Genomic DNA, 56,077 nt, shown 5'->3' with positions numbered 1-56,077 from the left:
TCGCGGCGCCGCCGGCCGTGACCACGATGCCGTTCAGCCGCGCGATCAACGCGGGGCTGCGGGCAGCGCTCGCCGGCAGCGACCGCGTGCTGCTCATGGGCGAGGACATCGGCAAGCTCGGTGGCGTCTTCCGCGTCACGGAGGGCCTGCAGGCCGAGTTCGGCGAGCAGCGGGTGCTCGACACGCCGCTGGCGGAATCCGGCCTCGTCGGCACCGCGATCGGGCTCGCCATGGCGGGATTCCGCCCCGTCGTGGAGATCCAGTTCGAAGGCTTCGTCTTCCCCGCGTTCGACCAGATCACCACGCAGCTGGCCAAGCTCACGAACCGCCACGAGGGCGCGTTGCAGATGCCGGTCGTCATCCGCATCCCCTACGGCGGCCACATCGGCGCGGTCGAGCACCACCAGGAGAGCCCCGAGGCCTACTTCACCCACACGCCCGGGCTGCGCGTGGTGAGCCCGTCGACGCCGAACGACGGCTATTGGATGATCCAGGACGCCATCGCCTCCCCCGACCCGGTGATCTTCCTCGAGCCCAAGAGCAAGTACTGGCAGAAGGGCGAGGTCGACACCGCCGCCCGCGCGCTGCCGCTGCACGCCTCCCGCGTGGTGCGCCGCGGCACCGACGTCACGCTGGTCGGACACGGCGCGATGGTCACGACGCTGCTGCAGGCCGCGGCGCTCGCGGAGTCCGAGGGCACGTCGTGCGAGGTCGTCGACCTGCGGTCGCTGTCGCCCGTCGACTACGGCCCCATCCTCGACTCGGTGCGCCGCACCGGCCGCATGGTCTACGCCCAGGAGGCCCCGGGCTTCACCTCGCTCGGGTCGGAGGTCGCCGCGACGGTGATGGAGCAGGCGTTCTACGCGCTGGAGGCACCCGTGCTGCGCGTGTCGGGTTTCGACACGCCCTTCCCCCCGGCCAAGCTCGAGGGCTCGTACCTCCCCGACGCCGACCGCATCCTCGAGGCCGTCGACCGGTCCCTGGCCTACTGACCCGCTCCCCTTCCCGTGAGACGACAGCGGATGGACGAGACTGTGGGTGATCCCCGCCGTCTCGTCCGTGCGCTGTCGTCTCACGGGAAGGGCGGGATCGAAAGGAGCTCCGCATGAGCACCCAGACGTTCGTCCTCCCCGATGTCGGCGAAGGGCTCACCGAAGCCGAGATCGTGCAGTGGCGCGTCGCGCCCGGCGACACGGTCGCAGTCAACGACGTCCTCGTCGAGATCGAGACCGCCAAGTCGCTCGTCGAGCTCCCGTCGCCGTTCGCGGGCACCGTCGCCGAGCTCCTCGCGACCGAGGGCGACACGGTCGAGGTCGGCACCGCCATCATCACGATCGCCTCCGGCGCCGGGACGGATGCCTCCGGCCCGGCGACCGTCGGACAGTCCGAGCACGGCGGCCCGGCGCCGGCATCTGACTCCGGCGAGGGTGCGGTGCTGGTGGGATACGGCACCGGAGGGCAGGTCCAGTCCCGGCGCACGAAGCGGGCGGTGTCGCCGCAGCAGCGGGTCGCGGCATCCGTCGGCGTCGTCGCGAAGCCGCCCATCCGCAAGCTCGCGCGCGACCTCGGCGTGGAGCTTGCCACCGTCGCCCCCAGCGGGCCGGCCGGCGAGGTGACCCGCGACGACGTCGTGCGCCACGCGTCGCAGGCCAGCGTGTTCCGCAACATCCAGACGCCCGAGTGGGGCGACGTGCGCGAGGAGACCATCCCGGTCGCGGCGCCGGCTGCGCCCGCGGCATCCGGTCCGGCGGCGGTCGCCCCCTCGACGCCCACGCCCGATGCGGCCGGCCGCGAGGAGACCATCGCCGTCAAGGGCGTGCGCAAGGCCACATCGTCGGCCATGGTGCAGTCGGCCTACTCGGCCCCGCACGTGTCGGTGTGGACCGATGTCGACGCCACCCGCACGATGGAGCTCGTCAAGCGGCTCAAGGCCTCGCCGGACTTCGCCGACACCAAGGTCTCGCCGCTGCTGATCATGGCGCGCGCCGTGATCTGGGCGGCCCGTCGCACGCCGATGGTCAACGCCGCGTGGGTGGACGCCGAGGGCGGAGCCGAGATCCGCGTGCGCCGCTACGTCAACCTCGGCATCGCGGCGGCTACGCCGCGGGGCCTCCTGGTGCCCAACATCAAGGATGCCCAGGACCTGTCGATGCGCGATCTCGCCCGCGCCCTCGAGAAGCTCACGCTCACGGCGCGGGAGGGCAAGACGACGCCGGGCGATCAGCAGGGCGGCACCATCACCATCACCAACATCGGCGTGTTCGGCATGGACGCGGGCACCCCGATCATCAACCCCGGCGAGGCGGGCATCGTCGCCCTGGGCACGATCCGCCAGAAGCCGTGGGTCGTCGACGGCGAGGTGCGTCCGCGGTGGGTCACCACCGTCGCCGGCTCGTTCGATCACCGCGTGGTGGACGGCGACGGGATGTCGCGGTTCATCGCGGACGTCGCCTCGATCCTCGAAGAGCCCGCGCTGCTGCTCGACTGACGCGGCCGGCAGCCCGGCGCAGAAGCGGCGGCGGGGGCGGCTGGCGTTCGGCGTGCCGACGCACGGCGGCCGCCTGCGCCCGCCCCCATTTCGAGAGCACCGCGTCCGGCCCGTAGCCCTGCGCGACCTGGCGCGCGGCGCTTCGCATCGCCGCCAGACGATCCTCGTCCAGTTCGCACAACGCGATGAGGGCGCTCGCGACCCCGGCGACATCGGCGTCGGGGATCAGGTAACCCGAGCGACCGTGGTGGATCGCGTCGGCGGGGCCGTAGGGGATGTCGTACGCGATCGGCAGGCATCCCGCCCCCATCGCCTCGAGGAGCGACAGCGATTCCCCCTCGGATCTGCTGGTGAGCAGGGTCCAGGCGCCGTCGCGGAAGCGCTCGGCGCCGCGTGGCGAGTAGCCGGTGAACGTCACCGCCTCGGCGAGGCCGAGCCGGCGGGCCTCCGCCTCGAGAGGCCGGCGCTGGGGGCCGTCGCCGACGACCTCCAGCGTCACCGGCACACCGAGCGCGCGGACGCGGGCGACCGCTTCCAGGGCGTGCTCGATGCGCTTGCGGCGGCTGAGCCCGCTCGCGATGACGCCGTGCAGGCGATCGGGCGGGAGGCGGGGCATCCGTTCCGGGATGGTGACGACATTCGACACGCTCACGAAGTTGCGCCCGTCGCCGACGTGAGTCATCGCCGCCAGCCGTTGACGGTCGGTCAGGAACGCCACCGCGTCCCACCGGTCGAGGTGCTCGAACACTTCCCGCCGCAGCGGGGTGAGCCGCCCGGCGCGATCGGTGTGCGCCCCGTGCACGAGGTGGATCAGCGTCACGTGGCGCCGACGGTAGTGCTGCAGCACGCGGGCGGCGACCTTGCTGTCGACCACGAGGATCGCGGGAGCGCCCCCGAGCACCTCGTCGAGCCAGGCCAGCCGGAAGCGCCGCACGGTGCTCCACCTTCCGGTCGGGCGCCCGGCCGGGTCGAAGGTCGTGACCGTGCGCTTCGCGGCTTCGGGGTGCGGGCGGCTCTCGAGCACCGCGAGCGAGCCGTCGGCGCGGCGGTGCTCGACGCGCACCACCTCGGCGCCCTCGCGCCATCGATGCACCGCACCGGCGGGCGACACGGCTTCGTCGTCCGCTGGGCGCGCCGGTGCGGCAGGGGCCGCGGGAGCGTCGATCGGCTCGCGGTGCGCGATGCGGAAGTCCTCGTAGATGTTGCGCAGCTCGACCCCGCCCTCGAGCTCGCCGCGCTCGCGGAGGCGCGCGCGGACGACGTCGTAGTCCGGCCGATCCTCCAGCGTCACCACCGTCGTCGCAGCGCCCGTCTGGGCGAACAGGCGGGATCGGCGCAGCAGCGCGCTCGTCATCCCCCCGAACCGGTCGGGGATCCCCCAGGTCACCGCCACCTGGCGACCGGGCGCGAGCGGGCTCGCTGAAGCTCGGACCACGGTCATGCTCGCCACGCTACGACGTCTGCGGCGGGGCCGGAGGCGGGCTTGACCTCCGACCGGCGGCGCGATAGCCGGTGCGGCGGCGTCGTCCGCGTTCTTCCCGGGCGGCCACCTCGCTTTGAGAACGATTATCAATAGCGTTAGAGTGGAGGGCATGACCTCCCCCCGACGCTCCCTCGCGCTCGCCGGCCTCGCCGCGGCATCCGTTCTCGTCCTCGCCGGATGCGCGAGCGGTCAGCAAGCGGACGAGGCCGCCGCCGCTGGACGACTCTCGGTCGTCGCGTCGACCGACGTCTACGGGCAGATCGCGGCGCAGGTCGGCGGCGACCTGGTCGAGGTGACGTCGATCGTCGCCAATGCGTCGCAGGATCCGCACTCCTTCGAGCCCAGCGCCCGCGACCAGCTCTCGGTGTCGAAGGCCGACCTCATCGTCGAGAACGGCGGCGGGTACGACGCGTTCATCGACGCCCTGATCGAATCCAGTGGCAGCGAGGCGCCGGTCGTGACGGCAGTGGAGCACTCGCACGACTGGCCCGAGAATGACGGCCACGACGAAGCGGAGGCCGACGAGGCGGCCGGAGCCGACGACGAGGCTCATGACGAGGCCGGCGATCACGGGCACGACCATGACCACGTCGAGGGGTTCAACGAGCACGTCTGGTACGACCCGCACACCGTCGCACACGTCGCGGCGGCGATCGCCGACGAGCTCGCCGCGCTGAGCCCCGACGATGCCGAGACGTTCGCGGACAACGCCGAGGCGTTCGGCGCCGAGGTCGAGCAGCTCGAAGCCTCGCTCGCCGACATCACGACCGCCCACGCCGGTGCGCAGGTCTTCGTCACCGAGCCGGTGCCGGCGTACCTGGTGTCGGCCGCCGGCCTCGAGAACGCCACGCCGGACGCCTTCAGCGAGGCCGTCGAGGAAGGGCAGGATGTCGCGCCCGCGACGCTGCTCGAATCCCTCGGGCTCCTGCGAGACGGCGCCGTGAGTGTCGTCATCACCAACACGCAGACCGGCGGCGCCGAGACCGAGGAGATCGTGGGCGTGGCCGAGGAGCTCGGCATCCCGGTGATCGCGTTTTCGGAAACGCTGCCGGAGGGGGAGACTTACCTCTCGTGGATGCAGGCGAACATCGAGGCGCTGAGCGCGGCGCTGGACGGGTGAGCCCCGCCTCGCCGGGCGCTCCCGTCGTGATCAGCATTCGCGACGCCGCTCTGCAGCGCGGCGATCGCGAGCTGTGGTCGGGCCTGGACCTCGACGTCCACGAGGGCGAGCTCGTGGCGGTGCTCGGGCCGAGCGGCTCGGGCAAGACGACGCTGCTGCGTGCCATCCTCGGCCTGGAGCCGCTCTCGCGCGGCGACATCACCGTCGACGGGTCGCCGGTGCAGCGGCGGGGGAACCGACGCATCGGCTACATCCCGCAGGCGCGTCCGCTGCCGCGCGACACCTCGCTGCGCGGACGCGACCTCGTCACCCTCGGCGTCGACGGCCACCGGTTCGGCCTGCCCTTCCCCCGCCGTGGCGAGCGGGCCCGCGTCGACGCGCTCATCGACGCCGTCGGCGCCGGCGATTTCGCCGACCGGCCCATCGGCCTGCTCTCCGGCGGCGAGCAGCAGCGGCTGCGCGCCGGGCAGGCGCTCGCCGACGACCCGCGGCTCCTGCTGTGCGACGAGCCGCTCACGAGCCTCGACCTCGCCAACCAGCAGGCGGTGATCGGTCTGATCGACCGCCACCGCCGGGAGAAGGATGCCGCGGTGCTGCTGGTCACGCACGACATCAACCCGCTGCTGGGAAAGGTCGACCGCATCCTGTACATCGCGAACGGGCGGTTCACCCTCGGCACGCCGCAGGAGGTGCTCCGCTCGGACGTCCTCACAGCGCTCTACGGCGCGCACGTGTTCGTGCTGCGGGCGGGCGACCGGCTCGTGGTGGTCGGCGCGCCCGATGCCGAGGCATCCCACCACCACCACGACGAGGCGCACGCATGAACTGGGGCGACGTCGCGGACGCGATGTTCGGGGGTCTGCCGGTCTACGGCGAGATCCTCGCGCTGGTGTCGAACTCGGTCTGGGCGGGTGCCGTGCTGGGCCTCGTCGGCGGGCTCATCGGCGTCTTCGTGATGCAGCGCGACATGGCGTTCGCCGTACACGGCATCAGCGAGCTGTCGTTCGCCGGTGCGGCGGCGGCCCTCCTCATCGGGTGGGACGTGGTGACGGGGTCCATCGTCGGATCGCTCATCGCCGCGGCCCTCATCGGCGTCCTGGGCGCCAGGGCGCGCGACCGCAACTCGATCATCGGCGTGCTGATGCCGTTCGGGCTCGGGCTCGGCATCCTGTTCCTCTCGCTGTACGACGGGCGCAGCGCGAACCGCTTCAGCCTGCTCACCGGACAGATCGTCTCGGTGCAGACCGGGCAGCTGGGCTGGCTCATCGGGATCGGAGCCGTCGTGCTGCTCGGCCTGCTGCTCATCTGGCGGCCGCTGCGATTCGACTCGCTCGACCCGCAGTCCGCCGCCGCGCGGGGGGTGCCGACGACGGCCGTGTCGCTCGGCTTCATGCTGCTGCTGGGGCTCATCGTGGCCGTGGCGGTGCACATCATCGGCGCCCTGCTGGTGATGGCGCTGCTCGTGACGCCGGCAGCGGCGGCGATGCGGATCGTCGCCGGACCGGTGTCGGTGCCGCTGCTGGCGGCGCTGTTCGGCTTCGTCTCGGCGGTGGGAGGCATCCTGCTGGCGATCATGGGAACGCTGCCCGTGAGCCCGTACATCACCACCATCTCGTTCGTCATCTACGTCGTGTGCCGCGTGGCCGGCGCGCGGCGCGACCGCGTCACGCGGGCCGTGGAGACTGTTGCCCGGTGACCCTTCGGCCGCCCTCGTGCGATCTCGCGCGATCTCGCGCGTCCTCAGGCGCCCTCGCGCGATCTCGCGCGTTCGCATGTCACGACACGCGGTGACGGATGCCGCGATGCCGCGTGTTGCGCCACCTGAACGGGCCCGGTCGCGGTGCTCGCGCGTTCGCATGTCACGACACGCGGTGACGGATGCCGCGATGCCGCGTGTTGCGCCACCTGAACGGGACCGGTCGCGGTGCTCGGGTGTTCGCACGTCACGACACGCGGTGACGGATGCCGCGATGCCGCGTGTTGCGCCACCTGAACGGGACGCCCGCGCGGTGACCGCACCCGGCTCCCGCTCAGGGCCCCTCGGTAGACTCGAACCCATGGCCCAGCGCAACACGTGGCAGCGCGAACGCGTGCGCGAAGCGCTCTCCGACGCCCGCGGATTCGTCAGCGCACAGTCGCTGCACGCGACCCTCCGCGGCGAGAACACCGGCATCGGACTCGCCACGGTCTATCGCGCGCTCGCCGGTCTCGCGGCCCAAGGGGAGGCGGACTCGCTCCAGAGCCCCGAGGGCGAAGCGCTCTACCGTGCCTGCACCAGCACCGGCCACCATCACCACCTGATCTGCCGCTCCTGCGGGCTGACCGTCGAGATCGAGGCGACCGACGTCGAGCAGTGGGCGAAGAGCACCGCAGAGCGCCACGGGTTCCGCGACGCCGAGCATGTCGTCGACATCTTCGGGCTCTGCGGGTCGTGCGCCGCCGCCCGGGATGCGCAGCGTGACGCGGACTGATCCTCAGACCCGGGCGTCGCAGCGCCCGGCCCGCACGCCCGACCCGCGTCGCACGCCGGCGACCGCCCGCCTGGAGCCGACGCCGCAAGCGCGCGCCCTGCTGTGGATCGGCGTGGGCCTCGCCGTCGTCGCGGGGCTGTTCCTCATCGACTGGCTCGCCCCGACGCTGTTCCCCGCGCCCCTCCCCACCCGCGCGCAGGACGGACTGACGCTCGCCATCAGCGTGCTCATCGAGTCGCTGCCGTTCGTGGCGCTCGGGGTGGTGCTGTCGATCGTCGTGCAGGTGTGGGTGCCGCCGGGAGTGATCGAGCGGTGGATGCCGCGCCGCGCGTGGGCCCGCCGGGCCGTGCTGTCGCTCCTCGGCATGGTGGTGCCGGTGTGCGAGTGCGGCAACGTGCCGTTCGCCCGGGGGCTCCTGATGCGCGGCTTCTCGGTGCCCGAGACGCTGACGTTCCTCATCGCGGCGCCGATCGTGAACCCGATCGTCATCATCACCACGCACCAGGCCTTCGGCTTCAGCGACGGCATCCTGGTCGCGCGGCTCTTGGGCGGGTACGCGATCGCCAACCTCATCGGATGGCTGTATTCGCGGCATCCGTCACCCGATGCCTTGCTCACCGACCGCTTCCGCGACACCTGCGAACTGGTGCTGCACGAGCCCGGCGGGAAGTGGCGCCGCACACTGGCGCAGTTCGTCATCGAGCTTCGGGCGGTGATGCCGGCGCTCGTCATCGGCTCCGCCCTCGCCGGGGCTGTGCAGGTGCTCATCCCCCGCGAGTCGCTCCTCGCGATCGGCGCGAACCCCGCGCTGTCGATCATGGCGATGATGGCGCTGGCGATGGTGGTGTCCATCTGCTCCAACGTCGACGCGTTCTTCGCGCTGTCGTTCGCCTCGACCTTCACACCGGGCTCGATCGTCGCGTTCCTGCTGGTGGGGCCGATCGTCGACGTGAAGATGCTCGCCCTGCTGCGCACCACGTTCACGTGGCGCACCCTCGGCGGGATCGTGATCGTGGTGGTGCTTGCGGCCTTCGCGATCGGGACGGCGGTGAACCTCCTTGCGTAAGGCGGAGTGGATCGGCACACGATGGCTGGGCGTCGGGCTCGCCGCGGTGCTCGCGGTCGTCACGATCTCGCTCGCGATAACGGGTCGGCTCGGGCTGTACATCAACCCGGACTCGACGTGGTTCGCGGTGTCGATGGCGGTGGTCGTGCTGGCGGGGGCGGTGGCGTCGTTCGCCCTCCCGCTCGGCGCCGAGGCCGACCACGGCCACGACCACGGGGAGGCTGGCGGGTCCTCCCGTCGTCCGCACGAGGACGAGTCCGAGATCTCGACCCTCTTCCTCCGCCACCGCGGCGACGACCACGTCCGCGGTCACGCCCGCGCCCCCAGCCCGTCCGCGCCCCACGCGGCCCACGGCTTCCCCTCGACTCGCCAAGACACGCCGGGCGAGGGCCCGGCTCTCCGGCGTGTCTTGGCGACTCGCGGTGACCGGGAGGAGGACCGAGGGCGGGAGCGGGAGCGCGGGCGCGCACAGGAGCGCGGGCGCGCGCAGGAGCACGAGCACGAGCGCGAGCGCGAGCGGGAGCACGAGGACCACGTCCGCCGCAGCCACCCCCTCGCGGTCGCGGCGACGCTCGCCGGGGGCATCGCGGCGTCCGGCGTCGTCGTGCTGACCCTCGTGCTGCCGCCCGCGTCGCTGAGCGCCGAGCTCGCGATGTCGCGCGACGTCGGCGCCACGCCGCTGTTCGGCGGCGCCGACACGGTGCAGCTCGCCTCCACCGGCGACACCGCCTCGTTTGGCGTGGGCGAGTGGGCGACGGTGTTCGCCACCGCCACGAACCCCGAGACCTTCGACGGCGAGCCGGTCGAACTCACCGGCTTCGTCACACCCGGCGAGGACGGGGTCTTCGACCTCACGCGCCTCGTGATCACGCACTGCGTGATCGACGCGCAGCCGGCGAGCCTCCCGGTGGTCGCCGACGCCTCCACCCCCGGCACCGGCCAGTGGGTCACGATCACCGGCACGGTGCGCTCCTCGTCCGACGGGCGGCTCGTGGTCGACGCCGCCGAGGTCGAGGAGATCGCGGAGCCGGAGGACCCGTATGAGTACTGAGCCGGGCCCCCGCACCCGGCGTGCGCAGTCGCAGCACCGCCGCAGCCGCGCGTTCGTCGGGATGTTCGCCGTGGTCGTCGGCCTGCTCGCGGTCTTCGGACTCGCCGGCGCGGCGGCCAGCGTCGCCCAGGGGCCTCGCGTGACGGAGGTCTCGGTGGATCCGGAGGCGGCGGCCGCGGCATCCGGATCCCGGCTCATCGTCACCACGACGCAGTCCCTCGCCGAGGTCGACCCCGAGCAGGTCACGATCAGGCCCGAGACGCCGTTCGAGGTCGACACGTCCGGCCGCAGCGTCGGTGTGCGCTTCACGCTGCCGCTGTGGGACGACACCGAGTACACCGTCACGATCGACGACGTCGCCTCGCTCGGCGGCGGACCGACCGGCACCATCAGCGAGACCTTCCGCACGCCGCCGGCCGAGATGTTCCTGCTGCAGCGCGGGACCGACGACGGCGACATGATCTACCGCACCGACCTCACCGGGCAGAACGCGGTGCCGGTGTTCCGCCACGCGCACATCGAGGACTTCCGCGCGACCGGCGAGCACCTCGTCGTGTCGGTGCGCACCGACGACGACCAGGCGGGCCTCATCGTCACCGACCTCGACGGGGAGGACGGGCGCGAGCTCCCCCTCCCCGGCGACGGATTCATCTCCAACCTGCAGAGCGCCGACCGGGGCGAGCGCATCGGGTACACCTTCTCGGATGCCGAGCTCGACGCCGACTCCGGCCGCGAGAGCCGGCTGTTCACCGCCTCGCTCGGCGACCCCGACGCGGAGCCGCGGGAGATCGTGGTCGCCGGCTCCGACCCGCGGGTCGCGGAGTGGCGGTTCGTCCCCGACACCGACAGCATCCTCCTGATGTCGTTCGACGGGTCGCTGCTGCTGACCGGCTCGGGCGCCGACGCCGGCGCTGCGACGGCCCTCGGCGCCGCGATCGGCATCGACGGCATCGCGCGCGGATCGAGCGAGGCCGTCGTCGACCGCCTCGAGCAGCCCGTGGTGATCGATCTCACCGACGCGGCCGAGGAGCCACTCGTGACGCCCGAGCTCGACCTCGGGGGCACGACGTCGGTGACCCCGCTCCCCGACGGCTCGACCATCCGCACCGCAGCGGTGCTCGAGGACGAGGTGCCCACCGGCCGCACCTCGATCGCGCACGTCGGTGCCGACGGCGCCACGCGCACCCTGACCGAGCTTCGCGAGACCGATGCCGTCATCCAGGTCTGCGTCTCGCCGAGCGCGCGGTATCTCGCGGTGATGACGGCGCCGGATGCCGTCACCAACCCGTACGACACCTACCGGCTCCCGCTTCCCGAGCGTCCGGAGACCCGCATCCTCGAGGTCGCCGACGGCGAAGAGGTGGTCGCGCTCCACGGGGCATCGATCTCGTGGTGCCAGGTGCCCCCGCTCTGACCGCTGGCGCAGAGGGGCACGCCGTCGGGCCGACGTAGACTCGCACGCATGGCGAGGGACGGGTGGCGCGCGGCGACCCGGGCCGACCTGCAGGGCCTCCCCGCCGAGGTGGCGCCGCGGCTCCTCGGCGCCCGGCTCGAGACCGTCGTCGACGGCGAGACGGTCGCCGTGAGGATCACCGAGACCGAGGCGTACCACGGCCGCGGGACCGGCCCGGTGCCCGATCCCGGATCCCACGCCCGCATGGGACCCACCGCCCGCAACGCCACGATGTGGGGCGAGCCGGGTCACCTGTACGTGTACCTCAGCCACGGCATCCACTCCTGCGTGAACGTGGTGTGCGGGCCCGACGGCATCGCCGGCGGTGTGCTCCTGCGCGCCGGTGAGGTGATCGAGGGGACGGATGCCGCGTCGCGCCGCCGCCCCGCCGCTCGCACGGCGCGCGACCTGGCCCGCGGGCCCGGCCGGTTCGGCGACGCGGTGGGGTTGCGGCATCCGCACCACGACGGCATCGATGCGATCACCGCTGAGCCGCGGCACGGAGCGCGGGCACGGCTGGAGCTGCTCGCCGAACCCCTGGCCGACATCGCGTCGGGCCCCCGCGTCGGGGTGGCGGGGATCGCGGGGACCGCGCGCTTTCCGTGGCGCTACTGGATCCCCGGCGACCCGACGGTGTCGGCGTTCCGGTGGGGTCGGGGCGCGCGCGAGGCCGCCGAGGCGCTCTGACCGCCGGAAACCGAGTCGGCGCACCAGGCGGGCGAATGTCGTAGGTATGTTCTAAGGTCGAGGCATGGAGGCGAACCCGCTCAACGGCATCGAAGAGGCGCTGCGAGTCCTCGCCGCAGCCGGGGGCCATCGGCCCGCCGGCTCGCTCTCACCCGCTGAGCTGGTCGCGGTCAACCAGGCGTTCGGGGCGCTGAAGCGACGCGTCGACGCGGCGTTCGCGTCGGTGGCCGCGGAGATCTCGCGCCAGTCCCGGCGCGAGCTCGGCAAGGACTCCCTCGCCAAGAAGCAGGGATTCACCACGCCGGCCGTGCTCATCTCGACCACGGCCGGCACCAGTGTCGGCGAGGCGGTGCGCATGGTGCAGGTCGGCGAGGCGACGGCTCCGCGGGTCTCCCTCACCGGCGAGCCGCTCCCGGCCAAGCACCCGCACATCGCGGCGGCGATCGCAGCGGGGCGCATCGGCATGACGCCGGCCTCGGCGATCGTCACCCTCCTCGATCGGCTGGCGATCCGCGTCGATCCGGCACGGCTCGACGAGGCGGAACGCGAGCTCGTCGGGCTCCTGCCGGCGCTTCGTGCGGACGAGCTGGGGAAGCTTCTCGCCCGCGCCGAAGCCCACCTCGATCCGGACGGCGTCGAACCCCGTCACGACGCGCTGCGGTCCGAACGCGCTCTTCAGATGCAGGAGCGGGATGGGATGCTCGTCATCACCGGAAAGCTCGACCCCGAGACCGGGGCGCCGGTGAAGGCGGTGATCGATGTGCTCGTCGGCGATGCGCTCCGCCGCAACGAGCACGCGGAGGCGGGCGAGCGGGATCAGCGCTCGGTGCGGCAGATGCAGGCCGACGCGCTCGCCGACCTCTGCCGGCACGCGATCGGCTGTGCGGAGGTCCCGACGGGACCGACCGCGACGGTCGTCGTACGGGTCGACCTCGCCGACCTCGAGGCCGGGATCGGCACTGCGACGATCGACGGTATCGCCCAGCCCATCCCCGCATCGACCGTCCGACGCCTTGCGGCCGACGCGCAGGTCATCCCGTGCGTGCTCGGCGGCGAGAGCGAGATCGTCGACTGGGGACGCGCCAGGCGGCTCTTCACGCCCGCGCAGAAGCTGGCGCTCGGCGAGCGTGACGGCGGATGCGTCGGATGCGGCGCCCCGCCCGCATGGTGCCACGGCCATCATCTGAAGTGGTGGGAGCGCGACGGCGGGCGCACGGACCTCGGCAACGGCGTGCTGCTCTGCACGGGGTGCCATCATCGTCTCCATACCGACGGCTGGGAGGTCAGGGTCGAGCGGCCAGGTCCCGACGCGCATGTGTGGCTGATACCGCCCCCGTGGATCGACCCGCAGCGCACGCCCCGGCTCGCCGGGAAGTCTCGCTACGCGCTGTCCGCATGACCTCGGGCGCCCGCGCGTCAAGGGCGACACGCTGTCCGTGCTAGACTGACTCTTTGTCTGCGCGCACTCCAGCACGCAGTACGTATCCCACATACGCTGAGGGCCTCACCGGCCGGGTCGAGCGCGGGGTGCAGACAAGGGATCTTGGGTGGCGCCGTCCGGCGCCACGGTACTAAGGAGACATCACTATGGCAGCAGTGTGCCAGGTGACTGGAGCGGTTCCCGGCTTCGGTCACAACATCTCGCACTCGCACCGCCGGACGAAGCGCCGCTTCGACCCGAACGTGCAGAAGAAGACCTACTTCGTTCCGTCGCTGGGTCGCAACATCAAGCTGAACGTCTCGGCCAAGGGCATCAAGGTGATCGACGCCCGCGGTATCGAGGCGGTCGTGCGTGACCTCCAGGCGAAGGGTGTGAAGCTCTGATGGCCAAGAAGGCACAGGACGTCCGTCCGATCATCAAGCTGCGGTCGACCGCGGGCACGGGGTACACCTACGTGACGCGCAAGAACCGCCGCAACAACCCCGACCGCATCGTGCTGAAGAAGTACGACCCGGTCATCCGCAAGCACGTCGATTTCCGCGAGGAGCGTTGATCCATGGCTAAGAAGAGCAAGATCGCGCGCAACGAGCAGCGCAAGGCCGTCGTCGAGCGCTACGCCGCCAAGCGCGCGGAGCTGAAGAAGGCTCTCGTGAGCCCGACCTCGACCGACGAGGAGCGCGAGGCCGCCCGCATCGGCCTGCAGAAGCTTCCCCGTAACGCGTCGCCGGTGCGCGTCCGTTCGCGTGACGTCATCGACGGCCGCCCCCGCGGTGTCCTCACGAAGTTCGGCATCTCGCGTGTCCGCTTCCGTGACATGGCGCACCGCGGCGAGCTGCCCGGCGTGACCAAGTCGAGCTGGTAAGCACCCGCTTCGCCGGAAGGCCCGGAGTTCCTCGGAACTCCGGGCCTTCCGCCTGTCAACCGGGGGCGGATCCCCCTCCGTCGCGGAAAAATGGGGGCATGCCGCTGGACCCGTTCTTCGCCGAGCGCCTGCGGGTGCACCGCAGGTACATGTTCGACCAGGCGCTGGGGTCGGTCAGGGCGAGGCTGGCCGCGCTGTGGCCCTTCGGTCGCGCGAGCGTGGTCCCCGCCGCGAGCGAGCCGGCGAAGAAGACCGCGAGCCCGGCCACCCCGGCACGTCCGCACGCCAGTCCCCACGCCCGAGCACGCGCCCGTCATCGTCGCGCCGCCCTGGCATGGGACCGCAGCGAGCTGCGCACGGTCGGCACCCCCGGCCCCGAGGTGCGCACCACCGAGCACGAAGTGGCCGTGCCGGGGCATCCGTCCGTCCGCGTTCGCATCTATCACCCGCCGGTCGTGGGCGATGCGCCGGTGCCCGGGGTGCTCGCGTTCTTCGGCGGCGCGTTCCGCATAGGGGGAATCGACTATCCCACGACGGATGCCGCCTACCGCCGTCGCTGCGTCGACGCGCACGTCGCGATCGCCGCCGTGGGGTACGCCCTCGCGCCCGAGCACCGGTACCCCGTGCAGGTCGAGCAGGCGTACGCCGCACTGGACTGGCTCTTCGCCTCAGCCGGCGAGGTGGGGATCGACGGCGACCGGATCGGCCTGCTCGGAGTCTCGGCGGGCGGCAATATCGCCGCCGCGCTGACGCTGGTCAATCGCGACCGGGCGCAGCACCCGGTGCGTCTGCAGGTGCTCGAGGTGCCGGTGGTGGACCTCACCGGCCGTCACCTGGATCTGCGCGCGACGCGGGCGCTGCGGATCCCGCGCTTCCTGGCCATGCGGGAGCTGCGCTCCGTCGCGCGCACGTACCTCCCGCGCCCCGAGGACGCGCGGGAGCCCTATGCGTCTCCGCTGCGGGCGGCGTCCCATGAGGGCCTTCCGCGCGCTGTCATCCTCACGGCGGAGTACGACCCGTTGCGGGGCGACGGCGACGCCTACGGCGCGGCGCTCCGAGCCGCCGGCGTCGACGCGAGCGTCGTGCGCTACCAGGGAGTGACGCACGATACGCCCATCTTCACCGGCGTGCTCCCGGCCGCCCGCCGCTGGCACGACGACGTGGTGACCGCACTGCGGCGGCTTCACGACTGATCGCGCTCAGCGAAAAGCGGCCTCAGGGGCCACATCCACCCCAGGTTTCACGCGACACACCACCGGAAACCTCCGAAAACCGCGGAAATACGCGGATCTGTCGGCCCTGTCGGGTACATTCGGACCCGGTCGATAGGACCAGCCGGGGGCTGCGCCCTCCGGTCCGAGCAATGACAAGACGGCACTCGTCGTCTTTGGAGGACACAACCAATGGCCGACAAGACCATCACCAAGACCGAGCTCGTCGCAAGCATCGCGAGCGCGACCGGCCAGAGCCAGTCCGCCGTCTCGGGCGTGCTCGACTCCCTCTTCTCCACCGTCTCCGAGGCGGTCGCAAACGGCAGCAAGGTCTCGATCCCGGGCTGGCTCGCCTTCGAGCAGGTCGCCACCTCGGCCCGCACCGGCCGCAACCCGCAGACCGGCGAGGAGATCAAGATCCCCGCGGGCAAGCGCGTTAAGGTCACCGCCGGCTCGAAGCTGAAGGCCGCCGTCAAGTAATCGGACGCAGACGTCCGGAGAGGGGATGCCGCGACCCGCGGCATCCCCTCTCTGCGTCTGCAGCCGCTGGCCGGCCCGAGCGCCCCTCCGCGGCGGCGGGGCGCCGGCCGGCGCAACGTAGGCTGGAACGGTGAACTCCCGCGCCCTGCGGGCCGCCGGGCCCGCGATCCTCGTCCTGGCCGCGCTGGCGACGATGGTGTGGGCGCTCATCGTCGGCGGCGGCGCGGCCCCGCTCGCGATCGCCGATCCGGGGCCGGTCGTTCGGTGGAGCCTTCCGACGGCGAAGCTGCTGGTCAACCTCGCCGCGGCCGGCATGGTGGGCGTGCTCGTGACCGCCCTGTTCACCCTCCGCGCGGGCGACCGCGAGTTCGACACGGCACTGGACACCGCCTCGATCTCGGCGGCGGTGTTCACGCTCGCGGCGGCGGCGACCGGCTTCCTCACGTTCGTCGACGCGTTCAACCCGGCCATCAGCGCGGGACCGGAGTTCGGCGCGCTGCTCGGGCGCTTCCTCGTCGAGACCGAGCTCGGCCGCACGTGGCTCATCACCACGATCGCCGGCGCCGCGCTCACGGTGCTCACGTTCGCGGTCCGCTCGTGGACGGCGACCCTCTTCGTGGCACTTCTCGCCGCGGCATCCCTGGTGCCCATGGGCACACAGGGCCACTCCGGCGAAGAGGCGTTCCACCACGAGGCGATGACCGCGCTGATCCTCCATATCATCGCCGCCGCGGTATGGCTGGGCGGTCTCCTGCTCCTGGTCGTGGTGCGTCCGCTGCAGTCGCGTGAAGCCACGGCCGCCACCGTCGCCCGGTATTCGAGCATCGCGCTCGCGGCCTTCGCGGTCGTCGCGTTCACGGGCACGGTGCGTGCGGCGATCGGGCTGCAGGACTGGTCGGCGCTCCTGTCGCCGTACGGCCTCATCCTGGCGACCAAGATCGTGGCGCTCCTCGCGCTGGGGCTGCTCGGGGCGTGGTACCGGACGCGTCTGATCGGGAAGCTGACGACCGAGGCCGCATCCCGCGCCTTCTGGAGCCTCGTCGCCTTCGAGCTCGTGCTCATGGGCGTAGCCTTCGGCGCGGCGGCGGCTCTCGCGCGAACGCCGCCGCCCGCCGAGCCGCTGATCCCCGCCACGCCGACGCCGGCCGAGCGCCTGACCGGAGCGCCGCTGCCGCCGGAGCTCACCCTCGAGCGCTGGTTCACCGCGTGGAACGTCGACCTGCTGTGGGCGGTCGTCGCGGCGTTCGCCGTCTTCTTCTACCTCGCCGGTGTCCGGCGGCTGCGCCGCCGAGGCGACGCGTGGCCCGTCTACCGCACCCTCATGTGGGTCGCCGGCATGGCGCTGCTCGTATGGGTCACCGGCGGGGTGATCAACGTGTACCAGGACTACCTGTTCAGCATGCACATGATCGGCCACATGCTGCTGACCATGGCGATCCCGCTGCTGCTGGTCGCGGGGGCGCCGGTCACCCTGGCCGCACGGGCGATCCGCAAGCGCGACGACGGCACGCGCGGCGGGCGCGAATGGATTTTGTGGGCTGTGCACTCGCCGGTCGCCCGGGTGCTCACGAACCCGTTCGTGGCGGCCGGGCTCTTCATCGGCTCGCTGTGGGTGTTCTACTACACCGACCTGTTCCGCTGGTCGCTCTACGACCACCTCGGGCACGAGTGGATGGTCGCGCACTTCCTCATCACCGGTTACCTCTTCGTGCTGACGCTGATCGGCATCGACCCGGTGCCCTACCGCCTCCCCTACCCCGGTCGCCTCCTGCTGCTGATCGGCATCATGGCGATGCACGCCTTCTTCGGCATCGCGATCATGATGCAGGAGGGCCTCATGGTCGCCGAGTGGTTCGGATCGATGGGCCGCACATGGGGCGCGACGCCGCTGGAGGACCAGTACAACGGCGGCGGGATCGCCTGGTCGATCGGCGAGATCCCGACACTGGTCCTCGCGATCACCGTCGCGATCCAGTGGAGCCGCAGCGACGACCGCGAGACGAAGCGCCGCGACCGGCACGCGGACCGTACGGGCGATGCCGAGCTCGAGGAGTACAACGCCCGCCTGGCCGCCCTCGCCGAGCGCGACGCCAAGGCCGCTTCCGGTCGGTGATCCGGTCGCCCCGGCTCAGGTGGTGTCGGGGCCGGTCACCACGATCGCGACGTTGCCGTCGGGGCGCACGGTGATCTGGCCCTTGACGATGAAGGGGACGTCTTCGCTGACGTCGCGGACGGTGCCGTCGAAGAGCGAGCGGATGCCGACATCGATGTGGGCCACCGCCTCGGCGGGGAGGAGTGCCCAGCCGGCGCCGTCGGGCTCGACGGCGACGGCGGGCTGCCGCACGATCGACCACTTCGGCAGCGACGAGATCCGGTCCTGCACGAAGTAGCCGAAGGGGCATCCGGTGGGCTGCAGCACCTCCTGGGTCGCACAGCCGGTCAGGAACTCCTCGACTCCCTGCTGCACGACGCGGAGGAACTCCTCGGTCGGCTGTGCCTGCACGTTGACCGGGATTGCCCGGAAGGGGCTGTCCGAGAGCACCGCGACGCCCGGGGTGGTCGCGATGGGCGTGTCGACCGACACCGAGTACAGGCCGGGCGAGAAGACAAGGAGCGACACCGGAGCGGCGGGATCGGCATCCGCTCCTTCCGGTGACACCTGGCGCTTGTCGATCTCAAAACCGTTCACGTCGAACTGCATCGATCCGGTGACGGCGAGGTTCATGACGGCGAGCGGGCTGCGCGCGAACCGCCACGTCGGGGCGAGGCCGATCGACCCGTCGCGTTCGACCGCGAAGGTGGTGCGTCCTTCGTATCCGCGGGCCTCATACGCGATCGTCACCCGGGTGATCTCGCCGTCCTGCTCCTGCGACACCACGCGAGGGTCCTCGATGGGAGCGAGCGCTGCGCGGCGCAGGAGGGCGTCCGACGCGGTCGGCGGCAGTCCCGCAGCCTCGAGCTCCGCCGAGCTCACCCGCACGCCGGGGACGGCGAGGGCATCGGCAGCTCGTCCCTGCGCGAGGAGGTCGACGTAGCTGTCCACGAACGCGGCGGGACTGTAGAAGTACCGCTCCATCGCGCCCCACGCCGCGAACACCGCTCCGACCAGGAGCAGGCCGACCAGTGCGAGAAGGCTGAGATCCAGGGCGAGGCCGGGCCGGCGCCCCTTGCGGGGCGGCTGGATCAGAGCGGGTGTGGGAGCGGTTTCGTGACGGATGCCGCCACCTGCGGCACCGGCCGATGGCGCGTCTGCGCGACCGGATGCCGTGTCCACCGCCCCTTGGTCCACGGCAACAGTCTAGGAAGGCCTGGCCGGGAGGCCCCTGTGGACGGCCGTCCGGATGCGGAGCGGGCGGCGGACCCGTCACGCCATGATCTCGTCGCGCACCGCGCTGGCGCCCGCGAGCTGGCCAGACGCGATGGCCGCGGCGAGCGACACCATCGGTCCCGGCACGGCGGCCAGGTGCGCCATGTCGCCGCCGGCGTAGACGCCGGGAACGGTCGTGCGGCCGAGCGGGTCGACCTCCACGCCGCCGCTGGGAAGGAGCGCGCAGCCCAGCTGGGCGGCGAAGGGCGCTCGCTGGCGCGCCGTCGCCGCCGTGAAGATACCGGCCACGTGTTCGACGCCGCCGCCTGCGAGCGTCAGCGCGAGGCCCTCCCCGGCCTCCTCCACCCGCGCCACGTCGGCGGGCGCGGCGATGAGGGCCGAGGCCACGACGGGGCGCAGCATCCGCTCGATCATGAGACTGTGCTCGCCCTCGATGAGGATCGCGACGCGCTGCCGGGCGAACTCGTGGCCGTGGCAGAACGGGCACTGCGCGACCCTCCTCCCCCACTGCTCGGCGAGTCCGGGCACCGCCGGAAGCTCGTCGCGCATGCCGGTGGCCAGCACGAGGCGTCGCGCCCGCTCGACGCCGCCGGCGGCGGTGACCGAGAAGTCGCCGAGCGCGCCCGACACGGCCGTGACCGAGGCGCCGCGCACCTTCACGGTGTCGTACGCCGCGAGCTCGTCACGGGCGATGCGCCGCAGCTCGGCGGGGCTGCGGCCGTCGTTGGTCAGCAGGTTGTGTGCGTGCTCGACGGTGCCGTTGCGGTACTCGCCGGAGTCGAGCAGCAGCACCGTGCGATGCATGCGGCCGATGGTGAGCGCGGCCTGCAGCCCTGCGGGGCCGCCGCCGATCACGATGACGTCGTACATGGGTGGATCCTCTCGTCGGGAAGCTCCGGACCGCCAGGGCCGGTTGCGCTGACACCGATCCTGTGACTTCATGTCGACATGAAGTCAAGTCTGTCGATCGGCGACGCCGCGGCCCGTTTCACGCTGCCGACCCACGTGCTGCGGCACTGGGAGGCGGTGGGTCTGCTGCGCCCGCAGCGGGATGCCGGCGACCGCCGCCGCTACGGCGACGACGACCTAGTGCGCATCGGCGTCATCGTCCGCAGCAAGAACGCCGGCATGAGCCTGGAGCAGATCGGGGTGCTGCTGGACGAGCAGGCGCCCGAGCGTCACCGCGTGCTGGAGGAGCATCTCGCCGAGCTGGGCCGCCGGATGGCCGACATGGAGAAGTCCCGGCGGATGACCGAGCACGCCCTGCGCTGCCGGTCCCATGACATCACCACGTGCCCGCGGTTCCGGGCGATCATGGAGGAGGTCGTCGCGGGGACAGGCGTGTGGCGCGAGGCGGAGGCACCTGTGGAGAGCGTGGCGGTGTCCACCGATCCGGCGGAGGGACGCCGGGAGGAGGCATCCGCTCGTTAGCATGAATCGGTGAACACGCCACCCCTCTCCGCCGAGCAGGAGGCGCTGTTCCGTCTCATCGAAGACACGCGCGAGCACGTGTTCGTGACCGGACGCGCCGGCACCGGCAAGTCCACGCTCCTGCAGCACCTGGCGTGGCACACGAGCAAGCAGATCGCGGTGTGCGCGCCGACCGGTGTCGCGGCGCTCAATGTCGAGGGCCAGACGATCCACTCGTTGTTCAAGCTGCCGCTGGGCATCATCGGGGCGCACGACGAGGACCAGTCCGACGCGACCCGCAAGCTCCTGAACGCCATCGACACGCTCGTGATCGACGAGATCTCGATGGTCAACGCCGACCTGATGGATGCCATCGACCGCGCCCTGCGCAAGGCGCGAGGTCGCCGGGCAGAGCCCTTCGGCGGCACGCAGATCGTGATGTTCGGCGACCCGTACCAGCTTGCGCCCGTGCCGCCGCGCGGCGACGAGCTGCGGTATGTGCGCGACCACTACCGCTCCTTCTGGTTCTTCGACGCCAAGGTCTGGGTCGGCGACTCTGCGCGCGACGGCATCCTCGACGTCGGCTCGTACGGTGCCGAGCTGAACATCCGCGAGCTCATCGACATCCACCGCCAGAGCGACGCGGCGTTCAAGGCGATGCTCAACGCGGTGCGCTATGGGCGCGTGACAGCCGACATCGCGCAGGTCCTCAACGACACGGGCGCACGCACGCCCCCGCATCCGTCCGACGGCGAGCATCCGATCATCACGCTGGCCACCCGCAACGACATCGTGAACAACATCAACCGGCGGCACCTCAGCGAGCTCGTCGGGCGCGAGCAGACCGCCATGGCCGAGGTGAACGGGGATTTCGGACGGGGGGATGCCGCTTACCCGGCCGACCTGGAGCTCAAGCTGAAGGTCGGCGCCCAGGTGATGTTCCTGCGCAACGACACCCAGTCGTTCGGTGAGCCTCCACGGTGGGTGAACGGCACGATCGGCACCGTCACGCGGATCGCGGGTGAGACCGTGCGCGTGGACGTCGAGGGCGAGGAGTTCGACGTGGAGCCCTCGGTGTGGGAGAAGTACCGCTACTCATACGACCCCGGGTCGAAGCAGCTGACGCGCGATATCGTCGCCGAGTTCACGCAGTTCCCGCTGCGCCTGGCGTGGGCGGTCACCATCCACAAGTCGCAGGGCAAGACCTACGACCGGGCGATCATCGACCTCGGCTCGGGCGCCTTCGCGCCGGGGCAGACGTACGTGGCGCTGTCGCGCCTGACGTCGCTGGACGGCCTCTACCTGTCGCGGCCGCTGCGGCCGAGCGACATCCGCGTCGACCCGGATGTGCAGCGGTTCATGCGCGACGCGGTGCGCGGCGCCGCCGTGGTCTGACCCCCGCGCTGCTGTCCCCGCCCCCGCTGCTGTTCCCCCTTTCCCTCTGCTGTCCCCCCTCCCGCCCCCGTCCCCGCGCCCGAGCCCGCCCCCCGCGCCCCTGCCCCGCGCCCCGCCCCGCGCGCCCGTGCGTGTGCGCGTGGCTCCGAGTCGCCAAGACACGCCGACCACAGGATGCCCGACCGGCGTGTCTTGGCGAGTCGCGGAGAAGTGAGGGGGGTGGGGGGAAGGGCAGGCTGGGGAAGCGAGGGGGAAGGGAAAGGAAGGGCAGGCCGGGGTCAGGCGACCTGGGTGGCCTTCGCGGCGGCGAGGTCCTCGAAGAGCTCAGTGTTGAACCGGTAGGCGAGCAGCACCTCGTCGATCACGCGCTCCTGCTCGGCGGCATCCCACGGCGCGGCGTCGAGCTGCTCGCGATAGACGTCCTTGAACGCCTTGGGATCGGCGATGTCGTCGAACACGTAGAAGCCGATCCCGTTCGTCTCGAAGCCGAAGCGCCGCGACATCAGCCGGCCGATGAACTGCCCGCCCGACAGGTCGCCGAGGTACCGCGTGTAGTGGTGTGCGACGAAGCCGCCCGGCCAGGTGGCGCCGACCTCGTTGATCCGGGCGACGTAGCGCCGGGTCGTCGGCAGCGGCTCGACGCGGTCGCGCCAGTCGGGCCCGATGAGGAACTCCAGGTCGGCCTCGAGCGCCGGCAGCCGGGTCAGCCGGTCGGTGATGAACACCGACGCGACGGGGTCGTTGCGCATCCGGCGTGCGGTGCGCTCGAGCGCCTCGTAGATGAACCAGTGCTGGACGACCAGCGCGATGTAGTCGTCGCGCGTGCCCTCCCCCGTCATGAGGTCGGCCATGAAGCCGGCCGTCTCGCTCGACGAGTGGGCGCGACTCGAGCGCTCGCGCAGTGCGGCGGAGAACGGGATGGGGGCGCTCATACCTTCATGGTAACTGAATGTAAGGCGAACCTAACCACTTCTCCAAGCATGCGGTCGAGGATCCACTCCCAGCCGGCGGCATGCCTCGTCGTAGAGCGCGACGATCTCGCGGCGCACCTCCGGGCGCTGCGAGATGGCCCCGCCCGGCCACGGCACGGCGATCTCCAACGTCCCACCGTCCTCCGTCGAGGCGGTCCACACGCCCTTCTCACCGTCGAATCCGGTCATCGTCGACGAGGTGATCGTCGCCGGCTGCACACCGGATTCCCCCGCGAACGCGCGGGCGATGAGCAGGTTGTCGCCCGCGTGATCGGCGTTCATGTGGCTGAGCACACCCGTCAGCGCAGCCTCGTCGAACAGGTGGGTCATGCTCCTACCATACGGACCGCCCTGCCCGCAGGACGGCGGGCGTGTGTTTGAATTCATTGCAGATCATCGGGGGTGAGCATGGGGACGGGCTTCAGCGGTCACCGCGCCATCGCGGTGATCGGCGGCGCCCTGATGTCGGCGCTCCTCCTGACCGGCTGCACGTTCGGGGGCGAGGTCGAGGCCGACGACAGCCCGGTGCAATCGACCGCGTCGTTCTCGGATGAGACCGTGCAGCAGTTGACGGATGCCGTCACCCACGCCATGACGACCACCGGGTCTTCCGGGGCCATCGTGGGGGTGTGGGCGCCGTGGAGCGGGAGCTGGGTCACCGGTCTGGGCACGCAGCGGCCGGACGACGGCGCCGAGGTCTCGGCTGACCACGTCTTCCGCGCGGGCAAGGTCACGCGGGCGATGACGTGCGACGTGCTGTATCAGGTGGCGGCGGAGGGGACCGTCGAGCTCGGCGACAGCGTCGCGCAGTATGTCGCCGGCGTGCCGGACCTCGATGACATCAGCCTCGCCGAGCTGTGCGACGGCACCTCGGGCATCGGCTCGTACGGCGGCCAGCTGTACTCCATGTGGCTCACCAACCCGGAGCGGCGCTGGGATCCCCGCTACCTCGCGAGCTTCGGCCTCGGACAGCCCCGCACGACCGAGCCCGGTGTGGCCTACCGCGACTCCGACGCGGGCTACGCGCTGCTGGGCCTGGCGCTGGAGCGCGCGACCGGCGCCACGGCGGCCGATCTCATCGAGCGGTACGTCGCAGACCCCCTCGGCCTCGAGGCGACCGCGCTCGCGGACCTGCCCGAGTCCGGCGTGCTCGAGGGCGGGCAGGCGGTCGCCAACGCCGAAGGCGTCCTGGACTGCAGCGCACCGCTGAACCTCACCGGCGTCTCGTCGACCACCGGCTTCACCGATGGCGGCGTCGTCACCGACATCGAGGACCTGGGCCGGTACGTGCGGGCGCTGGCTGCGGGAGACCTCGTCGGCGACGAGGACCGCTTCGGCGAGCCCGTCCCGATCGCGCCGGACGCGCCGACGTGGCTCAATGCGGACGGCGGGGCGATCATCGCCGGCTCACTCATCGGTCAGTACGGGAAGGCTCCCGGATACCTCACCGCGGCGTTCTCCGATCCCGCGAGCGGGCTGACGGTGGCGGTCGTGCTCAACAGCTCCACGGCGCCGGCGACGATCAGCGAGTACCTCGCCTGGGAGCTGGCCGCGATCGCGTCCAAGACGCCGGCCGCGGACGGCGGGACGGCCCCCGACGCGGGTCTGCCATGGACCGCCGAGCAGTACCACGAGGCGATCGCCGCCGCGGCCGTGTGCGCGCCGCCGGCGGCCTAGTGCGCGGCACCGGCTCGCCCGCTGCGGCGGCTCGGGGGATCGGTGCGGGCTCGACGCCGGCGATCCTCCTCGTCGTGGCCGGTCTCGCCTGTCAGGAGGTCGGCGCCTCGCTCGCCGTGCTGCTCTTCCCGCAGGTGGGACCGCTCGGCATGGTCATGCTGCGGCTGGTGTTCTCGGCGGTGATCCTGCTGCTGCTCGCGCGACCGCGCCTGCGCGGCCACTCCCGTCCCCAATGGACGGCGGTGGCGCTGTTCGGCCTCGTGCTCGTCATGATGAACGCCCTGTTCTACCTGGCGCTCGAGCGCCTGCCGCTGGGGGTGACCGTCACGATCGAGGTGCTCGGCCCGCTGGTGCTCTCGATCGTCGCCAGCCGCCGCGCGTCGGCGTGGCTGTGGGCGCTCCTCGCGCTCGCCGGTGTCGTCGCGCTCGGCGGCGGCGGCTGGGACCGCCTCGACCCGCTCGGAGTGCTCTTCGCGCTCGGGGCCGCCGCGAGCTGGGCGTTCTACATCCTCGCCTCGGCGCGCGTGGGAAGGGCGTTCCCGAAGCTCGACGGGCTCGCGCTCGCGATGGCCGTGGGGGCGGTGCTCTCGCTCCCGTTCGGGATCGCGGATGCCGGCACTGCTCTGCTGCGGATCGACCTGGTCGCCCTGGGGGCGGCCGTCGCGGTGCTGTCGTCGACGATCCCGTACACATTCGAGCTGATCGCCCTGCGGCGCCTTCCGGCGGCGGTCTTCGCCATCCTGATGAGCCTCGCCCCCGCCACCGCGGCGCTCGCCGGCTTCGTCTTCCTCGGGCAGCATATGACGGTGCTCGAGGTGCTCGGCATCGGCCTCGTCATCGCCGCGAGCATGGGCGCGGTGCGATCCTCCGCGCGCGCGGCCCAGGAGGCCGCCGAGCCGCTGGCGTGACAGCCGGCACGTGAGAGCAAGGCGGCTGGTTACGATCGGGACCATGGTGAAGACGAGGTGGGCCGTGCTCGGCCCGGGCGCGATCAGCAGGGACTTCGTCGTGGGGCTGCGCTCTTCCGAGCGCGGCGTGCTGCACGCCGTGGGCAGTTCGGCGGCGGAGCGGGCGGCGGCGTTCGCCGCAGAGCACGGGGCCGAGGCATCCGGAACCTACGACGAGGTCCTCGCGCGCGACGACGTCGACGCGGTGTACATCGGCACCGTCCACACCACGCACGCCGACCTCGCCGTCCGCGCGCTCGAGGCGGGCAAGGCCGTGCTGTGCGAGAAGCCCGCGAGCCCGACGCTCGCGGAGGTCGAGCGCATCCTCGAGGCGGCCGAGCGCACGCGGCGCCCCTTCCTCGAGGCGTTCAAGACGCGGTTCGGGCCGTTCGCCCAGGCGCTGCGGGAGCTCGCGGCCGGCGGCGTGCTGGGCGAGCTGCATCGGGTGGAGGGCGCCTTCGGCTTCGACGCCGGAACCCGCGAGGGGCGGCTGTTCGATCCCGCGCTGGCAGGCGGCGCCATCCTCGACGTGGGGTGCTACCCGCTCGCGCTCGCGATCGATCTGGCCGCGGCATCCGGTCGCCCGATCGATCCGGAGTACCGACGTCTCGACGCGCGGCTCGAGGGCGGCGTCGACGGCACCGCCTGGGCAGAGCTGGGCTTCGGCACCCTGTCGGCCACGATCGGGACGTCGGTCATCGAGGATCTGTCCGACACCGCCGTGCTCACGTTCGCGGACGCCGAGGTCGTGCTGCCGAATGTGTGGGGGAGCCGCACGGCGAGCCCGGACGCGGTCGTCATCCGGCGCCAGGGCGACGAAGACGTCAGGCACCTGCCGGTCGTGCAGCCGATGGCGGCGGAGGCCGACGCGCTGTCGCTCGCCCTCGAGGAGGGACGGCTCGAGGTCCCCGAGATGCCGTGGGCGCACACCCGCGCGGCCGCTCGTGTGCTCACCGACTGGCGCGCCGCCGCGCTGGCCGGGTGACGCGCGGCGCGGCTCGCGGAGAGCCGGGGGTCACTCCCAGGTGTGCACCGGCTCGTTGGTGTGCATCGCCTCGCGGTACTCGCGCAGGGTCGCGCGCACGGCGTCGTACCGCTCCATGCCGGCGCGCTCATGCACCCGGTCGACGAACCAGGTGGCGCCGGTCACGCCGCTGATGCACCGACCCTCGATGATGCCGAGGAGGCGGTCGCGGACGGATGTCTCCACCCCCCACGCCTCCAGTCCCTGGTGTGCGAGCGGGAGCAGCCGCCGGAGGACGAGCTCGGTCGCGGGGACCTGGCCGACGCCCGGCCAGTACAGCTGCGCGTCGATGCCGTCGCGCGCCGCGGTGTGGAAGTTCTCCTCGGCGGCGCTGAACGACAGCTGCGACCACAGCGGCCTGTCGTTCTCGGCGATGGCCCGGACGAGCCCGAAGTAGAACGCGGCGTTGGCGACCATGTCGACGACGGTGGGTCCGGCCGCGAGCAGGCGGTTCTCGACCCGCAGGTGCGGCACGCCGCCGGCGATGTCGTAGACCGGTCGGTTCCACCGGTAGATGGTGCCGTTGTGGAGGCGCAGCTCATCGAGGCCCGGAATGCCGCCGGCGTCGAGCACCGCCATCGGGTCCTCCTCGTGGACGATCGGAAGCAGCGGCGGGAAGTACCGCACGTTCTCCTCGAAGAGGTCGAAGACCGACGTGATCCAGCGGTCGCCGAACCACACCCGCGGCCTGACGCCCTGCGCCTTGAGCTCCTCGCTGCGGGTGTCGGTGGCCTGCTCGAACAGCGGGATGCGCGTCTCGCGCCAGAGCTCGCGGCCCAGCAGGTACGGGGAGTTCGCCGACACGGCCAGCTGCACGCCCGCGATGGCCTGCGACGCGTTCCAGTACGCCGCGAACGAGTCGGGGGAGGTCTGCACGTGCAGCTGCATGCTGGTGCACGCGGCCTCCGGGACGATCGAATCCGCCGTGGCGACCAGCCGCTCCGGGCCGCTGATCGAGATCGACAGGTCTTCGCCGCGGGCGTCGAGGATCTGCTCGCTCAGCAGCCGGTAACGCGGATTCGCGCTGATGCTCCCGGGCCGCAGGTGCTCTTCGCCGAGGGTGGGGAGGATCCCGATCATCACGAGGTGCGCACCGACCGTCGACGACCGCGCCTCCGCGTTGTTGAGGCTGCGGCGCAGACCCTCTTCGAACGTGCGCAGCCCGTCGAGCCGGAGCCGCGCCGGCGGCACGTTGATCTCGACGTTGAACTGTCCGAGCTCGGTCTGGAACGCGGCATCCGAGATCGCATCCAGCGCTTCCGCGTTGCGCAGCGCGGGATCGCCCTCGTCGTCGACGAGGTTGAGCTCCACCTCCAGGCCCGTCATCGGGTCGTCGGTGTCGAAGTGCGCCTCGCGCAGCATGCATGCGAACACGTCGAGGTTGCGCCGCACCTTCTCGCGGTGGCGCGTGCGGTCGGCGCGGGTGAACTCCTGAGGCTGGACGTCCTCACCCATGGCGGCACTCTAGCGAGAGCGCCCCGCAGGCGGCCAGCGCACCGCCGGGCGGCTCGCCGAGCGCGGAGCGTGACTACGCTGACAGGATGCCCCGCACCCTGCTCGCGATCGGCGAGACGATGGCCATGGTCACGCCGGTCGTCGCGGCTCCGGTCGAGGACGCCGAGGGCTTCCTCCTCGACGCCGGGGGAGCGGAGTCGAACGTCGCCGCTCACGTGGCGGCGCTCGGTCACCGCGCGAGGTGGTTCAGCGCCCTCGGCGCCGACGCGCTGGGGCGCCGCATCGTCCGCCAGCTCGGCGCACGCGGGGTGGACGTCTCCCGCGTCGTGTTCGACGGCGAGCATCCCACCGGCCTGTATGTGAAGGACCCGGGCGCCGGCGTCCTGTACTACCGGCGCGGTTCCGCGGCGTCGTTCCTGTCGCAGGGCGACGCCGATCGCGTCTCGTTCGACGGCATCGACCTCCTCCACGTCTCGGGGATCACGGCGGCGATCTCGGTCTCCGCCGCATCGTTCCTCTCGCGCGTGATCCAGCGCGCCCGCGAGCACGGGGTGCCGGTGTCGTTCGATGTGAATCACCGCGCGCCGCTGTGGGATGCCGCAGCCGCCGCCGACCCGCTGCTCCAGCTCGCGCGCCGCGCCGACCTGGTGTTCGTGGGGCGGGACGAGGCGGAGACGCTGTGGGGCACGGCGACGGCGGCCGACGTCCGGGCGCTGCTGCCGGATGTTCCCGAGCTCATCGTCAAGGACGGCGACGTCGGTGCGACGGCGTTCGCCGGCGGCGACGAAGTGTTCGAGCCGGCGCTCGTGGTCGAGGTCGTCGAGGCCGTCGGCGCGGGCGATGCGTTCGCGGGCGGCTATCTGGCGGGCTGGCTCTCGGGAGATCCGGTGCCCGATCGGCTGCGCGCGGGCCACGAGCGCGCGGCGCGCACGCTGCAGACCACGACCGATTCGGTCCACGAGCCCTCACCATCCCGATGACCACAGCCCCCGCACGAAGGACGGCCGCATGACCACCGATTCCGCCTCAACGACGACGGGCCCGGATGCCGCGCCCCCGGCCGTCTGGTTCGACGACGCGTTCGCCGGGGCGCCGCTCATGGCGATCCTGCGCGGCATGGGGCGTGAGCGCTCCGTCCGGCTGGCGGAGGTCGCATGGGATCTCGGGATCGACTCGGTCGAGGTGCCGCTGCAGACCGAGGAGGACGAGCGGGCGCTGCGCGAGGTCGTCCGTGCGGGTGAAAGCCGGGGCAAGAGCGTCGGCGCGGGCACGATCATCACGCCGGAGCAGGTGGAGCGCGCCGCCGACGCGGGCGCGGCGTACCTGGTGTCGCCGGGTCTGGACCCCGTCGTCGTGCGGGCGGCGAAGGATGCCGGCATCCCGATCCTTCCCGGCGTCGCGACGCCCACCGAGGTGCAGCTCGCCGTGTCGCTCGGGCTCACCTGGCTCAAGGCGTTCCCGGCGACGTGGCTGGGTGCGGGCTGGTTCCGCCACATCCGGGCTCCGTTCCCGCAGGTGCGCTTCGTCGCCACCGGCGGCCTGGACGCGTCGAACGTCGCGGAGTTCCTCGACGCCGGGGTGCGGGTCGCCGCCGTCGGCTCGGCGTTGGAGGATCCGTCGCAGCTCGAGCGGCTCGCCGAGCTGTTGCGGTCCCGCGGCGGCGCTGCTGGCCGGTGAGCGGGGCGGCCGTCCGGTCGCTCGAGTGCCACGAACTGCGCCGATTTCGCCGCTGAGACCGCGCGTCGTGCCATGCGAACGCCGTGCCTTGGCGCTCGCCTGTCACGAACTGCGTCGTTCTCGCCGCGCACGCCGCATGTTGTGCTAGCCGAACGCCGAGCCCGGGCGCTCGCGTGTCACGAACTGCGCCATTCCGCCGCTGACACCGCGTGTCGTGCCATGCGAACGCCGAGCCGGAGCCCGAGCCCGACCCAGACACGCGCTCGCCGACCGGCGACCACTCGAGGACTGATGGAGGGGCTGACGGGAATCGAACCCGCGCTGTCTGCTTGGGAAGCAGAAGTTCTGCCATTGAACTACAGCCCCGGAACGCCGGCCCGCCGGCATCCGAGCGCCTGTTACGGCGCCCGGCCAGCATAACAGGACCGCCCCGATAGGCTGGCCCCGTGCTGCTGAGTGACCGCGACATCCGGCTCGAGATCGACGCGGGGCGCATCGCGCTCGACCCGTGGGAACCCGCGATGGTGCAGCCCTCGAGCGTCGACGTGCGGCTCGACAGATACTTCCGGCTGTTCGACAACCACAAGTACCCGTTCATCGACCCCGCCGAGGACCAGCCCGACCTCACACGACTCATCGAGGTCGAGCCCGACGAGCCGTTCATCCTGCACCCGGGCGAGTTCGCGCTCGGCTCGACGTTCGAGCAGATCACCCTGCCCGACGACGTCGCCGCGCGCCTGGAGGGCAAGTCGTCGCTCGGGCGCCTCGGCCTCCTCACGCACTCCACCGCGGGCTTCATCGACCCGGGCTTCACCGGGCACGTCACCCTCGAGCTCTCGAACGTCGCCACGCTCCCGATCAAGCTCTGGCCGGGCATGAAGATCGGGCAGGTCTGCTACTTCCGCCTCACGTCGCCGGCCGACAGCCCGTACGGGTCGGGCTCGTACGGCAACCGGTATCAGGGGCAGCGCGGGCCGACGGCATCCCGTTCGTTCCAGAACTTCCATCGCACCGACGTCGGGGCGACGGATGCCGGGAGCCGCGGCGCCTGAGCCTCACGGGCCAGGCGGCACGACCGGCGCCTTCGCGTAGACGTGCACCTCCGTGCCGTCGACGACGACGAACTGCAGCGCGGTGCCGTCCGGGAACTGCTCACGCAGCTCCCGCGGGAAGGACGGGGTCACGACCGTGGACGCGGTCGGCGAGAAGCCGCCGCCTCCGCAGCCGCCGGTGCTCATCGGCGCGTCGCCGGCCGCAGAGCGGACGAAGACGCAGTCCAGCACCTCGCCGCGCGCCCACTCCTGCGGCGTGAGCACCGTCATCAGGCCGAAGAATTCCTCGAACACCACCGCCTCACCCGCCGGCTGGAAGAAATCCTCGGGCGGCTCGGCGTCGGGGTCGATGGCGAGCACCGCGACCCGGCCGTTCATCAGCGACGACGCCGCGAGCGTCACGGCGGATGCGACGAGCGCCGCGACGACGACGGAGCCGATCCAGAGCACCCGGGTGCGCCGCGTCCACCGCTCGCCCGACGCGCGGGCCGGGGTCTGACCGTGGGCCGGCGCGTACGCCGGAGGAAGCCCGTCGCCTGCCGTGATCGCCTCCGCATCTGAGCCCCCGTCGCGGCGCGCAGATGCAACCGGCTGCCCCTGCTCCGCAGAACGTGCGTCGGAGCCGTTCGCGCGGGCGGCCGCCGCCGCGCCCGCGCGGTCGGTCTCGTGCTCGCCCCCGTCCCGGCCGCTCCACCACGCCGCCGCGCCCGCCGGTGGGTCGTCGCCGGCGCTCGCGTCGCGCGCGTTCCCGCCGCCTGCCGCGGCGGAGACCGCGGTGGCAGAGCGTGGGGCGGCGACGCCCGCGGCGGAGACACCCGTGACGGCAGCGCCCCGCGGGTCCTGCGCAGCACCTGCGGCGGCGAGCCGGGACTGCTCTTCGAGCTCGCGCAGCCTGCGCACGGCCTCGGGGTCGTCCTGGATGTCGGCGTGCGGACCGTAGGCGCGAGCCAGCAGCGCCCGACGTTCGTCCTCGGCCGTCTGCTCCTGTGTCGACATGAGCGCCCCTCCCCACGACGGGCTCACCGACGCGGCGGCCCGGCCGTCACCGCGGCTCCTCGCCGCGGTCGACGCGGCGACCCCCGAGCCGTTGCCGCCACCGTACTCCGGCGCGGCGTCGTCGGCCACCGAGTGAGGGGACGGATGCCTCGGGCGGGAGGCATCCGTCGTCACGGCGTCGGCTGGATCAGGCGCGGAGCCTGGGAGTAGACGCTCACGGCGCCGCCTTCGTGCACGAACTGGAGCGACGTGCCGTCGGGGAAGGCGTCGCGCAGGGCGTCCGGGGAGAGACGGTCGATCTCCATCGACGCGGTCGCCGGGTACGCCTCGGCGCCGCAGCTGCCCGCACCGAAGCCGCCGTCGCCCTCGGTGACGACGTAGAGGCAGGACTGGACGCCGCCCGGGCCGAAGGTCTGCGGGAACACCAGCACGCTGAGTCCGTGGAACTCCTCGAACACAAGCCCGTCCGACGGCCGCGAGCCGAACCACGAGCTGGGCCATTCGCCATCCGGGTCCTCGCGCAGCACGGCGATCCGGCCGCTGTCGATCGCCTGCAGGCCGAGCGTGAGCACGACGCCGAGCAGCACGCCCGCGATCACCGAACCCGCCCACAGCAGCGGGATGCGCTGTCGCCACCACGGTCGCGTCGGCGCTGCCGGCTCATCATCCACGGCCGAGCGATCGCCGGCGGGAACAGCGGTCGTGGCGGAACCGTCCGCGGTGGCGACGCTCCCCGCGTCGACGTCGGCAGCCGCCGCGGGTGCGGTCACCGCGTCCACCGCGGCCACTGCGTCCGGCGCGTCCGGCGCGTCCGGCGCCCTCGTGACGCCGCCCGGCGCGGCCGCGCGCGGGCCGTCCGCCGCGGCGCTCGCGGCCACCGCCGCACCCGGCGTCGTCCTCGCATGACCGGCGGCGGCGCGTGCGCTCTGCTCCCGCGCCTGCAGCTCCTGCAGCCGGGCCAGGGCCGCGGGGTCGTCCTCGATGTCGGCGGCAGGCCCGTACGCGCGCTCGCGCAGCGCGCGCAGCTCCTCCAGCGGCGAGTCGGTCGGCGTTGACATCGATGCCATCCTGCCGCACCCGGAGGGGTCGGGTGCCCGATCACGACGAGCGGGCGGTGTCCGCGCGGGATGCCTCAGCCGCCGTCGCTTCCGGCCCGGGCGGAAGAGAAGATAGCGGCGGGCGATCCCCACGATCGCCCGCCGCTGCGGCGGCCCTCGTCCCCACGTCGGTCCGCCGAGTAAGTGGGCGTGCTCATGGCATCAGCCCCCCCTTACTGCAATCTGCAGTATAGGGACGATGCGCCTCCCGCAGATACCCCTGTGACCATGGCCCGATGGCCGGACGCCCGGCGCAGTAAGCGACGCGGAGGCGTGCGCACGGCAGCGGTCAGTGGGCGGTGCGCACCCCGACGAGGTCGTGGACGAGCACGGCCGCCGCCCGCGCCCCCTGTCCCGCGGCGACGATGAGCTGCTGCGGGCCAGGGGAGGCGGCATCCCCCGCGGCGTACAGCCCCGCAACCGACGTGCGCCCGGAGCGGTCCGTCACCAGGTTGCCGAACCCGTCGCGCTCGAGCGGGATGCCGCCGAGGAAGTCCAGCGCCGGATGCCAGCGCGGGCGCACGAACCCGCCGTCGATCTCGATGCGCTCACCGCCCTCGAGGCGCACCGCCGACACGGCGCCCTTGTCGCCTTCGAGGTCGTCGATGCGGCGGCGTTCGACGACGATCCCGGATGCCGCGAGCTCGGCCTCTTCGACCGTGTCGACGGCGTCCGAGCCGTGGGTGAAGACGGTCAGCCGGTCGGTCCAGCGCGCGATCAGCCGGGCACGGGCGGCGAGGTCGGAGGTCTCGCCGATCAGCGCGAGCGGGCGGTCCTGCAACTCCCACGCGTCGCACGCGGCGCAGCTGAACACGGTCATCCCGTAGAACGCGCGCAGGCTCGGGATGTCGGGCAGCGTCTCGCGCAGGCCCGTCGCGACGAGCACCGAGCGGGCAGAGACGGCGGGCGGGATGGCCGCGCCGCGGCCGCTCAGCGCCGCGATGAACCGTCGACCGTCGCCGCAGTCCTTCTCGAGGAGTGCCGTGACCACCGTGCGGTCGTAGACCGCCACGTTCGGGTACGCGGCGAGCTCCGCCCGCGCGAGCTTGCGCAGCTCCAGGGGCGGCACGCCGTCGCGCGTGAGGAAGCCGTGCGAGCGCAGCGTGGCGGCGTTGCGCGGCCGGCCGGCGTCGACGACCACGACCGACGCACGGGCTCGGGCGAGGTTGAGCGCGGCCGAGAGCCCGGCTGGGCCGCCACCGACGATCACGACGTCGACCTCGGTGGGCGGAGCGTCCACCGAGCGGTGAGGCGTGTCAGCCATGACCTTCTCCTTGGCGAGGCAGGGCGGCGATCACCGGATGGTCCTTCGCGATCACGCCGGTCTTCGCGGCGCCGCCCGGCGAGCCGATGTCATCGAAGAACTCCACGTTCGCGGTGTAGTAGTCCTGCCACTGGTCGGGCAGGTCGTCCTCGTAGTAGATCGCCTCGACGGGGCACACCGGCTCGCAGGCGCCGCAGTCGACACACTCGTCGGGGTGGATGTACAGGGACCGCTCGCCCTCGTAGATGCAGTCGACCGGGCACTCGTCGATGCAGGCGCGGTCCTTCACATCGACGCACGGCAGGGCGATCACGTACGTCACCGGACGAGCGCTCCCCGCGAGATGCCGACCTGCTCGTCGCGCGGCACCACCTTGACGCGCTCCCGCGCGTGGAGGTGGTTCGCACCCAGCTCGCGCTCGTGCGCGTCCAGGGCGAGCCAGCCGTCCCACGTCGTGTAGGCGACCTCCCGCTCGTCGAGAAGGTCGAGGACGTCGCCGTCCACGCCGGGCGCGGTGAGGCGGCCGGCCTCGACATCGGCCACGAGGTGGGCGATCGTCTCCATCGCATCGGACTTGGTGTGGCCGATGAGGCCGACCGGCCCGCGCTTGATCCACCCGGTGGCGTAGAGCCCCGGGATCACGAGCGCGTCGCCCTCGCCGGTGGCTGAAGCGGCACTGGCACTGAGCGAGGAACGAGCCGAAGTGTCCGTCACCCGTCCCTCGATGTTCGAGACGACGCCGGCCTTCTCGTCGAACGGCGCGTCGACGACGGGCGTGCCGTAGTACCCGACGGCGCGGTAGACCTGCTGCACCGGGTACTCGCGGAACTCGCCGGTGCCGCGCACGCGACCGTCGCCCACGGGCTCGGTGCGCTCGAAGCGCAGGCCCTCGACCCTGCCGTCGCCGAGCACCTCGACGGGCGAGTGGTAGAAGTGCAGATGCAGGCGCCGGCTCGCACCGGTCGACTCGCGGGTGCGCCAGCTCTCGAGGATCCGCAGCATGACCTTCAGCTGGTTGTTCGCCGGCGTGAGGCCCTCGAGATGGGCGAAGTCCTCGTCGCTGACGACGATGTCGACGTTCGGCACCTCGCCGAGCTCGCGCAGCTCGATCGGCGTGAACTTGATGTCGGCGGGTCCGCGGCGGCCGAAGACGTGCACGTCGGTGACGGCGGAGGCCTCGAGCCCCGCGAGCACGTTGTCGGGGATCTCGGTCGAGCGCAGGTCGACCGCGTGCTTGGCGAGGATCCGTGCGACGTCCAGCGCCACATTGCCGTTGCCGATGACCGCGACCTCGCGCTGGTCGAGGGTCCACTCGGTCGGCACGTCGGGGTGGCCGTCGAACCACGCGACGAAGTCCGCGGCCCCGAACGACCCCGGCAGGTCGATGCCGGGGATGTCGAGGGCCGCGTCGCGGATCGCGCCGGTGGCGAGGATCACGGCGTCGTACCGCTCGTGCAGCTCCGCCAGGGCGATGTCGCGACCGACCTCGACGTTGCCGATGAACCGGGTGGTGCCGGCATCGAGCATCTCGTGCAGGGAGTTGACGATGCCCTTGATGCGCGGGTGATCCGGCGCGACGCCGTAGCGGATGAGGCCGTAGGGCGCCGGCAGCGATTCGAACAGGTCGATCGCGACGGAGCCGCCGGCGGCGGTCACCGAGGTGGTCAGGATGTTGCCCGCGTAGATGCCGGCGGGACCGGCGCCGACGATCGCGACGCGCAGGTTCTGGAGGCTCGAAGAGGTCACGGCGTGGGGGCCTTTCGGGAGGTGCCGGGAACGGCGAGGGGGTCGTACTGGGTGAGGTCGAGGGTGGCGAGCTGCTCGGGCGCGTACGGGCTCAGCCGCACGACGTCGCCGACGACGACGACGGCGGGGGAGCGGATGCCTCGTTCGGCGGCCTGGTGCGCGATCGTGGCGAGCGTGCCCACCGTGACGCGCTGGCGCGGCCCGAAGCCGTCCTCGACGACGGCGACCGGGCAGTCGGCGCCGCGCTCGCCGCGGGCGAGGATGATCGCGGAGTTCGCCAGTGTGCCGATGCCCATCAGCAGCACGACGGTGTGGTCGCGTCCGCCGCCGAGCGCGTCGATCTGGTCGTGGGCGGTCGCCACGGTGAACGCGGTCGCGACGCCGCGGTGGGTGAGCGGGATGCCGGCGATCGCGGGCACCGAGATCGCGCTGGTGATCCCCGGGACGACCTCGACGGTCACGCCCGCCTCCTGGCAGGCGAGCAGCTCTTCGCCGCCGCGGCCGAAGACGTACGGGTCCCCGCCCTTGAGGCGGACGACCGTCTTGCCGGTCCGGGCGAGCTGCACCAGGAGGGCGTTGATGGCGTCCTGCGGCACGGCGTGGTGGCCGGGCGACTTGCCGACGTCGACCACCTCGGCCCGGAGCTCGACGCCGTCGGCCGCGAGTCCCTCCAGCACGGCCCGGGCGCCGAGCCGGTCGGCGACGATGACGTCGGCCGCCTCGAGGGCGCGCAGTCCCTTGACCGTGAGGAGGCCGGCGTCGCCGGGTCCGGCCCCGACGAGCCACACCTTGCCGGTGGGTGCGGAATCCGGACCGTGAGCCCGTCGGACGGCGGTCATCGGGCACCTCCGGTGAGGAGAAGTCCCCGGCGCTGCAGCATCCGGCGCTCCAGGGGGCCGAAGAAGACGAGCTCGATGAGCACGCCGATGGCGAGGATCACCAGGATCGTGCCCAGCACGCCGGCGAGGTCGGCGAGATCGCGGTTGTTCTGCAGCATCGAGCCGAGTCCGAAGCCGATGGTGCCCCCCATCGCGATGATCTCGGCGGCCATGAGCGAGCGCCACGAGAACGCCCAGCCCTGCTTGAGGCCGGCGAGGTAGCCGGGGAGCGCGGCCGGCAGGATCACGGCGGTCGCCAGCTGCCAGCGCGACGCGCCCAGCACGGTTCCGACGCGCCGCAGCTGCGGGGGCACCTGGTCGATGCCGGCGATGAGGCCGTTCACGATCGACGGGATCGCGCCCATGAGGATCACGAAGTAGACGGTGGCGTCCGACAGGCCGAACCAGATGATCGCGGCGGGCACCCAGGCCACCGAGGGGAGCACCTGCAGACCCGAGATGATGGGCCCCACCGCGCGGCGGATGGGACGCACCTCGGCCAGCAGCAGGCCGATCGGCGTGCCGACGACGATGGCGATGAGGAAGCCGATGATCCCCCGTTCGAGGCTCGTGCTCACCGCCTCCTGGAGGCGCCCGGTGTCCCACGCCGATCCGAGTGCGGCGGCGACGTCGGCAGGCCCCGGGATGATGTCGGGACGCGGCTGGGCGATCACGACGTACAGCTGCCACGCCGCGATCAGGAGGATCACGAAGACGATCGGCGGCACGACGCTCGCGGTGATTCGCCGCCAGCGGCTGGTGCCGGTGCCGGGGTCGGTCTGCAGGCGGTCGAGCCCCGCCTCCAGCGATCGCAGCTCGTCGGAGTGGGCGGCATCCGTCTTCGAAGCGGTGAGGGTGTCATGCGGCATTGCGACGGATCTCCTTCCGCAGCTGGTCGGTGATCTCCACCGAGAGCGCGGCGACCTCGGGCGACTCGATGCGGCGCCCCGTGGTCTTCGCGATCTGCCACTGCTGCACGATGCGCCCGGGGCGGCTGCCCATCAGCACGACGCGCTGGCCGAGACGCGCCGCCTCGCGCACGTTGTGCGTGACGAACACGATGGTGCGGCCCGTGGCGCGCCAGACGCGCTCGAGCTCCTCGTGCAGCAGGTCGCGCGTGATCGCGTCGAGCGCCGCGAACGGTTCGTCCATCAGGAGCACCGGCCGGTCCTGGGCGAGCGCCCTGGCCAGCGCGACGCGCTGTCGCATGCCGCCCGAGAGCTCGTGCGGGCGCTTCTCGGCGGCATCCGCCAGGTTCACGGTGTCGAGCAGGGCCAGCGCCTTCTCGCGACGCTCACCCCGGGGCACGCCCCGCAGGCGCAGGGCGAGCTCGACGTTCCTGCGCGCAGTGAGCCACGGCATGAGCGCCGACTCCTGGAACATGACCGCCGAGCCTTCGGCGGGCGTGTCGATGCGACCCGCCGAGGGACGGTCGAGGCCGGCGATGAGGTTCAGGAGTGTGGACTTGCCGCACCCGGACGCGCCCAGCAGGCACACGAACTCGCCGGGGGCGATGTCGAGCGACACGTCGTCGAGCACGACCGGGCCGGCGCCGAATCGCTTGGACACGCTGTCGATGCGGACGGCGGGTGCGGGCGCCGGCGCCGCCACGGGCACCGGCGTGACGCTGTCGAAGCTCGGCGCGAACGGCACGGTTGTACCCGGCGATGCGGGCGCGCCCGCCCCCGGGGACGCCGGCGCGTGAGCTGTCTTCGAGCTCGGTGCGGCCCCGGAGGCGGAAGCGGGTGCGGTGCTCATGTCAGTCCTCGCCGAGTCCCGCCGCCGAGACCGGCTCGGCGCCGTTCTCCTCGAGCAGCTCGTTGAGCAGGCGCAGATCGAACAGGCCCTCGATCGAGCCCTCCTTCTGCGTGCCCGCCTCGATGCCGTCTGCGACCAGGGTCTCGAAGGTGTCGGCGTGCGGGTCGACCGAGAACGTCACGTGCTCGAGCGCACGCTCGATCACGGGGTCGGGAAGCGGCTTGCCCGTCTCCTTCTCGATCGCCCCGTTGATCGTCGCGGGGGCGTCTGCGGCGTTGTCGGCGATCCATTGCACGGATGCCTCGTGGCCGGCGAGCAGATCGGCCACGACGTCGGGGTGCTCGTCGAGGAAGTCCTTGCGCACGAGGAGCACCGTGGTGGGGAACTCGCCGTCCTCCCACAGGTCGGCCTCGTCCTGCAGCACCTTCGCGCCGGCGTCGATGATGAGCCGCGAGACCCACGGCTCCGGCAGCCACGCGCCGTCGAGCTGGTTCTGCTGGAACAGCGTCAGCGTCTGCGCGTTCTCGGTGGGCGTGATGCTGACGTCGCCGCCGCCCGAGGTGTCGGTCTCGAAGCCCTCGTCGGCGAGCCAGACGCGCGCGGCGACGTCCTGGGTGTTGCCGAGCTGCGGCGTCGCGATGGTGGTGCCCTCGAGGTCCGCCGGCTCGTCGATGCCGTCGCGCACGACGAGCGCCGCCCCGCCGGTCGCCGCTCCCGCGACGATGCGCGCGGACTCGCCGCCGGACTGGATGAACGTGTTGATCGACGGGTTCGGGCCGATGTAGGTCGCGTCGATCGCGCCGGCGGAGAGCGCCTCGATGGCCGCCGGCCCGGCGTTGAACACCTGGGTCGTCACCTCGATGTCGCCGAGCGCATCCTGGATCAGGCCCTCCTCCAGGCCGACGAGCGCCGGGGCGTGTGTGACGTTGGCGAAGTACCCCAGGCGCAGCTCGTCCACCGCGTCGCCGCCGGCTGCCTCGTTCGGAGACGCCGCGGCCGAGGCGCAGCCGGCCATCATCGCTGCCACGAGTCCCAGGGTTGTGATCGCTGTCGCGGTGCGGATTTTGTTCACGGTGTCGCCTCCTTCGGTTCGGTGATGCGTGTTCGGGGTGGTGCCGGCGCGACAGTCAGTCGCGCACGATGCCGGCGGCGAGCGTGGCGCCGTCGGACGGATGGATCACGAGGAACGAGCCCCCGTGACGGCTGGTGCGGTACGGCTCCAGCGGCAGGTCGGCCGCCAGACGCAGCCGCACGCGGCCGATGTCGTTCGTCTCGAGCGTCTGTGCGGGAACATGCACCAGCGCGTCGAGGTCGTAGCGCGACTCGATCTGCGCCACGATCGCCTGCACGGTCGCGGTGCCGTGCTTGACGAGAACACGGATGCCGGGGGTCAGCGCCCGCGCGTCGAGCTGGAAGAGCTCGGCCTCGAACTCGCGACGCGGCGCGGGCAGCGAGTCCGCCGCGACGACGAGCGCACCGCGGGCGGTGTCGATGTCGTCGGCGAACTCGAGCGAGACGGACTGCGGTGCCGTCGCCTCGTCCGCCTCGGCGCCGGCCGAGCGGATGCCGGTGACCGTGGTGGCACGGCCGGCCGGGAAGACCTCCACCCGGTCGCCCACGCGCACGACGCCGCTCGCGATGCGACCCGCTACGGCGCGGTAGTCCCGCAGACGCTCGGCCTCGTCGGCGTCGATTCCCGGCGCGAGGCCGCCCTGCGGGCGCAGCACGAGCTGCACGGGGAGGCGCAGCGGCTCCAGCTGACGCTCGGCGTCGTCGGCGGCGGGTAGCGTCTCCAGCAGCTCCAGGAGAGCGGGACCGTCGTACCAGGGCGTGCGCTCCGAGCGCTCGACGATGTTGTCGCCCTCGAGGGCCGACACCGGCAGCACGTGCAGGTCCTCGATGCCGAGCTCCGTCGCCACCGCCCGAGCCTGCGCGACCACGTCGGCGAAGGCATCCGCCGAGAAGCCCACCAGATCGATCTTGTTCACCGCGACGATCACGTGCGGCGCGCGCAGCAGCGCGACGACGGCGAGATGGCGCTTCGTCTGCTCGACGACGCCCTTGCGCGCGTCGACGAGGACGACGACCGCGTCCGCGGTCGTGGCGCCCGTGACCATGTTGCGCGTGTACTGCACGTGGCCGGGGCAGTCGGCGAGGATGAACGACCGCGCGCCCGTCGAGAAGTAGCGGTAGGCCACGTCGATCGTGATGCCCTGCTCGCGCTCGGCCCGCAGGCCGTCGGTGAGCAGCGCGAAGTCGAAGTCGCCGTGAGCGAAGCCGCGGTCGGCCGAGGTGCGGGCGACCTGCTCGAGCTGGTCGGCGAGGATCGCCTTGGAGTCGTGCAGCAGGCGGCCCACGAGCGTCGACTTGCCGTCGTCGACCGAGCCGGCGGTGGCGAAGCGGAAGAGGGTCGGCTGCGCAGTGAGTGTCGCGGTCATCAGAAGTACCCGTCCTTCTTGCGGTCCTCCATGGCCGCCTCGCTGAGGCGGTCGTCGGCGCGCGTCGCACCGCGCTCGGTGAGGGTCGAGACGGCGACTTCGGCGACGATCGACGCCAGGTCGGCAGCATCCGATTCCACCGCTCCGGTGCAGCTCATGTCGCCCACGGTGCGGTAGCGGACGGTGCGCACCTCGACGGTCTCGCTCTCGCGCGGCGGCGAGAACGGGCCGACCGGGCGCCACATGCCGTCGCGGGCATAGACCTCGCGCTCGTGTGCGAAGTACAGGGACGGGAGCGGGATGCCCTCGCGCTCGATGTAGCGCCAGACGTCGAGCTCGGTCCAGTTCGAGATCGGGAACGCGCGCACGTGCTGACCGGGCGTGTGGCGGCCGTTGTACAGGCTCCACAGCTCCGGTCGCTGGTTGCGCGGGTCCCACTGCCCGAACTCGTCGCGCAGCGAGATGATGCGCTCCTTGGCGCGCGCCTTGTCCTCGTCGCGCCGAGCGCCGCCGAAGACGGCGTCGTGCCGCCCGGCCGCGATGGCGTCGAGGAGCGGAAGCGTCTGCAGCGGGTTGCGGGTGCCGTCGGCGCGCTCCTGCAGGCGGCCGTCGTCGATGTAGTCCTGCACGCGGGCGACCTCGAGGCGGATGCCGAGGCGCCGCACGGTCTCATCGCGGAAGGCGAGCACCTCGGGGAAGTTGTGCCCCGTGTCGACGTGCAGCACCGGGAAGGGCACCTTGCCCGGTGCGAACGCCTTGGTGGCGAGGTGCAGCACGACGACCGAGTCCTTGCCGCCGGAGAACAGCAGCACCGGACGCTCGAACTCCGCGACCACCTCGCGGATGACGTGGATGGCCTCGGCCTCGAGCAGGTCGAGGGTCGACAGTGCGGCGGGGGCGGCGGTAACGGTCATTCGTGGAGCCCGCATTCGATCTTGGCGGAGCCGGCCCAGCGGCCGGATCGGGGGTCTTCGCCGGGGGCGACGGGTCTCGTGCACGGCTGGCAGCCGATGGAGGGGTAGCCGAACCCGACGAGCAGGTTCACCGGCGCCTTGTGCGCGGCGGCGTACGACAGCACGTCGTCGAAGCTCCACGCGGCGACCGGGTTCACCTTGACCAGACCGTTGCGCTCGTCCCAGGTCACCAGCGGCGTGTTCGTGCGGGTGGGCGCCTCGTCGCGGCGGACGCCGGTGAACCACACCTCGTAGCCGCCGAGCGCGTCCTGCAGCGGCGCGACCTTGCGGCGCGCGCAGCACAGGCTCGCATCGCGCTCGAACAGCTTCGCGCCGAACTCGGCGTCCTGCTCGGCGACCGTCTGGTCGGGGGTGATGTCGACGATCCGCACGTCGAGGGCGCGCTGCACCTCGTCGCGCGTGGCGTAGGTCTCGGTGAAGTGATACCCGGTGTCGAGGAACAGCACATCCACGCCCGGCAGCTGCTCGGCGACCAGGTGGGGGAGCGCGGCGTCGGCCATCGAGCAGGCGACGGCGGCGGTGGTCATCGAGAAGTTGCGAGCAGCCCACGCCACGACCTCTGCGGCGGATGCCTCGTGGTCGGTCAGGCTGCCGAGCTCGAGGTTGCCGTGCTCGGCGAGGGCCTTGAGCTCTTCGTGCGTGCGCTTGGCGGCGACGCGGGGCGCGAGGGAGACGGTCACTGCAGCGCCTCCTCGTTGGCGCGGTGCGCCCACCGGGCGAACGTCTCGTCAGCCTCGCGGTCGGCGAGGAAGCGCGTGACGACGCGCTCGACGTAGTCGGCGATGCCGTCGGCCGCCACCTTGAGGCCGCGCACGGTGCGGCCGAGGCCGGGCTCGTCGCGGTCCTGCGACGCCAGCCCGCCGCCGAGGTGCACCTGGTAGCCGGGCACCTGCTCGCCGTCGATCGTGACGAGCTGACCCTTGAGCCCGATGTCGGCGGTCTGGATGCGCGCGCACGAGTTGGGGCATCCGTTGACGTGCAGGGAGATCGGATGCGGCAGCTCGAAGCCCTTGAGGCGCTCTTCGAGGTCGATCACGGCCGCCGTGGCGTTGACCTTCGTCTCGACGATGGCGAGCTTGCAGAACTCGATGCCGGTGCACGCGATGGTGCCGCGGCGGATGAGGCTCGGTCGCGCCTGCAGCCCGAGGGCATCCAGCTCGCCGATGAGCGGCTCGACGTTCGCTTCGGGCACGTCGAGGATCACGAGCTTCTGGTGCGGCGTGGTGCGCAGGCGGGTCGAGCCGTGCGCCTCGATCACGTCGGCGAGCTTGGCGAGGTTCGGGCCAGAGACGCGGCCGACGATCGGGGTGACGCCGATGTAGAAGCGGCCGTCCTTCTGCTCGTGCACGCCGACGTGGTCGCCGATCGTCTGCGGCCGGGCGGGCGCGGGGCCGTCGGGAAGGGCGTACCCGAGGTACTCGTCCTGCAGCACCCGACGGAACTTCTCGGTGCCCCACTCGGCCAGGAGGAACTTCAAGCGGGCCTTGTTGCGCAGGCGGCGGTAGCCGTAGTCGCGGAAGATCTGGGTCACACCGTGCCAGGCATCCGCCACCTGGTCCGGGCGCACGAACGCGCCGAGGCGTTCGCCCAGTCGCGGGGTGGTCGACAGCGCACCGCCGACCCACAGGTCGTAGCCGACGCCGAGCTCGGGGTGCTCGACGGCGACGAACGCGACGTCGTTGATCTCGTGCACGACGTCCTGGCTCGGGTGACCGGTGATCGCCGACTTGAACTTGCGGGGGAGGTTCGCCAGCGTCTCGTCGCCGAGGAAGCGCGCGGTGATCTCCTGGATCTGCGGCGTCGGGTCGATGAGCTCGTCGGCGGCGATGCCGGCGACGGGCGAGCCGAGGATGACCCGCGGCACGTCGCCGCACGCCTCCGTGGTGCCGAGGCCCACCGCCTCGAGGCGGCGCCAGATCTCGGGGACGTCCTCGACGCGGATCCAGTGCAGCTGGATGTTCTGGCGGTCGGTGATGTCGGCGGTGCCGCGCGCGAACTCGGTCGAGATACCGGCGATGACCCGCAGCTGCGCGGTGGTGAGCTGGCCGCCGTCGATGCGCACGCGCAGCATGAAGTACTCGTCCTCGAGCTCTTCGGGCGTGAGGGTCGCGGTGCGGCCGCCGTCGATACCGGGCTTGCGCTGCGTGTACAGGCCCCACACCCGGAACCGGCCGTGCAGATCGGTCGGGTCGATCGAGGCGAAGCCGCCCTTCGAGTACACGTTCTCGATGCGCTCGCGCACGCTCAGGCCGTTGTCGACCTGCTTCCACTCCTCGTTGCCGTTGAGCGGGGTCGTGCCGTCGATCTTCCACTGGCCGTTCGGCTTCGACGACGGCCGGGGTGGGCGCACGGCGGCGCGCGGTCGCTCCGCTGCCGCACGCGCGTCGGTGTCGCTGATGGTCACGGTGGCCTCCGGGTCGATTCCCGGGCCGTGCCCGGGCAGGACTTCATCGAGTCCATCCCGTGAGGCTAGAAGCGCGCGGCGTCCCGTCCTATCCGAGTGTCAACGTGCGTTAACCGGCGTAACGGGGCGTCACACAGTTGCGGTGCGGCCGGCCGCGACGCGGTAGCGCTCGAGGACGAGCTCGACGAGGGCGGCCGGGGGCTCGTCGTCGCCGAGCAGCGGCGCCGCCACGGGCGCCCCGCCCGCAAGCTTGACGGCCAGGTCGTGGAAGTAGCCGGGGGCGAGGAGATAGTCGGCCACCACCACGCGGGCGCCGTCGGCGCCGGCGGCCGCCACCGCGACGTCGACGCGCGGGTCGGCGGCCGCGAGGAAGCCGACCGCGACCTCGCGTGCGAGCCGGGCGCCCAGCATCCGTCCGATCTCGCGGCAGTCCTCGTTGGCACGGTCGTCGCTGGAGCCGGCGACGGCGAGCACGACGGCGTCGGCTGCGGCGGGCTCGAGTGGGGAGAGGCGGGCGAGCAGAGCATCGACGAGCCGGGGGTCGGGACCGAGCGCGGGAGCGATGAGGACGCGGTCGCGCCCGGCGGTCTGCTGGATGAGGTCGACACGCACGTGGTAGCCGGCCGACAGCAGGAGCGGCACGATCACGACCGGCGTGCCGGCGGGCATCGCGTCGAGGGATGCCGCGACGTCGGGTTGCTGCACGTCCACATGCCCGAGCCGCACGATCGTGTCGGGCAGCCGGCGCGCGACCGCCTCCACCAGCGCCTCCACCGCCGCCTGCCCCGCGGGGGACGACGTGCCGTGCGAGATGGCGAGCAGGGCGGGGGTCACGCGCCCCATTGTGCCTCGCCTCGATGACGGGCGTGTGACGCCCGCGCCGGAGTGAGAGACCACGCGCGCGCCGAGACGCCACGTGTCACGTGAGGTCTCGGCGCGCGTGCGCGTTGTCGACGGATGCCGCGGCTCAGGCCGCGCCGGCCTCCCGGCCGCGCGCGAACCCGGCGTCGAAGCCGCGCTCGTACGCGCGCTGCGTGCGGCGCCCGCCGCGGTGCTCGCGCCCGTGGTGCCCACCATGCTCGTGGCCGTGGTGACCGCCATGATCATGGTGCGACTCGTGGTCGCGGTGGCTGTGACCGGCGTACGGGTGGTGGCCGTGGCATCCGTCATCGCCCTCACCGCGCAGCGGCTCGTCGAACCGCTCGGCGGGGTGGCCGGGGCGCCCGGGAGCGAAGCCGCGATGGAGGTTCGGGCCGTAGCCGGCGTGGATGTCGGGGCCGAAGGGCTGGGGCCGCCCACGGAAGCCGAGGCCGGAACCGGGGCCGAAGCGCGGGCCGAATCCCCGACTGCGGAATCCCGGCGCGAATCCGGGCCGCGAGCCGGCCTCGAAGCCGGCTCGTCCGAACCCGGCGGATCGGCGGTCGCGCTCGTCCGCCTCCGCGTCCCAGCCGAGCTCGCGGGCGATCGCCTCGAGCGAGCCGGTCAGCGCCGCATACGCCTCGTCGCCGACGGCGCCGGTGACGCGGGAGCGGATGCCGTCGACGATTGCGCCGACGCGATCCTTCTCGGCGCGGCCGAGGTCGGTCAGCGTCCACGAGCCGTCGCCGTGTTCCTGGACCCAGCCGCGCTCTTCGAGCACGCGCAGGCGCTTGCCCTTGCGTGCGAGCCGCTCCGCCATGCCCGGTGCATCCACGTCACCGGAGAGCACGTTCAGCGCCATCCAGTCGCGTCGCGAGATCCCCTCGGCGTCGAGTGCGGCGGCGAGCTCGCGCGCGAGCAGGGCGTCCACCACGCGCAGCCAGTAGCCGAGCGGGCGGCGGTCGTCGGGACGCGCCGTCTCGCCGTCGTCGGGCGTCTGATCCTGGTCGTTCTGATCGTTCATGAGAAGTCCTTTCGGGGCGGTCGGAGCCGCCGGAGAGATTTACATGTCTAAGTGCATGTACATGCAGTGTGACATGGACTTCGATTGCATGTCAAGTGGCATGTAAGTTGGAAGCATGCCATCCACCCCCGACGATCCGTCCGACGCGATCGCCGCCGCGCTCGCACGACTGCGCGGACGCCGGATGCCGCGACCGCCGTGGGCGGAGGGGCCGCATGGCGGTCCGCACGGCGCGCACAGGCACGGCGGTCCGCACGGCACGCACGGGCACGGTGGAGACGCGGGCCACGGCGAGCCCGCGCACGGCTTCCCAGGCCGAGGGCCGTGGGGGCGCGGGGGACCGGGCGGCCATGGCGCACCGCCGTGGCTCGGCCCCGCCCGCATCGGCGGGCCGGCACGCATGCGGATGCTCGAAGCGCTGGCCGCGGCATCCCACCCGCTCTCGGTCGGCGAGATCGGTGACGCCGTCGGAGTGGACCAGCCCCGGGCGTCTCGGCTCGTCCAGCAGGCCGTGCAGCTCGACCTGGTGCGCCGTGAGGCCGATCCCGACGACGCCCGCCGCACGCGGGTGGCGCTCACCGACACCGGCGCACGGCTGGTGCGGGGCTTCCGAGGCGAGCGGCGGGAGGCGATGGATGCCGCCCTCGCGGCGTTCACCGACGAGGAGCGCACCGAGCTCGCGCGGCTGCTGACGAAGCTCGCCGACTCCTGGCCGCAGGCGTGAGGGCAGGGCGGATGCGAGGCGCCGGCAGCGCGCGCGGGTGACGGTCCCGCCGCAGCATCGCTAGCGTGAAGTGGTGAGCAACGACCCTTCCGGCTCCGAGGCATTCGCGCACCCGCCGACGGGTAGCGTCGGCGCCCCGCCCGCGCACCGCGCTCGCGGCGTCGAGCGCTGGGTGTTCTGGCCCGCCGCCGTCGTGGTGCTCGCCTTCGCGGGATTCGCGCTCCTCGCTCCGTCCGCCGCCGAGGCGATGTTCACGGCCATCCAGGCGACCATCGTCAACGCCTTCAACTGGTACTACGTGCTGATCGCCGCCTTCTTCGTCGCGTTCGCGCTGGTGATGGGATTCTCGCGGTTCGGCGACATCAAGCTGGGGCGTGACGACGACAAGCCGGAGTTCTCCGTCGGCGCCTGGTTCTCCCTCCTCTTCGCCGCGGGCATGGGGATCGGACTCGTGTTCTACGGTGTCAGCGAGCCTCTGAGCCACTACGTCGATCCCCGTCCCGGAGTCGCCGGGACGCCACCGCAGCTCGCCCAGCAGGCTCTCGTGCAGACATACCTTCACTGGGGCGTGCAGGCGTGGTCCATCTACGTCGTCGTGGGGCTGGGGCTGGCCTACGCCATCCATCGTCGTCGCCGGCCGATCTCGGTGCGTTGGACCCTCGAACCGGTACTCGGCCGAAGGCGCGTGGAGGGCGCGTGGGGCCACGCGATCGACGTCGTCGCCCTCGCCGGAACCTTGTTCGGCGTGGCGACTTCGCTCGGACTGGGCGTGCTCCAGATCAGTGCCGGGCTGACCTCGGCCGGTCTGGCGGAGCCGAACGTCGGGGTTCAGATCGCGCTCATCGGCGTCATCACGCTGTTCGTGCTGCTGTCCGTGCTCTCAGGTGTCACCAAGGGGATGAAGTGGCTGTCTTCCACGAACCTCGTCCTCGCCGGTCTGCTGCTGCTGTTCATCCTGGTCTTCGGGCAGACGGAGTTCCTGCTGAGGGAGTGGGTGCAGTCGATCGGCGGGTACATCCAGAACTTCGTCGGCCTCTCCTTCACCGTGAGCGCGTTCCAGGGTCAGGCCGGAGAGGAGTGGCAAGCCGCCTGGACCTCGTTCTACTGGGGCTGGTGGATCTCGTGGGCGCCGTTCGTCGGGATCTTCATCGCCCGCGTCTCGCGCGGTCGCACGGTGCGCGAGTTCGTGCTCGGTGTGATCATCGTCCCCACGATGCTCGGGATCCTCTGGTTCGCTGTGCTCGGCGGGTCGGCGCTGTACTTGGAGCTCAACGACCCTGGCTCGATGACCCTTCCGGATGGCACTGTCGACATCGAGGGATCGATCTTCCAGCTCTTGCAGTACTTTCCCGGGACCCAGGTGCTGACCGTCGGCGTGATGATCCTGATCGCGATCTTCTTCATCACCTCATCCGACTCCGGAGCGCTGGTGATGGGCATGATCGCGACGGGCGGCAACCCGGAGCCCGCCCGCTGGGTGCGCACGTTCTTCGCGCTCATCACTGCCGTGCTCGCGGTCGCGCTGCTCCTCACCGGCGGGCTCAGGGCCATTCAGACGGCCGCCATCACCATCGCGCTGCCCTTCAGCATCGTGATGCTTCTCATGTGCTGGTCGACGATCGTGGCGTTCCGTCGTGAGCGACAGGCCTTTGAGCACGCACGCCGCGAGGCGTTCGTCGAGCGCATCGGCTATTTCTACGGGCTGGAGGTCGAGGAGCCCGACCAGCGCGGTGTGACCTGGCCCCGCCTTCCGCGGTGGCTGCGCCGCTCCCGCTGAGCTGTGACCCGGAGAGCGATCGCGCCTCCGTCGCCCGCGGGCGGCGGCGCCGGCGCCCCTAGCGTGAGGAGGACATCACGGGGGGAGCGGTCTTGACCGGGAGGAGGAGCAGCAGCCCCGCCAGCAGCACCAGCACGATGCCGAGGATGCCGTAGTACGCCTCACCCGAGAGGCCGACGAACAGCGCGAACATCGTGGGCGCGAGGAACGACACCGCGCGCCCGGTCGTCGCGTAGAGCCCGAACACCTCGCCTTCACGGCCGGGCGGGATGATGCGCGCCAGGAACGTGCGCGACGCGGACTGGGCCGGACCGACGAAGAGGCAGAGAGCGAGGCCGGCCGTCCAGAACACGATCTGGCCGCCGTCGTGCAGGAAGAAGACGACGAGCCCCGAGATCACGAGGCCCACGAGGGCGGCGACGATCACGGGCTTGGCGCCGAGCCGGTCGTCCAGCGCGCCGACGGCGATGGTCGAGACGCCCGCGACGACGTTGGCGGCGATCGCGAAGATGATGACCTCGCCGGCGGAGAAGCCGAACACCGACGCCGCGAGCACTCCGCCGAACGTGAACACCCCCGCCAGGCCGTCGCGGAAGACGGCGCTGGCCAGCAGGAACCACAGCGTCGCGCGGCTCTCCCGCCAGAGTCGGGCGATGTCGCGCCCGAGTCGCGCATAGGAGGCGAAGAAGCTCACGCGCTGACGCTTCACCCCCGCTCCCCGGTACTCGGGCACGGCGAACAGCACCGGGAGGGCGAACAGGCCGAACCACACCGCGGAGACGACCATCGCCAGGCGCACCGGCCAGCCGTCGTCCTCGGGCACGCCGAAGAGGCCCTGGATGAAGCCGAAGTACACGATGAGCAGCAGCACGATGCCGCCGACGTAGCCCATGCCCCAGCCGAAGCCGCTCACCCGTCCGATCGAGCGCGGTGTCGAGACCTGCGACAGCATCGCGTTGTAGTTCACGCCGGCGAACTCGAAGAACACGTTGCCGGCCGCGACGAGCAGGAGGCCCAGCCACAGGAAGGAGGGGTCGGGTGCGACGAACACCATCGCGGCCGTCAGGCCGACGACGATGTAGGTGTTGACGGCCAGCCAGAGCTTGCGCCGGCCGGAGGTGTCGGAGCGCTGCCCCGTGATCGGTGCGAGAAGGGCGATGAGAAGGCCGGCCGCCGCGAGCGCCCAGCCGAGCTGGGCCTCGACCGTGCCGGACGGCCCGAAGCTCGACCCGGTGAGGTAGACCGTGAAGACGAAGGTGGTGACCACCGCGTTGAACGCGGCCGACCCCCAGTCCCACAGGCCCCAGGCCAGCACGGCCTTCCGGCTGGTCCGTCGAGGCTCCGTCGCGCCCGTGGCGGCGACGAGCGCGTCGGTGGGCACCTTCCCGGCCACCCCGGGCAGGGATGACGGCCCCGACGACTCGGGAGAGCTCATGTCAGCCACGTTGCGATCCTTCTCTCACGCCTGTGCGATTCACCGTAGCGCCCGCCGCCCCGTCGATGGTTTGCTTCCCTCATGACAGGGGATTCCTCGCCGACCACTTCCTTCAACGGCCGTCTCGCGCTCCTTCTCGCGATGGCGATGTTCGTCCTGGTGGTGGACACGTCGATCATGAACGTCTCCATCTCTGCGGTCGTCCGGGATCTCGACACGACGGCGAGCGGCGTCCAGGGCGCGATCGCCCTCGAGGCGCTGGTGTCGGCGGCGTTCATCCTCATCGGCGGCAAGATGGGCGACCTCATCGGGCGCAAGCTCGCCTACATCCTGGGCCTGCTCGGCTACGCCGTGGGCGCCGTCGCGATGACGTTCGCACAGAGCCTCACCGCCGTCATCATCTTCTGGGCGGTGATCGGCGGGATCGGGGCATCCCTCCTCCTGCCCTCGATGCAGTCCCTGATCCACGGCAACTTCTCCGGCGATCACCAGAAGAGGGTCTACGCGCTCGTCGGCGCGTCGGCGGCGATCGCCGCCGCGGTGGGGCCGCTGCTCGGCGGCTTCATCACGACCTTCCTCTCGTGGCGGGTGGGCTTCGCCCTGGAGGCCGTCATCATCGCCGTCGTGCTGCTGGGCATCGGCCTGGTCAAGGACGTCAAGTACACCGGCGACCGCTCGATCGACCTGGTCGGCGCGGGGCTGTCGGTCATCGGCATGGGCGGCGTGGTGCTCGGCATCCTGGTCTGGCAGGAAGGCGGCGGATACGTCGGCCTGCTCATCGGGCTCGGCGTGGTCGCCCTCGGCGGACTGGCGTGGTGGCTGAACACGCGCAAGAAGCGGGGCAAGCCGGTGCTGCTGGATCCGGCGCTGTTCTCCTCGAAGCCGTTCCGCACCGGCGTGAGCGGTCAGCTGCTGCAGCAGATCGCGCTGGGCGGCACGATGATCGTGCTGCCGCTGTACCTGCAGATGGTGCTGGAGTACAACGCGCTCGAGGCGGGCCTGTCGATCGCGCCGCTGTCGCTCAGCATGTTCGCGGTCGCGATCTGGGCCGGGCGGCGAGGGAAGGGACGCCCCGCGAACCTCATCCTCCTCGGCTTCGCGCTCGCGCTGGTCGGGCTCGTGGCGATCGTGCCGCTCGTGCCCATCGCCGACTCGGGCTGGTACCTGACGGTGCCGCTCATCATCGCCGGGTCGGGGCTCGGGCTCCTGGTCTCGCAGCTGAACAACTACACGCTCTCGCCGGTGTCGGACGAGCGCGTGAGTGAGGCCGCCGGAGTCAACTCCGCCGCCGGGTCGTTCGGCCTCTCGTTCGGGCTCGCGTTCGCCGGTGCCATCATGCTCGCGACGCTCGCGGCGTCGTTCACCTCGCTGGCCTACTCCAGCACCGCGCTGAGCTCCGAGCAGCAGGAGCAGGTGGCGACGGTCCTCGAAGACGACGCGCAACTGATGTCGAACAGCGGCTTGGAGGAGCTCCTCGCCGACGAGCCGCCGGAGGCCTCGGCCGAGGTGATCCGCATCAACACCGAGGCCCGCCACATCGCACTGCAGGTGGCGCTGCTCATCCCGATCCTCGCGGCGCTGCTGGGAGCGCTCAACGCGTTCCGCATGCGACGGCTGCCCGATCCGAAGCCGAGCGAGGCCGCGGAGGGCACGCTGCTCGGGTGACGACGCGGCGCGTACGCACCGAAAGGACGGACCATGGCCGATGAGCCGGACGCATCCGCCTCCGAGTCACCTCCACCGCGCCATGCCGCCCGCCGCCGCACCAGATCCGACCGCGCCCGCGAGCGGCTCGCCGGCCTCGAGGGAGGCGAAGATTCGATCGTCGCCTCCCTCAAGGAGCGCGTCTACGCGACGTTCACGGGGCTCGCGATCGTGCTCGTGGTGGCCTCGAGCGACCATCCCGAGCCCGACCACGCCTTCTTCGCGCTGGTGCTGGGCGTGCTCGGGATCACGGCCGCCGGCTTCGTGTCGGACGTCATCTCCCATCTCGCCGTCCACGGTGAGTTCCCGCGCGGCGACGACCTGAAGATCGCGCTGCTCGTGAGCGGGGGCGCGCTGGGGACGGTCGCGACGCCCGCGATCCTCCTCTTCCTCGCCCTGCTGGAGGTCATGGATCTCGAGACCGCGCTGGACGCGGCATCCGTCGTGTACATCGTCACGCTCGCCGTCATCGGCTGGTCGGCGGTGCGGCGCTCGCGGCTTCAGCGGCGGCAGCAGGTCCTCGCCCTGATCATCCTGGTGGCGCTCGGTCTGCTGGTGATCCTGCTGCAGACGCTCGCCCACGCCATCTGAGCACAAGTTGAGCCGGGTCATATCAACTTTGATTTGACGGATGCCACGCCACGGGCGTATGGTTGAGCCATCGCGACTCAACCTCCGGCGTCGGCCGGGTCCGGGCGCGAGCAGACTTCCCGCAAACCCCGGGTGGCGGCATCCGTCTCCGCCCACACGAAGGAGAGAAACACATGGCACGTGCTGTTGGAATCGACCTCGGTACGACCAACTCGGTCGTGAGCGTCCTCGAGGGCGGCGAGCCCAAGGTCATCGCGAACGCCGAGGGCTTCCGCACCACCCCGTCCGTCGTCGCCTTCACGAAGGACGGCGAGGTGCTCGTCGGCGAGACCGCCAAGCGCCAGGCCGTCACCAACGTCGACCGCACCGTCTCGTCGGTCAAGCGCCACATGGGCACCGACTGGAGCTTCAACGTCGACGGCAAGCGCTGGACGCCGCAGGAGATCTCCGCGCGCATCCTCCAGAAGCTCAAGCGCGACGCCGAGCAGTACCTCGGCGACACGGTGACGGATGCCGTCATCACCGTTCCCGCGTACTTCAACGACGCCGAGCGCCAGGCCACCAAGGAGGCCGGCGAGATCTCGGGACTGAACGTCCTGCGCATCATCAACGAGCCGACCGCGGCCGCGCTCGCCTACGGCCTGGACAAGGGCAAGGAGGACGAGCTCATCCTCGTCTTCGACCTCGGTGGAGGCACGTTCGACGTCTCGCTCCTCGAGGTGGGCAAGGACGACGACTTCTCGACCATCCAGGTGCGCGCCACCTCCGGCGACAACCGCCTCGGCGGCGACGACTGGGACCAGCGCCTCGTCGACTACCTCATCAAGCAGTTCAAGGACACCACCGGTGTCGACGTCTCCGGCGACAAGATCGCCCTGCAGCGCCTCAAGGAGGCCGCCGAGCAGGCGAAGAAGGAGCTCTCGTCGTCGACGAGCACGTCGGTGAACCTGCCCTACCTGTCGCTGACGGACTCGGGGCCCGTGTCGCTCAGCGAGACCATCACGCGCGCCAAGTTCGAGGACCTCACCAAGGACCTGCTCGACCGCACCAAGAAGCCGTTCGAGGACGTCATCCGCGAGGCCGGCATCAAGGTCGGCGACATCGACCACGTGGTGCTCGTCGGCGGCTCGACGCGCATGCCCGCGGTGTCGGAGCTCGTCAAGCAGGAGACCGGCGGCAAGGAGCCCAACAAGGGCGTGAACCCCGACGAGGTCGTCGCCGTGGGCGCCGCGCTCCAGGCGGGTGTCCTCAAGGGCGAGCGCAAGGACGTCCTGCTCATCGACGTCACCCCTCTGAGCCTCGGCATCGAGACTAAGGGTGGCATCATGACCAAGCTCATCGAGCGCAACACCGCCATCCCGACGAAGCGCTCCGAAACCTTCACGACCGCCGACGACAACCAGCCGTCGGTCGCGATCCAGGTCTTCCAGGGCGAGCGCGAGTTCACCCGCGACAACAAGCCGCTGGGCACGTTCGAGCTGACCGGCATCGCGCCCGCCCCGCGCGGCATCCCGCAGATCGAGGTCACCTTCGACATCGACGCCAACGGCATCGTGCACGTGTCGGCGAAGGACAAGGGCACCGGCAAGGAGCAGTCGATGACCATCACCGGCGGCTCGTCGCTGCCGAAGGACGACATCGAGCGCATGGTGCGCGAGGCCGAGGAGCACGCCGCCGAAGACAAGAAGCGCCGCGAGGCCGCCGAGGTGCGCAACCAGGCCGAGACGCTGTCGTACTCCATCGAGAAGCTCATCAAGGAGAACGACGACAAGCTGCCCGCGGAGGTGAAGACCGAGGTGCAGGGCGACGTCGACGCGCTGAAGACCGCTTTGGCCGGCGAGGACGACGACGCGGTGAAGACCGCGTTCGACAAGCTCTCGCAGTCCCAGACCAAGCTGGGCGAGGCCATCTACGCCTCCAACCAGGCGTCGCAGGCGAGCGCCGACAGCACCGCCGGGGAGTCGGCCGGCGAGCAGCCGGACCAGACGGCCTCCGATGAGGATGTCGTCGACGCCGAGGTCGTCGACGAGGAAGACGAGAAGAAGTAACCATGGCGAAGAAGGACCACAACCCGAACCCGGCGGACGAGCCGGACGACGGCGACCAGGTCCGGCCTGAGGGCGAGGGGTCGGGGGCGAACGCCTCCGGCCCCGCGCCGCAGGACGGGCACGACGCTTCCGACACCGGTGAGGGCGAGGAGCTGACGGTCGACGACATCCTGGGTGCGCAGCAGAACGCGGATGCCGCGGCCGAAGACGCCGTCATCGCCGACCTGGAGTCGCAGCTGCTCAACGACCTCAAGCGCCTGCAGGCGGAGTACGCCAACTACCGGCGCCGCACCGAGGAGCAGCGCGAGGTCGAGATCGAGCGCGCCAAGGGCGCGGTCGCGAAGGGCCTGCTTCCGGTGCTCGACGACCTCGACCGCGCCGAGAAGCACGGCGACCTCGACGAGGGCTCGCCCTTCGCCGCGATCGCCGAGAAGCTGCGCGGTGTCGCCGAGCGCATCGGCCTGGTCACCTACGGCGCCGCCGGCGAGGTGTTCGACCCGCAGCAGCACGAGGCGATCTTCCAGGCGCCGACCCCGGGCGCGACCGAGTCGACCATCCTCGAGGTGGTCGAGATCGGCTACCGGCTCGGCTCGGTCGAGCTGCGGCCGGCCAAGGTCGTCGTCGCGGTGCCGGCCGACTAGTCCCGAGAGGAACACATGGCCAGTCAGGACTGGTTCGACAAGGACTTCTACAAGGTCCTCGGGGTGTCCAAGGACGTCAGCGACGCGGATCTGAAGAAGACCTACCGCAAGCTCGCGCGCCAGCATCACCCCGACTCCAACCAGGGTGACGCGGCCGCCGAGGCGAAGTTCAAAGAGGTCAGCGAGGCGTACTCGGTGCTCTCCGATCCCGAGCAGCGCAAGGAGTACGACCAGATCCGCGCGATGGGCTCGGGCGCGCGGTTCACGTCGGGCGGCGCCGGCGCCGGCGGGTTCGAGGACGTCTTCTCGGCGTTCCAGCAGGGACGCGGTGCCCGGTACAACGGCACCGAGGACTTCGAGGACATCTTCGCGATGTTCAACCAGCAGCGGGGCGGCACCGGCTTCGGCTCGGGGCGGTTCGGCCAGCCGAGCGGCGGTTTCCGCGGCTACGGCGGCCCGACCCGCGGCGCCGACGTCACCGCGCGCACGACGATCGAATTCATCACCGCGACCAAGGGTGAGACGATCACGCTGCAGGGCGAGGACGGCAAGCCGTTCAAGGTGAAGATCCCCGCCGGCGTGGCCGACGGCCAGAAGATCCGTCTGCGGGGCCGCGGCCGTCCGTCCCCGGACGGCGGTGAGCACGGCGACGTCGTCGTGCAGGTCACCGTACGCCCGCACCCGGTCTTCACCCGCGAAGGGCTGAACCTGCGTGTCGTCGTACCGGTGACCTTCACCGAGGCGACGCTCGGGGCGACCATCGAGGTGCCGACCCTCGGGGGCGACCCGGTGCGGCTGCGGGTGGCCCCCGGCACCCCGTCCGGCCGCGTGCTGCGCGTCAAGGGCCGCGGCGTGCAGACGAGCAAGGGCACCGGCGACCTGCTCGCCGAGGTGCAGGTCGCCGTGCCGTCGCACCTCGACGACGCCGCACGCGAGGCCCTCGAGCGGTTCCAGAGCCTGGAGCCGAAGGA

Annotated in this window: 55 protein-coding genes and 1 tRNA gene (1 of these 56 only partly in view); 33 read left to right on the top strand and 23 right to left on the bottom strand. The window is 71.7% G+C overall.

Annotated elements, in window-relative coordinates; translation table 11 throughout:
- Positions 1-26 precede the first annotated feature (26 nt).
- Both IR212_RS16775 and IR212_RS16770 read left to right on the top strand, forming a co-directional pair.
- Positions 27-992 carry an alpha-ketoacid dehydrogenase subunit beta gene (locus IR212_RS16775; RefSeq protein ID WP_194398746.1) on the top strand — a complete coding sequence of 322 codons (966 nt, stop codon included), beginning with the start codon at positions 27-29 and terminating at the stop codon, positions 990-992.
- 113 nt (positions 993-1,105) lie between these two features.
- A complete protein-coding gene (locus IR212_RS16770; RefSeq protein ID WP_194396979.1) occupies positions 1,106-2,488 on the top strand; it encodes a dihydrolipoamide acetyltransferase family protein in 1,383 nt (460 codons plus the stop codon).
- Here the strand turns inward: IR212_RS16770 and IR212_RS16765 are convergent.
- Complete coding sequence (locus IR212_RS16765) at positions 2,436-3,929, bottom strand: glycosyltransferase (protein WP_194396978.1); 1,494 nt, start codon at positions 3,927-3,929, stop codon at positions 2,436-2,438. The genes IR212_RS16770 and IR212_RS16765 overlap by 53 nt on opposite strands.
- 151 nt (positions 3,930-4,080) lie before the next feature.
- On the opposite strand from IR212_RS16765, the gene IR212_RS16760 reads away from it, so the two are divergent.
- The 15 genes from IR212_RS16760 to IR212_RS16680 all read left to right on the top strand — a co-directional run bounded on the left by IR212_RS16760 (position 4,081) and on the right by IR212_RS16680 (position 17,926).
- Positions 4,081-5,091 carry a metal ABC transporter solute-binding protein, Zn/Mn family gene (locus IR212_RS16760; RefSeq protein WP_194396977.1) on the top strand — a complete coding sequence of 337 codons (1,011 nt, stop codon included), beginning with the start codon at positions 4,081-4,083 and terminating at the stop codon, positions 5,089-5,091.
- A 26-nt stretch (positions 5,092-5,117) separates the two neighbouring features.
- Positions 5,118-5,915, top strand: a complete 798-nt coding sequence (locus tag IR212_RS16755) for a metal ABC transporter ATP-binding protein (protein WP_228479393.1) — start codon at positions 5,118-5,120, stop codon at positions 5,913-5,915.
- Complete coding sequence (locus IR212_RS16750; RefSeq protein ID WP_194396975.1) at positions 5,912-6,787, top strand: metal ABC transporter permease; 876 nt, start codon at positions 5,912-5,914, stop codon at positions 6,785-6,787. Before IR212_RS16755 ends, IR212_RS16750 begins: the two co-directional genes overlap by 4 nt.
- Before the next feature lie 361 nt (positions 6,788-7,148).
- Complete coding sequence (locus tag IR212_RS16740) at positions 7,149-7,562, top strand: Fur family transcriptional regulator (protein ID WP_194396973.1); 414 nt, start codon at positions 7,149-7,151, stop codon at positions 7,560-7,562.
- Positions 7,549-8,628 (top strand): permease, encoded by a 1,080-nt coding sequence (locus tag IR212_RS16735; protein ID WP_420488604.1) that lies wholly within the window; start codon positions 7,549-7,551, stop codon positions 8,626-8,628. The genes IR212_RS16740 and IR212_RS16735 overlap by 14 nt, the downstream gene beginning before the upstream one ends.
- The gene (locus tag IR212_RS17180; protein WP_228479392.1) at positions 8,621-9,679 is read left to right on the top strand and encodes a TIGR03943 family putative permease subunit; all 1,059 of its coding nucleotides are present in this window, start codon (positions 8,621-8,623) and stop codon (positions 9,677-9,679) included. Before IR212_RS16735 ends, IR212_RS17180 begins: the two co-directional genes overlap by 8 nt.
- Positions 9,669-11,093 (top strand): hypothetical protein, encoded by a 1,425-nt coding sequence (locus IR212_RS16720; RefSeq protein ID WP_194396972.1) that lies wholly within the window; start codon positions 9,669-9,671, stop codon positions 11,091-11,093. The genes IR212_RS17180 and IR212_RS16720 overlap by 11 nt, the downstream gene beginning before the upstream one ends.
- Positions 11,094-11,141: 48 nt before the next feature.
- The gene (locus IR212_RS16715) at positions 11,142-11,819 is read left to right on the top strand and encodes a DNA-3-methyladenine glycosylase (RefSeq protein ID WP_194396971.1); all 678 of its coding nucleotides are present in this window, start codon (positions 11,142-11,144) and stop codon (positions 11,817-11,819) included.
- A 64-nt stretch (positions 11,820-11,883) separates the two neighbouring features.
- Positions 11,884-13,218 carry an HNH endonuclease gene (locus IR212_RS16710; protein WP_194396970.1) on the top strand — a complete coding sequence of 445 codons (1,335 nt, stop codon included), beginning with the start codon at positions 11,884-11,886 and terminating at the stop codon, positions 13,216-13,218.
- A 188-nt stretch (positions 13,219-13,406) separates the two neighbouring features.
- Entirely contained in the window at positions 13,407-13,643 is a 237-nt protein-coding gene (gene rpmB, locus IR212_RS16705) for a 50S ribosomal protein L28 (RefSeq protein WP_013584774.1), read from the top strand.
- Complete coding sequence (gene rpmG / locus IR212_RS16700) at positions 13,643-13,813, top strand: 50S ribosomal protein L33 (RefSeq protein WP_018173550.1); 171 nt, start codon at positions 13,643-13,645, stop codon at positions 13,811-13,813. Before rpmB ends, rpmG begins: the two co-directional genes overlap by 1 nt.
- Before the next feature lie 3 nt (positions 13,814-13,816).
- Entirely contained in the window at positions 13,817-14,122 is a 306-nt protein-coding gene (rpsN, locus tag IR212_RS16695) for a 30S ribosomal protein S14 (protein ID WP_194396969.1), read from the top strand.
- Positions 14,123-14,220: 98 nt separating this feature from the next.
- On the top strand, positions 14,221-15,315 hold the full coding sequence (locus IR212_RS16690) for an alpha/beta hydrolase (RefSeq protein ID WP_194396968.1): 1,095 nt from the start codon (positions 14,221-14,223) through the stop codon (positions 15,313-15,315).
- A 210-nt stretch (positions 15,316-15,525) separates the two neighbouring features.
- Complete coding sequence (locus tag IR212_RS16685; RefSeq protein ID WP_194396967.1) at positions 15,526-15,813, top strand: HU family DNA-binding protein; 288 nt, start codon at positions 15,526-15,528, stop codon at positions 15,811-15,813.
- Positions 15,814-15,943: 130 nt separating this feature from the next.
- Positions 15,944-17,926, top strand: a complete 1,983-nt coding sequence (locus IR212_RS16680; RefSeq protein ID WP_228479391.1) for a bifunctional copper resistance protein CopD/cytochrome c oxidase assembly protein — start codon at positions 15,944-15,946, stop codon at positions 17,924-17,926.
- A gap of 15 nt (positions 17,927-17,941) precedes the next feature.
- Here the strand turns inward: IR212_RS16680 and IR212_RS16675 are convergent, their stop codons facing one another.
- Together IR212_RS16675 and IR212_RS16670 are read right to left on the bottom strand one after the other, a co-directional pair.
- Positions 17,942-18,997 (bottom strand): hypothetical protein, encoded by a 1,056-nt coding sequence (locus tag IR212_RS16675; RefSeq protein WP_194398743.1) that lies wholly within the window; start codon positions 18,995-18,997, stop codon positions 17,942-17,944.
- A gap of 180 nt (positions 18,998-19,177) precedes the next feature.
- Complete coding sequence (locus IR212_RS16670; RefSeq protein ID WP_194396966.1) at positions 19,178-20,011, bottom strand: NAD(P)/FAD-dependent oxidoreductase; 834 nt, start codon at positions 20,009-20,011, stop codon at positions 19,178-19,180.
- Positions 20,012-20,089: 78 nt separating this feature from the next.
- Between IR212_RS16670 and IR212_RS16665 the strand changes: the two genes are divergently transcribed.
- Both IR212_RS16665 and IR212_RS16660 read left to right on the top strand, forming a co-directional pair.
- Entirely contained in the window at positions 20,090-20,572 is a 483-nt protein-coding gene (locus IR212_RS16665) for a MerR family transcriptional regulator (RefSeq protein WP_194396965.1), read from the top strand.
- Positions 20,573-20,581: 9 nt separating this feature from the next.
- Positions 20,582-21,946: an ATP-dependent DNA helicase gene (locus IR212_RS16660; protein ID WP_194396964.1), complete on the top strand. Its 1,365-nt coding sequence runs from the start codon at positions 20,582-20,584 to the stop codon at positions 21,944-21,946.
- A gap of 278 nt (positions 21,947-22,224) precedes the next feature.
- Here IR212_RS16660 and IR212_RS16655 read toward each other — a convergent pair whose 3' ends face one another.
- Entirely contained in the window at positions 22,225-22,878 is a 654-nt protein-coding gene (locus IR212_RS16655; RefSeq protein ID WP_194396963.1) for a biliverdin-producing heme oxygenase, read from the bottom strand.
- 30 nt (positions 22,879-22,908) lie between these two features.
- Positions 22,909-23,247, bottom strand: coding sequence for a DUF2470 domain-containing protein (locus tag IR212_RS16650; protein WP_194396962.1), 339 nt, complete (start codon positions 23,245-23,247; stop codon positions 22,909-22,911).
- Positions 23,248-23,325: 78 nt separating this feature from the next.
- On the opposite strand from IR212_RS16650, the gene IR212_RS16645 reads away from it, so the two are divergent.
- The 3 genes from IR212_RS16645 (at position 23,326) to IR212_RS16635 (ending at position 26,526) form a co-directional block, all read left to right on the top strand.
- Entirely contained in the window at positions 23,326-24,594 is a 1,269-nt protein-coding gene (locus tag IR212_RS16645; protein ID WP_194396961.1) for a serine hydrolase domain-containing protein, read from the top strand.
- Between the two features lie 74 nt (positions 24,595-24,668).
- Complete coding sequence (locus IR212_RS16640) at positions 24,669-25,502, top strand: EamA family transporter (RefSeq protein WP_228479390.1); 834 nt, start codon at positions 24,669-24,671, stop codon at positions 25,500-25,502.
- Between the two features lie 43 nt (positions 25,503-25,545).
- Positions 25,546-26,526 (top strand): Gfo/Idh/MocA family protein, encoded by a 981-nt coding sequence (locus IR212_RS16635; protein WP_194396959.1) that lies wholly within the window; start codon positions 25,546-25,548, stop codon positions 26,524-26,526.
- Between the two features lie 30 nt (positions 26,527-26,556).
- Here the strand turns inward: IR212_RS16635 and IR212_RS16630 are convergent, their stop codons facing one another.
- Entirely contained in the window at positions 26,557-28,020 is a 1,464-nt protein-coding gene (locus IR212_RS16630) for a glutamate-cysteine ligase family protein (protein WP_194396958.1), read from the bottom strand.
- An 86-nt stretch (positions 28,021-28,106) separates the two neighbouring features.
- Between IR212_RS16630 and IR212_RS16625 the strand changes: the two genes are divergently transcribed.
- The gene (locus tag IR212_RS16625; RefSeq protein ID WP_194396957.1) at positions 28,107-29,000 is read left to right on the top strand and encodes a sugar kinase; all 894 of its coding nucleotides are present in this window, start codon (positions 28,107-28,109) and stop codon (positions 28,998-29,000) included.
- A gap of 28 nt (positions 29,001-29,028) precedes the next feature.
- Positions 29,029-29,697 carry a bifunctional 4-hydroxy-2-oxoglutarate aldolase/2-dehydro-3-deoxy-phosphogluconate aldolase gene (locus IR212_RS16620; RefSeq protein WP_194396956.1) on the top strand — a complete coding sequence of 223 codons (669 nt, stop codon included), beginning with the start codon at positions 29,029-29,031 and terminating at the stop codon, positions 29,695-29,697.
- Between the two features lie 292 nt (positions 29,698-29,989).
- On the opposite strand, the gene IR212_RS16615 is transcribed toward IR212_RS16620, so the two are convergent.
- A tRNA-Gly gene (locus IR212_RS16615) sits at positions 29,990-30,063 on the bottom strand.
- Positions 30,064-30,143: 80 nt separating this feature from the next.
- Between IR212_RS16615 and dcd the strand changes: the two genes are divergently transcribed.
- Positions 30,144-30,749 carry a dCTP deaminase gene (gene dcd / locus IR212_RS16610; protein ID WP_194396955.1) on the top strand — a complete coding sequence of 202 codons (606 nt, stop codon included), beginning with the start codon at positions 30,144-30,146 and terminating at the stop codon, positions 30,747-30,749.
- 3 nt (positions 30,750-30,752) lie between these two features.
- Here the strand turns inward: dcd and IR212_RS16605 are convergent, their stop codons facing one another.
- Positions 30,753-31,745, bottom strand: coding sequence for a TrbL/VirB6 family protein (locus IR212_RS16605; protein WP_194396954.1), 993 nt, complete (start codon positions 31,743-31,745; stop codon positions 30,753-30,755).
- On the opposite strand from IR212_RS16605, the gene IR212_RS16600 reads away from it, so the two are divergent.
- A complete protein-coding gene (locus IR212_RS16600) occupies positions 31,744-31,881 on the top strand; it encodes a hypothetical protein (protein ID WP_194396953.1) in 138 nt (45 codons plus the stop codon). The genes IR212_RS16605 and IR212_RS16600 overlap by 2 nt on opposite strands.
- 34 nt (positions 31,882-31,915) lie before the next feature.
- On the opposite strand, the gene IR212_RS16595 is transcribed toward IR212_RS16600, so the two are convergent.
- From IR212_RS16595 to IR212_RS16530, 14 genes are all read right to left on the bottom strand, one after another.
- Positions 31,916-32,803 carry a hypothetical protein gene (locus tag IR212_RS16595; protein WP_194396952.1) on the bottom strand — a complete coding sequence of 296 codons (888 nt, stop codon included), beginning with the start codon at positions 32,801-32,803 and terminating at the stop codon, positions 31,916-31,918.
- 328 nt (positions 32,804-33,131) lie between these two features.
- Complete coding sequence (locus IR212_RS16590; protein WP_194396951.1) at positions 33,132-34,106, bottom strand: NAD(P)/FAD-dependent oxidoreductase; 975 nt, start codon at positions 34,104-34,106, stop codon at positions 33,132-33,134.
- Complete coding sequence (fdxA, locus tag IR212_RS16585) at positions 34,099-34,428, bottom strand: ferredoxin (protein WP_194396950.1); 330 nt, start codon at positions 34,426-34,428, stop codon at positions 34,099-34,101. Before fdxA ends, IR212_RS16590 begins: the two co-directional genes overlap by 8 nt.
- Positions 34,425-35,852, bottom strand: a complete 1,428-nt coding sequence (locus IR212_RS16580) for an FAD-dependent oxidoreductase (RefSeq protein ID WP_194396949.1) — start codon at positions 35,850-35,852, stop codon at positions 34,425-34,427. Before IR212_RS16580 ends, fdxA begins: the two co-directional genes overlap by 4 nt.
- On the bottom strand, positions 35,849-36,691 hold the full coding sequence (gene cobA, locus IR212_RS16575; RefSeq protein WP_194396948.1) for a uroporphyrinogen-III C-methyltransferase: 843 nt from the start codon (positions 36,689-36,691) through the stop codon (positions 35,849-35,851). The genes IR212_RS16580 and cobA overlap by 4 nt, the downstream gene beginning before the upstream one ends.
- Positions 36,688-37,599 (bottom strand): ABC transporter permease, encoded by a 912-nt coding sequence (locus IR212_RS16570; RefSeq protein ID WP_194396947.1) that lies wholly within the window; start codon positions 37,597-37,599, stop codon positions 36,688-36,690. Before IR212_RS16570 ends, cobA begins: the two co-directional genes overlap by 4 nt.
- On the bottom strand, positions 37,589-38,488 hold the full coding sequence (locus IR212_RS16565) for an ABC transporter ATP-binding protein (protein ID WP_194396946.1): 900 nt from the start codon (positions 38,486-38,488) through the stop codon (positions 37,589-37,591). Before IR212_RS16565 ends, IR212_RS16570 begins: the two co-directional genes overlap by 11 nt.
- Position 38,489: 1 nt before the next feature.
- Positions 38,490-39,560 carry an aliphatic sulfonate ABC transporter substrate-binding protein gene (locus IR212_RS16560; RefSeq protein WP_194396945.1) on the bottom strand — a complete coding sequence of 357 codons (1,071 nt, stop codon included), beginning with the start codon at positions 39,558-39,560 and terminating at the stop codon, positions 38,490-38,492.
- Positions 39,561-39,615: 55 nt separating this feature from the next.
- Positions 39,616-40,926 carry a sulfate adenylyltransferase subunit 1 gene (locus IR212_RS16555; protein WP_194396944.1) on the bottom strand — a complete coding sequence of 437 codons (1,311 nt, stop codon included), beginning with the start codon at positions 40,924-40,926 and terminating at the stop codon, positions 39,616-39,618.
- The gene (gene cysD, locus IR212_RS16550) at positions 40,926-41,840 is read right to left on the bottom strand and encodes a sulfate adenylyltransferase subunit CysD (RefSeq protein WP_194396943.1); all 915 of its coding nucleotides are present in this window, start codon (positions 41,838-41,840) and stop codon (positions 40,926-40,928) included. The genes IR212_RS16555 and cysD overlap by 1 nt, the downstream gene beginning before the upstream one ends.
- Complete coding sequence (locus IR212_RS16545; RefSeq protein ID WP_194396942.1) at positions 41,837-42,580, bottom strand: phosphoadenylyl-sulfate reductase; 744 nt, start codon at positions 42,578-42,580, stop codon at positions 41,837-41,839. The genes cysD and IR212_RS16545 overlap by 4 nt, the downstream gene beginning before the upstream one ends.
- A complete protein-coding gene (locus IR212_RS16540; RefSeq protein ID WP_273542117.1) occupies positions 42,577-44,298 on the bottom strand; it encodes a nitrite/sulfite reductase in 1,722 nt (573 codons plus the stop codon). The genes IR212_RS16545 and IR212_RS16540 overlap by 4 nt, the downstream gene beginning before the upstream one ends.
- A gap of 135 nt (positions 44,299-44,433) precedes the next feature.
- Positions 44,434-45,147, bottom strand: a complete 714-nt coding sequence (locus tag IR212_RS16535; protein WP_194396940.1) for a sirohydrochlorin chelatase — start codon at positions 45,145-45,147, stop codon at positions 44,434-44,436.
- 124 nt (positions 45,148-45,271) lie between these two features.
- Positions 45,272-46,186: a hypothetical protein gene (locus IR212_RS16530; RefSeq protein WP_194396939.1), complete on the bottom strand. Its 915-nt coding sequence runs from the start codon at positions 46,184-46,186 to the stop codon at positions 45,272-45,274.
- 115 nt (positions 46,187-46,301) lie between these two features.
- Between IR212_RS16530 and IR212_RS17175 the strand changes: the two genes are divergently transcribed.
- Together IR212_RS17175 and IR212_RS16520 are read left to right on the top strand one after the other, a co-directional pair.
- Positions 46,302-46,910: a MarR family winged helix-turn-helix transcriptional regulator gene (locus tag IR212_RS17175; RefSeq protein ID WP_228479389.1), complete on the top strand. Its 609-nt coding sequence runs from the start codon at positions 46,302-46,304 to the stop codon at positions 46,908-46,910.
- 73 nt (positions 46,911-46,983) lie between these two features.
- A complete protein-coding gene (locus IR212_RS16520) occupies positions 46,984-48,687 on the top strand; it encodes a BCCT family transporter (RefSeq protein ID WP_194396938.1) in 1,704 nt (567 codons plus the stop codon).
- 58 nt (positions 48,688-48,745) lie between these two features.
- Here the strand turns inward: IR212_RS16520 and IR212_RS16515 are convergent, their stop codons facing one another.
- Positions 48,746-50,122: an MFS transporter gene (locus IR212_RS16515; RefSeq protein ID WP_420488626.1), complete on the bottom strand. Its 1,377-nt coding sequence runs from the start codon at positions 50,120-50,122 to the stop codon at positions 48,746-48,748.
- Positions 50,123-50,203: 81 nt separating this feature from the next.
- On the opposite strand from IR212_RS16515, the gene IR212_RS16510 reads away from it, so the two are divergent.
- The 5 genes from IR212_RS16510 to IR212_RS16490 all read left to right on the top strand — a co-directional run.
- On the top strand, positions 50,204-51,787 hold the full coding sequence (locus IR212_RS16510; RefSeq protein WP_194396936.1) for an MFS transporter: 1,584 nt from the start codon (positions 50,204-50,206) through the stop codon (positions 51,785-51,787).
- Between the two features lie 33 nt (positions 51,788-51,820).
- On the top strand, positions 51,821-52,417 hold the full coding sequence (locus tag IR212_RS16505) for a hypothetical protein (protein ID WP_194396935.1): 597 nt from the start codon (positions 51,821-51,823) through the stop codon (positions 52,415-52,417).
- Between the two features lie 173 nt (positions 52,418-52,590).
- On the top strand, positions 52,591-54,465 hold the full coding sequence (gene dnaK, locus IR212_RS16500; protein WP_194396934.1) for a molecular chaperone DnaK: 1,875 nt from the start codon (positions 52,591-52,593) through the stop codon (positions 54,463-54,465).
- Between the two features lie 2 nt (positions 54,466-54,467).
- Complete coding sequence (locus tag IR212_RS16495; RefSeq protein ID WP_194396933.1) at positions 54,468-55,106, top strand: nucleotide exchange factor GrpE; 639 nt, start codon at positions 54,468-54,470, stop codon at positions 55,104-55,106.
- Positions 55,107-55,121: 15 nt separating this feature from the next.
- Positions 55,122-56,077, top strand: the 5' portion of a protein-coding gene (locus IR212_RS16490; protein ID WP_194396932.1) for a DnaJ C-terminal domain-containing protein. Its footprint extends 40 nt past the window's final position; 956 of the gene's 996 nt are visible here — the first part of the coding sequence; it begins with the start codon at positions 55,122-55,124; the stop codon falls past the right edge of the window.

Source organism: Microbacterium atlanticum (genome assembly GCF_015277815.1).
Classification (GTDB): domain Bacteria; phylum Actinomycetota; class Actinomycetes; order Actinomycetales; family Microbacteriaceae; genus Microbacterium; species Microbacterium atlanticum.
This window is presented reverse-complemented; position numbering and strand designations above follow the sequence as displayed.

What these genes read in the sequence shown, in the direction of transcription:
- IR212_RS16715 (WP_194396971.1), top strand. Translation starts at nt 11,142, where the DNA reads ATGGCGAGGGACGGGTGGCGCGCGGCGACCCGGGCCGACCTGCAGGGC.
- IR212_RS16760 (WP_194396977.1), top strand. Translation starts at nt 4,081, where the DNA reads ATGACCTCCCCCCGACGCTCCCTCGCGCTCGCCGGCCTCGCCGCGGCA.
- cobA (WP_194396948.1), bottom strand. Translation starts at nt 36,691, where the DNA reads ATGACCGCCGTCCGACGGGCTCACGGTCCGGATTCCGCACCCACCGGC.
- IR212_RS16645 (WP_194396961.1), top strand. Translation starts at nt 23,326, where the DNA reads ATGGGGACGGGCTTCAGCGGTCACCGCGCCATCGCGGTGATCGGCGGC.
- IR212_RS16595 (WP_194396952.1), bottom strand. Translation starts at nt 32,803, where the DNA reads ATGTCAACGCCGACCGACTCGCCGCTGGAGGAGCTGCGCGCGCTGCGC.
- IR212_RS16740 (WP_194396973.1), top strand. Translation starts at nt 7,149, where the DNA reads ATGGCCCAGCGCAACACGTGGCAGCGCGAACGCGTGCGCGAAGCGCTC.
- IR212_RS16720 (WP_194396972.1), top strand. Translation starts at nt 9,669, where the DNA reads ATGAGTACTGAGCCGGGCCCCCGCACCCGGCGTGCGCAGTCGCAGCAC.
- dnaK (WP_194396934.1), top strand. Translation starts at nt 52,591, where the DNA reads ATGGCACGTGCTGTTGGAATCGACCTCGGTACGACCAACTCGGTCGTG.
- IR212_RS16665 (WP_194396965.1), top strand. Translation starts at nt 20,090, where the DNA reads ATGAAGTCAAGTCTGTCGATCGGCGACGCCGCGGCCCGTTTCACGCTG.
- IR212_RS16530 (WP_194396939.1), bottom strand. Translation starts at nt 46,186, where the DNA reads ATGAACGATCAGAACGACCAGGATCAGACGCCCGACGACGGCGAGACG.
- IR212_RS16655 (WP_194396963.1), bottom strand. Translation starts at nt 22,878, where the DNA reads ATGAGCGCCCCCATCCCGTTCTCCGCCGCACTGCGCGAGCGCTCGAGT.
- IR212_RS16710 (WP_194396970.1), top strand. Translation starts at nt 11,884, where the DNA reads ATGGAGGCGAACCCGCTCAACGGCATCGAAGAGGCGCTGCGAGTCCTC.
- IR212_RS16505 (WP_194396935.1), top strand. Translation starts at nt 51,821, where the DNA reads ATGGCCGATGAGCCGGACGCATCCGCCTCCGAGTCACCTCCACCGCGC.
- IR212_RS16625 (WP_194396957.1), top strand. Translation starts at nt 28,107, where the DNA reads ATGCCCCGCACCCTGCTCGCGATCGGCGAGACGATGGCCATGGTCACG.
- IR212_RS16775 (WP_194398746.1), top strand. Translation starts at nt 27, where the DNA reads ATGCCGTTCAGCCGCGCGATCAACGCGGGGCTGCGGGCAGCGCTCGCC.
- IR212_RS16535 (WP_194396940.1), bottom strand. Translation starts at nt 45,147, where the DNA reads ATGGGGCGCGTGACCCCCGCCCTGCTCGCCATCTCGCACGGCACGTCG.
- IR212_RS16565 (WP_194396946.1), bottom strand. Translation starts at nt 38,488, where the DNA reads ATGAGCACCGCACCCGCTTCCGCCTCCGGGGCCGCACCGAGCTCGAAG.
- IR212_RS16555 (WP_194396944.1), bottom strand. Translation starts at nt 40,926, where the DNA reads ATGACCGCGACACTCACTGCGCAGCCGACCCTCTTCCGCTTCGCCACC.
- IR212_RS16600 (WP_194396953.1), top strand. Translation starts at nt 31,744, where the DNA reads ATGAGCGCCCCTCCCCACGACGGGCTCACCGACGCGGCGGCCCGGCCG.
- IR212_RS16750 (WP_194396975.1), top strand. Translation starts at nt 5,912, where the DNA reads ATGAACTGGGGCGACGTCGCGGACGCGATGTTCGGGGGTCTGCCGGTC.
- IR212_RS16495 (WP_194396933.1), top strand. Translation starts at nt 54,468, where the DNA reads ATGGCGAAGAAGGACCACAACCCGAACCCGGCGGACGAGCCGGACGAC.
- IR212_RS16670 (WP_194396966.1), bottom strand. Translation starts at nt 20,011, where the DNA reads ATGTACGACGTCATCGTGATCGGCGGCGGCCCCGCAGGGCTGCAGGCC.
- rpmG (WP_018173550.1), top strand. Translation starts at nt 13,643, where the DNA reads ATGGCCAAGAAGGCACAGGACGTCCGTCCGATCATCAAGCTGCGGTCG.
- rpsN (WP_194396969.1), top strand. Translation starts at nt 13,817, where the DNA reads ATGGCTAAGAAGAGCAAGATCGCGCGCAACGAGCAGCGCAAGGCCGTC.
- IR212_RS16510 (WP_194396936.1), top strand. Translation starts at nt 50,204, where the DNA reads ATGACAGGGGATTCCTCGCCGACCACTTCCTTCAACGGCCGTCTCGCG.
- IR212_RS16770 (WP_194396979.1), top strand. Translation starts at nt 1,106, where the DNA reads ATGAGCACCCAGACGTTCGTCCTCCCCGATGTCGGCGAAGGGCTCACC.
- IR212_RS16650 (WP_194396962.1), bottom strand. Translation starts at nt 23,247, where the DNA reads ATGACCCACCTGTTCGACGAGGCTGCGCTGACGGGTGTGCTCAGCCAC.
- IR212_RS16605 (WP_194396954.1), bottom strand. Translation starts at nt 31,745, where the DNA reads ATGTCGACACAGGAGCAGACGGCCGAGGACGAACGTCGGGCGCTGCTG.
- IR212_RS16590 (WP_194396951.1), bottom strand. Translation starts at nt 34,106, where the DNA reads ATGGCTGACACGCCTCACCGCTCGGTGGACGCTCCGCCCACCGAGGTC.
- IR212_RS16765 (WP_194396978.1), bottom strand. Translation starts at nt 3,929, where the DNA reads ATGACCGTGGTCCGAGCTTCAGCGAGCCCGCTCGCGCCCGGTCGCCAG.
- IR212_RS16685 (WP_194396967.1), top strand. Translation starts at nt 15,526, where the DNA reads ATGGCCGACAAGACCATCACCAAGACCGAGCTCGTCGCAAGCATCGCG.
- IR212_RS16620 (WP_194396956.1), top strand. Translation starts at nt 29,029, where the DNA reads ATGACCACCGATTCCGCCTCAACGACGACGGGCCCGGATGCCGCGCCC.
- IR212_RS16515 (WP_420488626.1), bottom strand. Translation starts at nt 50,122, where the DNA reads ATGAGCTCTCCCGAGTCGTCGGGGCCGTCATCCCTGCCCGGGGTGGCC.
- IR212_RS17175 (WP_228479389.1), top strand. Translation starts at nt 46,302, where the DNA reads ATGCCATCCACCCCCGACGATCCGTCCGACGCGATCGCCGCCGCGCTC.
- IR212_RS16630 (WP_194396958.1), bottom strand. Translation starts at nt 28,020, where the DNA reads ATGGGTGAGGACGTCCAGCCTCAGGAGTTCACCCGCGCCGACCGCACG.
- cysD (WP_194396943.1), bottom strand. Translation starts at nt 41,840, where the DNA reads ATGACCGTTACCGCCGCCCCCGCCGCACTGTCGACCCTCGACCTGCTC.
- IR212_RS16635 (WP_194396959.1), top strand. Translation starts at nt 25,546, where the DNA reads ATGGTGAAGACGAGGTGGGCCGTGCTCGGCCCGGGCGCGATCAGCAGG.
- IR212_RS16570 (WP_194396947.1), bottom strand. Translation starts at nt 37,599, where the DNA reads ATGCCGCATGACACCCTCACCGCTTCGAAGACGGATGCCGCCCACTCC.
- IR212_RS16690 (WP_194396968.1), top strand. Translation starts at nt 14,221, where the DNA reads ATGCCGCTGGACCCGTTCTTCGCCGAGCGCCTGCGGGTGCACCGCAGG.
- rpmB (WP_013584774.1), top strand. Translation starts at nt 13,407, where the DNA reads ATGGCAGCAGTGTGCCAGGTGACTGGAGCGGTTCCCGGCTTCGGTCAC.